Below are 50,579 nucleotides of genomic sequence, written 5' to 3' on the forward strand. Positions count from 1 at the left end.
GCAGCGCTGGCTGTCGCGGCCTGCGACAACAACATTCCACCGACAAAGGCTCCCGGCGCCGATCAAAACCCGCAGGTCGACCCTGCGCCCAACTCAACGCCAAGCGATGATCAACCCGCCGCGCCGCCGGCGCAGTGAAAGCTGTAGGAAAGATGGCCGGCGCCGCTTGGGAGGGGAGCGATGACGCCGGCCAGGCGGGTATCAGGTCCGCCGCACACCTAGACATAGCTGAGTCTTGCCTTTGCGTCATGACGCGATAGCCGAAGACGACCGCCTTGCACCGGCAATTAACTGACAGATGCGCAGTTTTCGGCTGCGAGAAGCCGATGCTCGCCAAGCGTCACGCCATCGCAGCCGGTTCCCGGCCCAGCCCGGAGCTGGTCCTTTGATCCGTTGAGGCCGGCGATCGGATCAATCGTCTTCTTTCTCCGCCCGCGGCACCGGGCAACCTGCCGCTGACGGCCATTTCATGCCTTATGCGGCCAACCGGTGCTCGAGGTCTTGCGAAGCGCTGACGTCCCGTGCAAAAGCGCGGCCATGCTGATCATCAACGACCTTTCGCTCCGCATGGCCGGACGCCTGCTTCTTGACCATGCCTCGCTGACCTTGCCGGCCGGCAGCAAGGCAGGGCTTGTCGGCCGCAACGGCACCGGCAAGACCACTTTGTTCAAGGCGATCACCGGCGACCTCGCCTCCGAGACCGGCTCGATCGGCCTGCCGAAGAACACGCGCATCGGCCAGGTGGCGCAGGAGGCTCCCGGCACCGAGGAGCCGCTGATCGAGATCGTGCTCAAGGCCGACCTCGAACGCTCCGCATTGCTCGATGAGGAAACGACGGCGACCGATCCGCACCGTATCGCCGACATCCACATGCGGCTGGCCGATATCGACGCCCATTCGGCCGAGTCTCGTGCCGCCACCATCCTCGCCGGCCTCGGCTTCGACGACGCCGCCCAGCGGCGGCCGGCCTCGTCGTTCTCCGGCGGCTGGCGCATGCGCGTCGCACTCGCGGCGGTGCTGTTTGCCGAGCCCGATCTGCTGCTGCTCGACGAACCGACCAACTATCTCGACCTCGAAGGCACGCTGTGGCTGGAAAACTACGTGTCGAAATATCCGCACACAGTGCTGCTGATCTCGCACGACCGCGACCTGCTCAACCGCGCCGTCAACTCGATCGTCCATCTCGACCAGAAGAAGCTGACCTTCTGGCGCGGCGGCTACGACCAGTTCGAGCGCCAATTCACCGAGCAGCGCGAATTGCAGGAGAAGGGCAGGGTCAAGCAGGAAGCCGCACGCAAGCACATGGAGTCCTTCGTCGAGCGCTTCCGCGCCAAGGCTTCCAAGGCGAGACAGGCGCAGTCGCGCATCAAGGCGCTGGAGAAGATGAAGCCGATCGCCGCGATTGTGAACGACAACGTGCGGCCGTTCTCCTTTCCCGAGCCGGTGAAGACGGTGGCCTCGCCGATCATTGCGCTCAACAACGTCAATGTCGGCTATGTCGAGGGTGAGCCGATCCTGAAGAAGATGACGCTGCGCATCGATGCAGACGACCGTATCGCACTGCTCGGCGCCAACGGCAACGGCAAGTCGACCTTCGCCAAATTGCTGTCCGGCCGCCTGAAGCAGGAGACCGGCACCATGACGGTGGCGCCCGGCCTGAAGGTGGCGATCTTTGCCCAGCATCAGCTCGACGATCTCCGACCGAGTGAAAACGCCTATGAGCATGTCCGCCGGCTGATGCCGGAAGCACCGGAATCGAAGGTGCGCGGCCGTGTCGCCCAGTTCGGACTGACCACCGAAAAGATGAACACCGCCGCCAAGGACCTGTCGGGCGGCGAGAAGGCGCGGCTGTTGATGGGCCTGTCGGCGTTCGAGGGGCCAAACCTGTTCATCCTCGACGAACCGACCAACCATCTCGATATCGACAGCCGTGAATCGTTGATCCATGCGCTGAACGAGTTTCCCGGCGCCGTCATCCTGATCTCGCACGACCGCCATCTGCTCGAGGCAACGGCCGACCGGCTGTGGCTGGTCAAGGACGGGACGGTCAATCCTTTTGACGGGGACCTCGATGATTACAAGACGCTGGTCACCGGCGTGGCCGGCGACCGCCGCGGCAAGCGCGAGGCCGAAAAGGCCTCGAAGGCCGACCGCCGCCGTGACGCGGCAGCGCGCCGCGCCGCCTTCGAGCCGCTGGCCAAGGAGATCCGCGCCACCGAAGCGCTGATGGACCGCATTCGCAAGCGCATCGACTTGATCGAGGACGAACTCGCCAATCCGGCGGTCTACGAAAAGGACCCGTCGACGGCGACACGGCTGGCCAAGGAGCGCTCGCAACTGGCCCAGACACTGGCCGGCCATGAGGAAAAATGGCTGTCGATGTCGGCAGAGTATGAGGAAGGCACGGCGGAGTAGCGCGTGATCTCCCCCCTGAGGGGGGAGATGCCCGGCAGGGCAGAGGGGGTCGTCTCGCGTAGATCGCCAGCGTCTTACTTCGTCGCGAAAGATGTCGGCGCTCCACGCGCCGCGACCCCCTCTGTCGCTTCGGCGACATCTCCCCCTCAAGGGGGGAGATAGGCGCTTGCGCGATCTGGCCCTACACGCCGTGCCCGGAACCCGCTAATCTCGCCCCATGAATCAGCACGCCAAGCTCAGGATCGGCCATTCGGCCTGTCCGCATGATTGCCCGTCGACCTGCGCGCTCGAGGTCGAGCTGCTCGACAGCAAGCGCATCGGCCGCGTCCATGGCGCCAAGGCCAATAGCTACACGGCTGGCGTCATCTGCGCCAAGGTCGCCCGTTATGCCGACCGCGTCCATCATCCCGACCGCTTGCTGAAGCCGCTGATCCGGGCGGGCGCCAAGGGTGAGGGCCTTTGGAAGAACGCGAGCTGGGAGGCCGCACTCGACCTGGTCGCCGAAAAATTCATCGCGGCCGAGGCAAGATATGGCTCGGAGACGGTCTGGCCCTATTACTATGCCGGCACGATGGGGCTGGTGCAGCGCGACGGCATCGAGCGGTTGCGCCATGCGAAAAAATACTCCGGCTTTTTCGGTTCGATCTGCACCAATCTGGCCTGGACCGGCTGGATGATGGGGGCCGGCGCGCTGCGCGGTCCCGACCCGCGCGAGATGGCCAAGTCCGACTGCGTGGTGGTCTGGGGCACCAATGCCGTGGTCACCCAGGTCAACGTCATGACCCACGCGATCAAGGCGCGCAAGGAGCGCGGCGCCAAGATCGTCGTCATCGACGTCTACGAGAACGCGACGATGAAGCAGGCCGATCTCGGCCTGGTGCTGAAGCCCGGCACCGACGGTGCGCTGGCCTGCGCGGTGATGCATGTGCTGTTCCGTGACGGCATGGCCGACCGCGCCTATCTGGCAAAATACACCGACGATCCGCACGGTCTGGAAGCGCATCTTCAGACGAGGACGCCGCAATGGGCGGCTGATATCACCGGGCTTTCCGTCGATGAGATCGAGGCCTTCGCCCGTCTCGTCGGCACGACCAAGAAAACCTATTTCCGCCTCGGCTACGGTTTTTCGCGGCAGCGCAACGGCTCGGTCAACATGCATGCCGCCGCCTCGATCGCCGCGGTCACCGGCTGCTGGCAATATGAGGGCGGCGGCGCCTTCCATTCCAATTCGGGCATCTTCAAGCTGAACCAGGAACTGCTGGAAGGCACGCGGATGCGCGACCCGGCGATCCGCCATCTCGACCATTCGCGCATCGGCCCGGTGCTGACCGGCGCTGAGGATGCGCTCTATGGCGGCCCGCCGGTGACGGCGCTGCTGATCCAGAACACCAATCCGGTCAATGTCGCGCCGGAGCAGCGGCTGGTGAAGCAGGGTTTTTTGCGCGACGACCTGTTTTCCTGCGTGCACGAACAGTTCATGACCGACACCGCAAAACTCGGAGATGTCGTGCTGCCGGCGACGATGTTTCTAGAGCATGACGATATCTACAAGGGCGGCGGCAATCAGCACATCACGCTCGGGCCGAAGTTGATCGACCCGCCGGAAGGGCCGCGCAGCAACCATTTCGTCATCGAGGAACTCGGCAAAAGGCTCGGTGTTGGCGACAGGCCTGGCTTCGGCATGACCGAGCAGCAGCATATCGACATCATTTTGGGCAAGCGCGGGCTGGGCAGTTTTTCGAGCCTCAAGGAACAAAAGTGGCTCGATTTGCAGCCGGCTTTCGAAGCGGCGCATTTTATCGACGGCTTCGGCCACGCGGACGGAAAATTCCGCTTTCGCGCCGACTGGACCGGGCAGGCGGCGCCCAACCGGCCGCCGAAATGCATGGGCCTGTTCGGGCCGGTGGCAAGCCTGCCGGAATTTCCCGACCACGTCGATCTGATCGAGGTGGCGGATGCTGCGCATCCGTTCCGGCTGGCCACCTCGCCGGCGCGCAATTTCCTCAACTCGACTTTTTCCGAGACGCCGGTGTCGATGGCCAATGAGGGCCGGCCGGAACTGCTTTTGCATCCGGACGATGCGGCAGCCTATGGGCTGGCCAATGGCGACCGCGTCGAGATCGGCAATGCGCGCGGCGAAGTTGTGCTGCACGCAAGATTGTTCGACGGCGTCAAGCGCGGTGTCGTGGTGGCCGAAGGCATCTGGCCCAACAGCGCCCACGAGCGCGGCGAGGGCATCAACGTCCTGACCGGCGCCGACGCGCCGGCGCCCTATGGCGGTGCGGCGTTCCACGACAACAAGGTGTGGCTGCGCCCGGCAAAGTGAAGCGTCGGAACGATATGCCCAACCAGCCGTTTTTGCGTGGCGGTGGAGACATGGTGATGGCAGAAGCGTTGGCAGCGCCGGCCCCCGTTGGAAGGACGCTTTCGCCCGGCGAACTCGTGACCACGATGGCGCATTTTCATCGCGCCGAGATTCTGCGCATGACGGGGTGGCGCGACCGCCTCGACCGGACGAGCAATTGGGCGATAACGGTCGTCGCGGCAATGTTGTCCATCTCGCTTTCGACGGCCAGCGCGCATCACGGCGTACTGCTTTTTGCCATGCTGCTTGTCCTGTTGCTGCTGTGGATAGAAGCGCGGCGATATCGCTTCTTCGACGTTTACCGGGCCCGAGTGCGCCAGTTCGAACGGCACTATTTCGCGCAGATATTCTCGCCGCAGCCGGACTTCGCGTCAGATTGGCTGTTGGTCGTCGGCGAAAGTCTGCGCACTCCAAAATTCCTCATTTCGCAACGAGCGGCGTTGGCGCGCCGTCTGCGTCGAAACTACATCCACATGCTGCTGATCCTGCTGTTGGCCTGGATCCTGAAACTGTCGACCCCCAGTCTTCTAACCGAAGGTGTCCGCATCGACTTCGTCAGTTCGGTGCGCGAGGCGGTTGCCGGCGCTGCTCTGGGGCCCATTCCCGGCCTGGTCATCGTCGTGCTGGTCGCCGCCTTCTATGCCGGCCTGCTGGTCACGGCGTTCCTGACCGCCAGCGACGACGGCGAGCTCTCCTTTGGCGACGTGCACGTCTAGGGCGGCAGCGCAAAACCGGTAGATCTGCGATTTCAGCTGTGCAGAAAATCGAACCGATCGGTTCGTTTTTGTTGACGCATTGTGCAAGACCAAGTGAACGTCGGCTCAGCGAATGGCCGGGCCACGCGGCAGAAATATTCGCCTAACGCATTGAGAAGCAAGTCAAAGATTGTGGTGAAGGAAGCCTTTTGGCGGATTTCAAGCACCCGGTTCAGGGCGTAGCCGGAACATCTTTGTGATTGGAAACCGCTGCAGGGCCAGCCCACCTCGGGGTGGTCCGAGCGACGCGAAATCCTCCCAAGGCACGCCACCAGACGGACAACAACACTGAAAGTATGAAAGTACTGGAGTACCTGAAATGACCAAGATTGCTCTCACCGCTGCCGCCATCCTCATTGCCGCAGGCAGCGCCTTTTCCGGCAGCGACCACTATGGTTCGGACGGCGCCAATCAGCCGGCCGCGCCTGTTGGCAATGCGGCTGTTGGAAATATCGACAACACGTTCACGGGCTCGATCCGCAAGCCGTTTACGGCGGAGCACAATACCGTCAATACCAACGCGACGACCCAGCCCGGCACGACTGAACCGGTCGTGCCTCAGTCCGGCCGGGGCAACTGGGGCCGCTAAATCCTCAAGCTGCGGAACGCAAAGAGCGGCGGGCTTGGCCCGCCGTTCTTGCTTATCAAGTCACAGCTCTCGTTTAGCGCAGATCCTTCGGCCAAACGCAGTGCGTCAGCCGCGCGTCACCGAGGGCCAGCCGTGCCCAGTCACCGTCGAAAACGAAGCGGGCAAGAGCCGCTGTCGGGAATTTTTCTTCAAGCTTTTTGAGTGCCGCGGCATCCGACCCGGCGCCGGCAAGTCGGCGCGCGAATTCCTCCAGGCCGGGATTATGGCCCAGCACCAAGAGGCTGATTGTTGCCGCATTTGCCTGCCGGACCTTGGCGAGAACGTCTGCCGCGCTGGCCTCGTAGAGCGCCTGGACGAATTTGGCCGGCGTTTTCGCGGGCAGTTCCGCCGAGACCAGCCGCCATGTGTCGCGGCTGCGCAGCGCCGGCGATACCAGCGCCAGATCGGGCAGCCAGCCCTGGCTGGCCAGTTCGCGACCGACCAGCGGGGCGGCCTTCAGCCCGCGCCCTGAAAGCGGCCGGTCGAAGTCGATGAGGTCTGGATCGTCCCAGCTCGACTTGGCGTGACGCAGAACAAGGAGTTGCTTCATGAGTTCAATTTAAGACCAAGGAATGTCGGGCTGAAAGTCTTTCCCATATCCGCCGCCATGTTTTGTGCCCATGGCGGTATCAAGGTGGCCCAAAGCGCACCAAAGATGAACAAACCTACGCGCCGTTCATCCCTATCCCACCTGACCGAAATGTCTGCTTCAGCAATGGCCCAATCGCCCGATCGAATGTGAATTGCATCGATGACAGAACCTGTTCGCCCGTCCTCGATTCGATACAGATAGAAGTATGCCGTGGCATTGGTTGGATCGTCCGCCTCATCATACTCGAAGGCACCGGCCAGATCACCTTTTGCCCGCATAGCGCTGTCGAAGAGATCCATTTGCCTGTCTGCATCTGTCAAAATAACGTTGAGACTTCGCGTGCGCCATGCACCACGCGCACGATCTCGACGCGCTGTTCGGCCACGCGATAAAGCACGAGATAATTGCCGATCGTCAATGCTCGCACTTCGGCACCGATGTTGGGTTTTTGGCGCCGGATTCCGGGCCGGGCTGCGGACAATGAGGACGTCAGCCATTCCGCTGTTTTTTGCTGGCGTCGCTGAACCGGCTGTGCGCCTTCAGTTTGATGTCCTCGATGTCGAAAGGCGCGAACGGGCCGCTCCCCAGCCCTTCCGTCCAGGCTTTCCGCAGCCGTTCCGCTTCCGCCTCGCGCAAGGGCTGGCGAAGACGCCATTCGCGGAGCGCCTCGCGGATCACTTCGCTTGCCGAACCGTATTGCCCGCTGGCCACCGCGCCCTTGACCATGTCCAGCAGTTCCGGCGAAAGCGCCACGCTGACCTTTTCGACTGTCGCCATCAACCTGTCTCCTTGCCAACATGGTAGCAACATTTGCTACCATGTTGGCAAGGATGGTTCTCAGGGAGTGATGCGCGCCAGATGCTCGAGGTCGGTTTCCTCGCGCAGCGGATCGGGCGCCATGATCACGGAGGTGCTGTTGTCGGCATCGTCGGCGAAGTGGGCAAGCACGGTGCGGCCGCCTTCCATCCGCGCCTTGCCTTCGGCGACCAGCCCGAGCGCCAGCGGATAAAGCCGGTGCTCGGCCTTCAGCACGCGCGCGGCGAGCATGTCCTCATTGTCGCCGACCATCACCGGCACGGCAGCCTGGGCGATGATCGGGCCGTCATCCATGTCCAGCGTCACGAAATGCACCGTGCAGCCATGGATGCGTATGCCGGCGCGCAAGGCGCGCGCATGCGTATCCAGCCCCTTGAAGGCGGGCAGCAGGGCAGGGTGGATATTGATCATCCGGCCCAGCCATTTCTCGACGAAGCGCACGCCGAGAATGCGCATATAACCGGCCAGCGCCACGATCTCGGCGCCGAACGAGACAAGTGCGGCGTCGATCGCCCCGTCATGCGCTTCCTTGCTGGTATAGTCGGCCCGCGAAATCACCTTGGTGGCGATGCCGCGCGCCGCCGCGATGCCGAGACCGGCGGCATTGGCCCGGTCGGAAATGACGCCGACGATCTCGGCCGGATAGTCCGGGTTGCTGGCCGCGGCGATCAGCGCCGTCATGTTGGAGCCGCGTCCCGAAATCAGCACCACGGTGCGTTTGCGCGCACTCATAGGCCGATCGCGCCCCGATAGATCACGCCGGCGTCGCGGCGCGGCACGATGCGGCCAATCGGCGTCACCGTCTCCCCGGCCTCCTGCAGCACGGCCGCGACCTGTGCCGCCTGGCCGGAGGCGACGGCGAGGATCATGCCGACGCCGCAGTTGAAGGTGCGCATCATCTCTTCCGGCGCCACGCCGCCGGTCTTGGCCAGCCATGAGAACACCGCCGGCACTTCGATGGCGTCGAGGTCGAGTTCGGCCGAAAAATCCTTCGGCAGGACGCGCGGGATGTTTTCCGGGAAACCGCCGCCGGTGATATGGGCCAGCGCCTTGATGCCATGCGTGTTACGGATCGCCTTGAGGATCGACTTGACGTAGATACGGGTCGGCTCGAGCAGCGCCTCGGCCAGCGTGGCTTCATCGTTGAAGGGCGCTGGATCGGTCCACGCAAGGCCGCTGGTGGCTACGATGCGGCGGACCAGCGAAAAGCCGTTTGAATGCACGCCCGACGAGGCCAGCCCCAACAGCACGTCGCCCTCGACGATGTCGTCGGTCGGCAGCAACTGGCCGCGTTCGGCCGCGCCCACGGCAAAGCCGGCGAGGTCGTAGTCGTTGCCGTGATACATGCCGGGCATTTCCGCCGTCTCGCCGCCGATCAGCGCGCATCGGGCCTGCCGGCAGCCCTCGGCGATGCCGCCGACGATCGCCGCACCCTGGTCGGGGTCGAGCTTGCCGGTGGCGAAATAGTCGAGGAAGAACAATGGCTCGGCGCCCTGCACGACGATGTCGTTGACGCACATGGCGACGAGGTCGATGCCGATCGTGTCGTGTTTGCCGGCATCGATGGCGATCTTCAGCTTGGTGCCGACGCCGTCATTGGCGGCGACCAGCACCGGGTCGGTGAAGCCGGCGGCCTTGAGGTCGAACAGGCCGCCGAAGCCGCCGATCTCGCCATCGGCGCCCGGCCGGCGCGTCGCGCGCACCAGCGGCTTGATCTTCTCGACCATGAGGTTGCCGGCATCGATGTCGACACCCGCCTCGGCATAGGTGAGCCCGTTCTTGCGCTTGCTCATCACTCTTTCCTGCTTTCCGGGGCTCTTCGCATGAACGGCTGCGCCTCGCAAGGATAACGGCTGGCTCAGGCATTTTCGGCCTCACAAAATCGTGGACAGAGGCCTCAGGCAAATCTCCAACATTGGCGATGGCGAAGGCCTTGAAGATAGCCAATCTCTCCCCACGAGCGGAGATTGGCAGCATCTGCGTCGCTCTCACTTGCCGTAGCCTCTCATCTCTATCATGTATCATCAAAACAGAAGCGACGGGACATGCGTTTGAACATCCCCAACATGATCACGATCATGCGTTTCGTGCTGGTGCCGGGCGTGGTGCTGGCCATGCTGCAGGGGCGCTGGGACTGGGCTTTCGCCGGCTTCCTGATCGCCGGCATTTCCGACGGCGTCGACGGCTTCATCGCCCGCCATTTCAACCAGTTTTCGCAGCTTGGCGCCTATCTCGATCCGATGGCCGACAAATTGCTGCTGGTCTCGGTGTTCGTGGTGCTGGGTTTCATCGGTGAATTGCCGCTGTGGCTGGTCGTCACCATGGTGTCGCGCGATGCGCTGATCGTCTGCGCCGTCGTTTTGTCCACCGTCATGGCCCACCCGGTCGAGATGAAGCCGCTGTTCGTGTCGAAGGCCAACACCGCCGTCCAGATCGGGCTGGCGGCGGTGGTGCTGGGCGAACTGGCCCTCGCCATCGATCTCGATCCGCTCAGGCCGGTGCTCATATTGCTGTCCGGGGTCTTGACCGTGGCTTCGGCCGCGGCCTATCTCGTGGCTTGGCTGAGGCATATGAGCGGCTATGGCGAAGGCTCCAAACCGGATACCTGACCAGAACATCGACGCGGCAGCCGAAGCTGCCGCTGCCGATGCGGCCGCGTCCGGCGTGTTTCGGCGCCAAATCCGCTTCTGGCTGATCAGCGCCATCATCCTCGCGGTCTTCCTCTATGTCTTCAGCGGCATCCTGCTGCCGTTCGTCGCCGGCATGGTGCTCGCCTACTTTCTCGACCCGGTCGCCGACCGGCTGCAGCGGCTCGGCCTGTCCAGGCTGATGGCGACGATTGTCATCCTGTTTGCCTTCATCGTCGTTCTGGTGCTGGCCTTCGTCATCCTCATTCCGGTGCTGGCTTCGCAGATGGCTGATTTTGCCAGCAAGCTGCCGGAATACCTGACCCGGCTGCAGAGCCTGATCACCAGCTTCGATCCGAGATGGCTGGAAGAGCAATTCGGCGTCGACGCCAATGGCCTGCGCGAAGGGTTGAACTCGCTGCTGACCTCCGGCTTCGGCCTGCTGACCACGGTGTTCACCTCGATCTGGAGTTCCGGCGTGGCGCTGGTCTCGGTGGTCAGCCTGTTCGTCGTCACGCCCGTCGTCGCCTTCTACATGCTGCTCGACTGGGATCGCATGGTGACGATTGTCGACAGCTGGGTGCCGCGCGATTATGTCCAGACCGTCAGGGCGATCGCCAACGACATCAACACCGCCACCGCCGGCTTTGTGCGCGGCCAGGGCACGCTGTGCCTGGTGCTGGGCGCCATGTACGCCACCGGGCTGACCTTGACCGGCCTGAATTTCGGCATCCTCATCGGGCTGTTCGCCGGGCTGATCTCCTTTATTCCCTATGTCGGCTCGCTGACCGGGCTGGTGCTGGCCGTCGGCGTCGCCTTCGTCCAGTTCTGGCCGGACTGGACCATGGTCGCGGCGGTGGCCGGCGTGTTCTTCGTCGGCCAGTTCATCGAGGGCAACATCCTGCAGCCGAGGCTGGTGGGAAAAAGCGTCGGCCTGCATCCGGTGTGGCTGATGTTTTCGCTGTTTGCCTTCGGCGCGCTGTTCGGCTTCGTCGGCCTGCTGATCGCCGTGCCGGCCTCGGCCGCCGTTGCCGTCCTGGTGCGCTTTGCCATCGCCCGCTATCTCGAGTCGCCGCTCTACAAGGGCCACAACACCGAACCTGTGCCGCCGCTGCCGGCGCGTCGCCGCGGGAGCGGTGGGCCGCGCAGTTGAGCCAGATGCCGGACAACAAGATCGACCCGCCGCGCCAGTTGCCGCTCGATCTCGGCCACGGAACCGGCTATTCGCGCGACGAACTCGTCGTCTCAGGCACCAACAGCCAGGCGGTGGCGCTGGTCGATCGGTGGCCGGACTGGCCGTCGCCGGTGGTCGTGCTCGCCGGCCCCGCAGGCTGTGGAAAAACCCATCTGGCGTCGATCTGGCGCGCCCGCGCCGGCGCAGTGAAGGTCGACGCCGGGCGGATCGGCGACTGCATGGCGAGCCTCGGTGCGCGGCCGGCCCTGATCGACGATGTCGATGCCGGTCCGGTCGATGAAGAGGGGCTGTTCCATCTGATCAACGCGGTGCGCGCGGCCGGCTCGACCTTGCTCTTGACCGCGCGGCGCTTTCCGTCCGCCTGGGGTGTCAGGCTCCCCGACCTCGCATCGCGGCTGAAGGCGGCGGCGATGGTCGAGATCCACGAGCCCGACGATCTCTTGCTGGCCGGTGTCATCACCAAACTGTTCGCCGACCGCCAGGTCGAGGTCGAGCCGCATGTCGTGCAATATCTGGTGCGCCGCATCGAGCGCTCGCTGGCCACCGCGATGCGCGTGGTCGAACGGCTCGACCGCACGGCACTGGAACGCAAGACGCCGATCACGAGGGCGCTCGCCGCCGAAACCGTCAGCGCCATGGATGAGGGGCAGGGCGAGTTCGAGATTTAGGCGGTGGGAGAACTTCCCTTCTCCCCTTATTGTGGGAGAAAGTGGCCGAGCGAAGCTCGGTCGGATGAGGGTGTTCCAGCTTGGCGAACACCCTCGTCCAAATCGGGCGCACTGCGACAGGATCGCCAGCGCCTCATTTCTTCCAGCACCCCTCATCCGGCTCGGCGCGGCGCGCCGATCCACCTTCTACTACAAGGAGAGAAGGAAAAAGCTCCGGTCGGTGTCCCATTTCGGGAAACATTGACTGGCATCTCTCTTGCACATGCAAGCTTGCCGGCTAACCCCGGTCCTGATGCGTATCAAATCAGGTTGTAGGCTCGCCGGGAGATGAGGCGGTTGGGGTTCTCTTCCCGGCGAGCTTGCCTTCAACGAGATGATAACTCAACTCCCTACGCCCACCACCGCCGCTCGTTCCGCGCCAAAGCGCCTGCGGTAATCGCCCGGCGCCAGGCCGGTTATCCTGGCGAACACTTTGCGGAAGGAGCCGGGATCGTCATAGCCGACATCCCAGGCGATCTGGTCGATGGATCGGGTCGTCGCTTGCAGCATCTCACGCGCCTTGCCGACGCGCAGGTGCTGGCAATACTCGGTCGGCTTGAGGCCGGTGGCGTTGCGAAAGCGGCGCAAAAAAGTCCGCTCCTCCAAGGCCGCATGCTCCGCCATGGTGGCAAGCGTTACATCGCGAGCGCCTCTCGCCTGGAGCCAGTGCTGCACCTTGAGGATGGCCTCGTCGCCATGGTTCAGCCTGGGTGCAAAGGGGCTGTAGAAGCGTTGCTCGCGTCCCGGCGGGTCGACCAGCATGAAACGGGCGGTGTCCATCATCACGGTCGGCCCAAGCACCCGGTCGACGAGCTTCAGGCCAAGGTCGGTCCAAGCCATATAGCCGCCGGCGGTGATGATGTCGCCGTCATCGATGACCAGCTTGTCGGCATCGAGTAGGATGTCGGGAAAGCGCATCGCCAGCGCGTCGCGATAGGCCCAGTGCGTGGTCGCCGCACGACCCGACAGCAGACCGGCCTCGGCAAGCACGAAGGCGCCGGCGCAGACCGAGCCGAGCGTCGCGCCGGCAGCGTGGCGGGCCCTGAGCCAGTCGGCATAGGGCGCGGCCGCCTCGCGAGCGATCGGATCGCCCAGGGTCGGAGGCAAGATGACCATGGCAGGTCCATTGTCGGGGCCGGGCTCGCTGTCGAAGCTGCGGATGACGGTTTGGCTCGCTTCCTGCCACTGCCAATGGCTGACGCGAAGCCTCAGCGCGTCCGGCGAACGGTCGGCAGCCAGCCGGTTGGCCAGCTGGAACAGGTCGGTCAGACCGAGAACTGCCGCTTGCTGAACGCCGGGATACACAACAAGCCCGATTTCGACCCGATCACGCCCCGCATGCATCTGTCAGTTTTGCCACGTTCAATGTCTGTTTTGCCAATACTCACCATGACTCCGTTGCAATAGCTTGTCCACAGAAGGAACGAACCTTCCCCCCACCAAGCCAGCCAACTGCAGCAAGGAGCACGACGATGAGCACATTCACCACCCAGGACGGCACCGAGATTTTCTACAAGGATTGGGGCACAGGCCAGCCAATCGTGTTCCATCACGGCTGGCCTCTGAGCGCCGACGACTGGGACAACCAGATGCTGTTCTTCCTCGACAAGGGCTATCGCGTCATCGCGCATGACCGGCGCGGGCACGGCCGCTCGACACAGACCGCGACCGGCAACGAGATGGACACCTATGCCGCCGACGTCGCGGCTCTGGTCGCGCATCTTGATCTCAAGAACGCCGTCCATATCGGCCATTCGACCGGCGGCGGCGAGGTGGCGCGTTACGTGGCCCGCTACGGTGGCGAAGGACGCGTCGCCAAGGCGGTGCTGATCGGCGCGGTGCCGCCGATCATGCTCAAGACCGACAGCAACCCCGGCGGCCTGCCGATCGAGGTCTTCGACGGCTTCCGTGCCGCTTTGGTCGCCAACCGCGCCCAGTTCTACAGGGATGTGCCGGCCGGCCCGTTCTATGGCTTCAATCGCGAGGGCGCCAAGGTTTCGCAAGGGGCCGTCGACAATTGGTGGCGCCAGGGCATGATGGGCGGAGCCAAGGCCCACTACGACTGCATCGAGGCTTTTTCCGAGACCGACTTCACGGAGGACCTGAAGAAGATCGACGTGCCTGTCCTGATCATGCACGGCGATGATGACCAGATCGTACCGATTGCCGACTCAGCTCTGCTTGCAGCCGGGCTGGTGAGGCACGGCACGCTCAAGGTCTACGAGGGCCTGCCGCACGGCATGTGCACCACCCACCCGGAGATCATCAATCCGGATCTCCTGGCGTTCATCCAGGGCTGACGCTTCGCAAGCTTCAGGCGGGCACCCCGGGAAGTCCGGGCTGCCCGTTGGTCGCTTGGGTGCTTCGTCAGTCGCAGATGCTGTCCGGCGCAGGTGCGCCGGCAGCACGGCCGGTGATTTCCGGTGAATGGATGGTCGGAGTGGAGAGATTCGAACTCCCGACCCTCTGGTCCCAAACCAGATGCGCTACCAGGCTGCGCTACACTCCGAGTCCTTGGCGGCGTATAGGGTTACGGGCTTGGCTGCGCAACCCCTAAAAGACGAAAACGCAACAAACGGCAGGCCCGGGTCGAGAGCGGAGTCGAAAATGCCGGCCGGCGCAACGGTTTCGCGGCAGCGCCACCTCAGGCACCCAGGTTGCTGTCCAGCGGCACGCTGCCGTTAACCCGGATAAAACGTCCCCGCCGGGAAGAAAACGCCCGGCGCGATCTCGGTCGTCCTGTCCACGGCCGTCACATCGCGCAATTATCGTCGGTGGCCCGCCGTGAAGGGGTACGGCAGGCTCGGCCTTGCCGCCGGCAGCATTGCGCAGTAATGACGGGAATACAGCGGCGGTGCCGCTTGCACGTAGTAACGAGGTGTTCATGTCCGCGCGCATTTTCAGCCCAGCCAAAACCGCGATGCAGTCCGGCAAGGCCAAGACCGGCCACTGGGTGCTGGAATTCGATCCCGAGATGCGCAAGAAAATCGATCCGCTGATGGGCTACACCACGTCGGCTGACATGCGGAGCCAGATCAGGCTCACCTTCGACACAAGGGAAGAGGCGGTGGCCTATGCGGAGAAAGAGGGGCTGGCCTATCGCGTCGAGGAGCCGAAGGAATCCAAGCGCCGCCAGATTTCCTATGCGGAGAATTTCCGCTATGACCGCAGGACGCCCTGGACGCATTGACCGGCAAATGCCGGGCAGCCGTCCCAGCGCATAAATTAGCCGGCCTTGGCGTCGGCCAGCGGTCCCGTAGCTCAGCTGGATAGAGCACCGGCCTTCTAAGCCGATGGTCACAGGTTCGAATCCTGTCGGGATCGCCAGCATTCTCAGGGTCCATTCTGGGCTAGTATCGGCGATGCGCTGATCGGCCCGCGTCCTCGCCCGGAGGCGCGGGCTTTCATTTTCAGCCTGGTGCTAAGTGCGACTAGCTCCAGGTGCCTCGTCGAGGAGATTTGGACCTTTACTCACAGGCATCTGGCCGTCGGGAGTAAGCTTGTCCACTGCGTCGGGCAGTTCACTTGTGAGCCGGTCGAGAAGTTCCTCGCGGGACAATCCGGTTTGCTCGGCGAGATCGCTCAACGTTTGCGGGTCGATCGCTTTCTCGACTTGGTCGCGCTGAACGGGGCGATTCGATCCTGTACCAACCCAAGAATCGACTTGATCGCCCGCACCCGCATTCCTGAGACGCTCCAGGATGTCGCCGAGCCCGCCGGTGGAGCCAGCGTTTTTGGCATCTGTCGAGTTCCTACCGGCGATTAACTCGCCGATCTTGTCCCTATTCTTGTAGGCAAGCAGGCCAAGCAAGGCTATGGCGACTTTTCCTATGTCAAGGCTCATTTCGCACCTCCTTCCATGAAGAACGGACAAGGCATGCGGCTTTGAAAGGTTCCACGGTATTTGCTGCTGGGCTGGTTTTCAGTTCGGTTAAGGACGATGGGGCTTCCCGGTCGAATCCAGGCAGGACTTCAGCGCGGGCGCCGCCGAAACGATCAAGGCTATCGGACGTGCGTGTTCAGCCTCGATCGTTTCGGACAGCGGCGCTCTGAATTCACAACCATCAACCACTGCCTTGTCTTTGCGTTTAGCCGCCTTCAATCCCGGCGAGCTTTAAAAATGACGGCGTTCACCCCGATTTCAATCACCTTGAATGGCAAAGCGATGGCGATCGCGTCGATAGCCGACGCTGCGAAAGCGCTGAAGCAACCATGGCCATCCATGGATAAGCCGTCCCGACTTGAAGCGATCCGAATGTTCGAGGAGTGCCTGGCCGGACATTGCAGTCATCAAGCTGCGTTCGCTGCTTTCGAGGCGGCCGCATCTGAACAGGGCCTTCTTGAGCAAAAGCCTCCAAGCGCAGGCCTCAGGAAATTCGACGGGGTTGCCGAAGACCTGATGTGAGGTGATGCTGCCCTCGCGACCTTGAACCGCTGACAGGCCTCGCTCGGGTGGACTTGGGCGTGATTGTGGACCACCCGCCAAATGAGGAATGGCGGGTGGTCCTTATCAGCGGCGGAAGGGACGTAGCTGCGCAGATCTCAGTTCGTTCTTGGTCCAATCGTCAAAGTCCGGCCGGTTCCCTGGCCAACGACCGTTTGCCAGGAACGTGATGGAGACGGCGAAGACCGCGGCGAGTAACCAGCGGGCTTGGTGGACGCCATTCTCCATCGGCTTGCGTGAGCTGACAGCTAGCAACTGCTACGAGCAGCCGCAGTTCCAGGTGGCGCGGTGTCCGGGCTATTACGCGAAAACAGGTGAGACTTAGGTCCCGTCTCGAATCAGACCGAAGCCCAACCAAGGAACGTTTGCGGCTGCCTGAGGTTTGGTGAACCTGGCGCGAAGACGATGCCGTTCAGCGCAATAGAGCTCACATAATAGAGCTCACATAAAGGAGGCACTTATGAGTATGCGTCTTTCCACTGCAGCCGCTGGGTTTCTGTTGCTGGCCGGTATCGGCGCCGCTGCCGCTCAGGACGTAGTCATCGAGCCTGAACAGGAGACCGTCATCAGGGAATATGTCAAAAAGCAGCCGCTGGCATCGGTGAAAATCCCTGGAGTGGAGCTCAATATCGGCTCAACCTTGCCCGAAACCGTCGAACTTCATGAAGTCCCCGACACAAAATACCGTTACGTGGTGGTCGACAACCGGACCGTTGTGGTTGACCCGGGCACGCGCAAGATCATCAAAGTCATCGAATGAGCTAAGCGACTGGACCCGCCGTGCCGAAAGGTGCGGCGGGAAGTCGAGCGACGAGGAATGTGATCACCATGTCGAACCGTGAGATTGGAGCGTCGCAGGCGCTGCGAATACGCGTGGCTGACCTCGCTGAGAGGATGCGCGGCGCCCGGATTACCGAAAACGAACTGAAGACCTTTCGAAAGGTCGCAGCAGTCCTGGAGGACGGCAAGGGCAGAATCGATGCCGACGATTTGATTGCCGCATCCTTCGTCGTCGATCCGCCGGACTGACAAGAAGTGCTGCAATGTCCCTGTCTCCCAGCCTATTCTCTGTTGGCCTGACTTTCCAATGCCCGCAGTGCAACTTCACCGTCATCAAGAACGGCAGGTGGTTTCAGGTCGTTTCCCATTACAAGTGCGAGGGATGCGGACGCGAGATCCGCATCACCTATCCCGACAAGATCGCGATCTTCCAGAAGCACGCGCACTTGGCCATGCCGCCGGGAGCGCGGTAGCTGTGGCAGATGTGCAGACCAACTTCTTCATTGCCAACCCCACATTGAAAGTGAGCTCGAATTGCCGGGCATGAGCGCGAGCGTAATGGTGACCTAGATAAACCAGGTCGCCACCAGCCCCATAGACGCGGAAAAGATTGCGATCGTAGTAGCCCACCCCAGGGCGTTGGTTGTCCGGCTGTTGACCTTGTCTCCCATGATCCGCGGGTTGTTCGTCATCAGCATGATGAGAAGAAGCAGTGGCGGCGTGGAAAAGCCCTGCACGATACCGGACCAGACGAGCGCCTTCATTGGGTTGAAACCCAGGAAATTCAGGCCAACAGCAATCAGCGTGAAGGCGCCGATCGCGATATAGAACTTTGGCGCCTCACGCGGCTTGGCATGAAGGCTGTGCTCCCACCCGACCGCCTGCGCCAGATCGTATGCGGCACCTGTCGTCATGACCGGAACGGCAAGGAACCCGACCCCGATCACGCCGGCAGCGAACAGTACGCCGGCGGCTGCACCAGCGAGCGGCTTGAGAGCTTCGGCTGCTTGAGCGGCGGTCTCGACGTCGTGCTCACCGGCTTCATAGAGCGTAGACCCTGTCGACAGGATGATGAAGTACATGATGAGGTTGGAAAAAATCATGCCGATCAGGATATCGCGGCGGGAGCGGCGCAGTTCACCGTCCGTGGCGCCCTTGCGCTTCCTCAGCGTCGTTCTCCCCTCGGCAATCTCTTCCTCCACCTCCTCATTCGACTGCCAGGTGTAGAGATAGGCTGAAAGGGTGGTGCCGATGATGGCCACCAGAATGGACAGGAACTCGCGGCTGAACTGGATTTTTGGAACAAGGGTTCCCCACAGCACGGCTGCCGCATCCGGCTTCGCCATGATGGCCGAGCCGACATAGGCAAGCAGGGCCAGCGCGAGCCAGCGGAAGATGTTGCGTATGAGCTTGTAAGAGCCCCAAAGCTGGAGAGCAAAGATAGCGGCCGCGACTACAACCACAATGAGGGGAATCGGAACAGGAAGGAAGATGTTGATGGATGCAGCCATGCCGCCGAGATCGGCGGCTGCTTCGATCGTGTTGCCGATCAGCACGCCCACCAGGACAGCCCAGAGCAGCCATCGGGGATAGAAGTCCTTGATCGCATGAAAGAGGCCGCGGCCCGAAACCTGTCCAAGCTTCGACGAGAGATACACGACCGTGTACATCATCGGCAGCGTTACAGGAGCGGTCCAAAGCAGGTCCGGGCCAAAGCGCGCGCCGGCACTTGCATAGGTGCCGATCGCCGAGCAATCGTCGTCGGCGGCGCCGGTGATAAGGCCGAGTCCAAGTGCTCGCCCTATGCCGTCCTTCTTGTCTTCCCGTGGTGAAGTGGAGTTACGATCGCGCTGCGTCATTGCGGCCACGCCGCGCAAAGAGCGTCACGCGCAAGCACGAGAAAAACGTCGCGAGCAATTATCCTATAAATGTACTGCAGCACGGGAGTGGGTCTCATACCGGCAAACCTCTACCGCCGTTCCAACTCCGCAATCGGCTGCTTGTTCCCCGCGTCAGCCGAGTGTTCAGGGCATGATAGAGCCCACGATTTCGATGAGCTTGGGCGTCTTCCAAACCTTTCATCTTTTGACGGAACCCTACCCGGCGTTTTACGAGATATTCTGCCCGTGTGATTGTCTGTTGGCCGATGTGCGCCAATGGTTCGACGGCGCGCGCGTCACATCAATCTTTGATGTTGCCAAAAGGCTCGCTCGATCGGATTGAGTTCGGGTGAGTATGGCGGCAGGAATCACAGCTTGCGCCGGCTGCCCTTAGGGCGTGGGGCAGGGCGGATCTGAACGGGGCTTTTCCACGAATGACTTTGATGGGCGCGGCGGCACTGCTGATCCTGATCCTGACCTATGCCGGCGTCGCCGTCGGCAGGTTCCCCGGCTTGCGCCTCGACCGGGCAGGCATCGCGCTGCTCGGCGGTGCGGCGATGATCGCCATCGGCGCACTCAGCCTGGAGGACGCATACCGCGCCATCAGTTTCGACACGATCACGCTGTTGCTCGGCATGATGATCGTCGTGGCGCATCTGAAAGTCTCGGGCGCATTCCGTGCGCTCGGCGCCATTGCCATCGAGCATGCGCATGCGCCGTTCATGCTGCTTGTGATGGTGACGCTGCTGACCGGGGTGCTGTCGGCGTTTCTGGTCAACGACGCGATCTGCCTGGTCATGGCGCCGATCGTCGTCCACGTCACCCGCGTCATCAACCGAAACCCTGTCCCCTATCTGATCGCCACCGCTACGGCGTCGAATTGCGGCAGTGTCGCCACCATCACCGGCAACCCGCAGAATATGGTCATCGGCGCGCTGTCGGGGATTTCCTATCCGGCCTTTTCGGCGGCCCTGGCGCCGGTCGCGCTGTTCGGCCTCGTCGCCGTCGTCGTCATCGTGCGCATCGTCTATCGCGCCGAGTTCGCGCGCAAGGCCGAACTCAGCCCCGAAGTCTATCGCGGCCGCATGTTGCCGGGCCAGGTACTCAAGGCGGTGGTCGTCTGCATCGGACTGGCGATCGCCTTCTTTGCCGGCGTTCCGGTCGCCAAGGCGGCGCTCATCGGCGGGGCCATTCTTCTCGTGACCCGTGCCATAAAGCCGGCGCGCATCTACCGCGAGATCGACGGGCCGTTGCTGTTCATGTTCGCCGGCCTGTTCATCGTCGTCGCCGGCGCCGAGAAGACGCTGCTCACGCCCGACATCATAGCCTCGGCAAAAGGCCTCGGGCTGGACGACGTCTGGCGGCTGTCCGGCTTCACCGCGGTGCTGTCCAACATCATGAGCAATGTTCCGGCTGTGCTGGCGCTGCGGCCGTTCATACCCGGCCTGGAAGACCCCGAGCGCGCCTGGCTGGTCGTCGCCATGAGCTCGACGCTGGCCGGCAATTTCACGCTGCTCGGTTCAGTCGCCAATCTGATCGTCGCCGAGTACGCGCGGGTCTCCGGCACACCACTGTCGTTCGCCGCCTTCTTCAAGGTCGGCCTACCGCTGACGCTGGTCACGCTGCTTGCCGGGACGGCGTGGCTGGCACTTGGGTTTTAGCAGCAGGCAAGGCTGCTTCAGGTGCAGGCCTGGTCGGACTATTTGGCGTGCGTGGGCCAGAACGCCCAGATCAGCAAAGCTGCCAAAGCCAGCCAGAGCGCCACGACAATGAACATCCCCATCCTGCTTTGCGGCTGTTTTTCGAGCGCGGCAGCCCGCGCCCTAAATTCGGCCATCAGCGACGGCGCAACAAGCCTTATGGCCAGGACTACGCCGAGCGGAACGATGATCAGATCGTCGATATAGCCGAGCACCGGAATGAAGTCGGGGATGAGGTCGATGGGGGAAAGCGCATAGGCGGCCACGATCCCGGCAACGAACTTCGCAAACCAGGGCACCCGAGGGTCGCGCGCGGCGAGCCACAGGGCGACGACATCAAGCTTGATGTCGCGCGCCCGGCGCTTTGCGGCTTCCAGCCAGGCTTTCATAGCGCTATTTTAGCACAGATTGTCGTCCGCCTGCATCCGAGCGGTTGCCGGTCGCGCAAAATCAGACCGTCCATAGCGCGTCCCAAAGGGCGCGCGGCGCTTTAACACTCCGACGATTCGGTGCTGCTCGGCGGCTTCGCGCCCGAAACATAGGCGTCGAGAAAGTCCTGCGAGGCGACATCGTCGGCGAGGCTCCTCAGCTTTTCGGCCGCGGCCGCCCCCAAAATCGCCTCGACGCGCCGGTTGGCCTCGACCCACACGACATATGCCTGCTGGTATCGCGCTTTTCCGAGGGCGTCAGCACAGCATGTTTCGTTCGCCGATCATGGGCATCCTGGCGGACCTCGACCAGACCGTCGCGCTGTGGGAAACGCCGCCCCCACCGCCCTGTTCGCCGCGACGCAGACCGGCGAGCCGGCGCCTCGCTACCAGGCGGCTTGACGCCGCCCGACCGCCCTTGCGCGCGCAGGGCGGTCCCGCTGGCATGGCTAGGGCGACGTCACCGTCAGATGGCCTTTCATGTTGGGGTGGAAGCGGCAGAAATAGTCGAACGCTTCCGCCTTCTGAAGGGCCATGCTCGCTGATGTCTTCGGCGGGATAACCACCTCCCAGCCGCCTTTGACGGTCGCCGTGTGGGCGAACACGTCCTTGTTGACCCACTCTATCGTATCGCCGACCTGCGCCGCGATGCTTGCGGGCGAAAATACAAGCTTCTCGATCGTCACCTCAATCGTTTCGGCCTTGGCTGGTGCGGCAGCAATACTCAACGCCATTGCAATCCACAGATGCCGTTTCGACACCGTCGGTGCTGTTCTCATTTCAGCATGCCGGCGACATGTTCGGCATGCTGTTCATGGCCCTGGAATAGCTTCAGGCCGGTCTCCAGCAGGCTCTTCAGTTTGGCATTCTCGGCCGAGGGGATCAGCAGAGTTTCGAGCGCGCCGTTGACCTGCTTGTGATAGGCAACCTCGTTGTCGACATAGGCCTTGTCGAACGCGGTGCCGTCGAGCTTGGCGAGCTTCGCCCGTTCCTCGGCCGCCGCCTTGGTTAGCGCCTTGCTGGTGGCGTTGTCCTCTGGCGTGACGTTGAGCTTCTTGACCAGGTCAAGCGCCTGTTTGTTCACGGCTTCATGGTCTCGCACCATGTCTTTGGCGAAATCGAGAATCTCCTTGTTCTTCGATTTCTTCAGTGCTTGCATGGCCGCCTCGACGTCAAGCACGCCGGCTGTGTAGGCGATGTGCGCGATCTGCGGGTCGCTCGGCTTGTCGGAGGCTTGCGCCGACGTCGCTGCGCTGAGCAGGAAAAGCGCGGCCAGTGCGGTGGTCGATCGAATAAACATGACGTTCTCCTTCGCCGGATGCGGTTGGCTCCGGGCATTTTCAGTTGACGATGATTGGATGCCGGAAGGGAGCAAACGTTCCCGGGAATTCGGGAAAATCAGTCTGTAAAGCCAAGCCGCTGCATCACCGCGGCGGTCAGCCGTTCACACCGGCGGCCGGCGAAGGGGAAGGCATCGAGCAGCACCGGGCCGATCTGATCGGCCAGCGCCTTGCGCACGAGGGCGCGGGCGCGGTGCAGCCGGGTCTTGACGGTTTCGGGCCGCACATCAAGCAATTCGGCGGTCTCGTTTATGCTGAGACCTTCGATCACCCGCGCCACGAATACTGTCCGGTAGACATCGGGAAGGCGATCGGTCGCCCGTTCGACAAGCTCGAGGATCTGCCGTTGCGCCATCATCCGCTCCGGATCGTCGCTGGGATTGAGGGGGGAACTTGATGATTTCGGCTTGTAGATTTTGCGGCATCGCTACCGTTCGCCGCCTTTTGCGCAAACGCCCAAGCGCCTCGTTGATGACGATGCGCGACAGCCATGTGGCGAGAGAGGATTCGCCGCGAAAATCCCCGAGCTGGGCAAAGGCCCTGACATAGGCCTCCTGCACGATGTCTTCAGCCTCGCTGTCGTTGCGGACGACGCTGCGGGCGATACGATAGAGTCGCTGGTTGTGCATTTTGATAATCGTGTGGAAGGCTCCGCCCTCGCGCGCCAGCGCACGGCCGACAAGCTGCATCTCGCCAGATGCGGCGGGCATGACGGTCGCAGATATGGCCGGTTTCCTCATCGCGAGCCAATCTCATGACCGGAAGCAAATCCTCCGATCGAAACATTGGACGGGCTAACCGCGAAAAGGTTCCCGAACATTTTTCCCGGCGGCCGGCACCGCTTACGCTGCCGCTTCCGCCAACGCCTTGTCGCCAGCTTGCGCGCGTGCCGTTGCGGCCAGCAGATCGGTCTGCGTGAGGAGGCCGAGGATGTGCTGGTTGTCGTCTACGATGACGACGGCGTGGCTGCGGCCGTCGGTAAGCACCGGCAGGAGGCCCATGGCCGGCGCGCTCGCCGAGGCAGTCGCCACGGCCTTTGTCACGCTTTTCACCGCTTGCGCCGCCCGCGCCAGTTCGCGCAGTCCGACGGCGCCGATAAGCTTGGCCTCCGCGTCGACGACCGGCAGCATCCGGATATTGTGATCGAGCAGCAGATGACGCGCCTCGTCGGCATCAGCATGCTCGTCCACGGCAATCACGTCGCGCGACATGATATCCTCGCACAGCAAGGTCCGGTGCGTGCGCACCATCGCCTGTAACTCCACCTGCCGCAGTAGCCGTTCGAGATCGTTGCGGTCGATGTCGAACGTCTCCTCCAAAGCGCCGAGCGCAGCATCGATGTCCTCGGGCCGGAAGCCGATACGCTCCTGCGCCGGTGGATCGATGGTGCCGTGGCTGTTCTTTGACGCAGCGGTGGTACCATACGGGTAGGTCCGTCGCGTCAGCTTGTGAAAACCGTATCCGAGCGCCACCAGCACGATCGAGTTCAATGCCACCGGCACGAACGGAAACAGGAAGCCGGCGTCGATGACGGCCGGGCCGCCGAACACCGCGGTCAGAGCCGCCGCGCCGCCTGGTGGATGCAGGCAGCGTGTGAACGACATTGCGGCGATGGCCAACGATACCGCAATGCCCACCACAAGGACGGGCTCATGTATGAAACGCGCCACAATCACGCCGACGAGCGCCGATATGGTGTTGCCGCCGATGATCGACCAGGGTTGCGCCAACGGGCTCGCCGGCACTGCGAACAAAAGCACGGCCGAGGCACCCATCGGCGCCACGAGCAGCGGCACATGCGGGCCGCTGCCGAGCACGAGGCCACCGATCGCGCCGGTCAGCGCAATGCCGATCGTCGCACCGAAACAGGCGATCATGCGCTCGCGCAGTGTCGCGCCGGCCAGTATGGGAGAAAAAAGACGAAAGGCCATGGGTGCTCTGGGGTTTATCCCACTCTGGGGTGATCCCCGAGGAGTGTTGAACTTTGAAACGTCTTGCAATGACGCCAGACTGCTGAATTCGAAAGCCAAACCAATCCGAGAAATAGCGGATTTGGGAAATATTGTTGCGCGACGCGGGTAGATCAGGCGAGGTCCGGCCGCCAGCCGGAGCAGCTACACAGCGTGATCCGGCTAGTCTTTTCAAGAGGTTGAGCGCGTTTTCTGAATCGGTTTTGGAGGCTCGCTACCGTAGCTCAACCCGCCGCCGCAGTGAGGCCGCGCGCCAGATCGGCCTTCAAATCCTCGACATCCTCAAGCCCGATCTGCAGGCGGATGAGCGGGCCATCATAAGGACCCTTGGCGACGACGCGGTCGCCGAGCAAGACCGGCACAGCAAGGCTCTCATAACCGCCCCAGGAATAGCCGAGGCCGAATATCCTGAGCGCGTCGAGGAAGGCATGCTGCTGTTTCTGGCCGCCGCCCTTGAGCACGATCGAAAAAATGCCGCTCGAGCCGCAGAAGTCCCGTTTCCAGAGATCGTGATCGGGGTGGCTGGCAAGCGCTGGATGCAGCACACGCGCCACGCCCGGCTGGCTTTCCAGCCAGCCGGCGATGGCCAGGGCGCTGCGCTGATGGTGGTCGAGGCGCACACCCATGGTGCGCAGGCCGCGCAGCACCTGATAGACATCGTCCGGCCCGGCGCAGCAGCCCATCGTGTAAAATGTCTCGCAAAGCTGTTTCCAGCAGGCCTTGTTGGCCGACGCCGTGCCGAGCAGCACGTCGGAATGGCCGGCCGGATATTTCGTCGCCGCATGGATCGAGATGTCGACGCCGTGGTCGAGCGGGCGGAAGTAGAGCGGCGTCGCCCAGGTGTTGTCCATCATCACGATCGCACCTGCGGCGTGTGCCGCGCTGGAAATGGCCGGTATGTCCTGCACCTCGAAAGTGTTGGAGGCCGGCGATTCGGTGAACACGACCCTGGTGTTGCGCCTGATCAGCGCCGATATGCCGGCACCGACATGCGGATCGTAGTACTCGACCTCGACGCCCAGCCGTTTCAGCATCGTGTCGGCGAAATTGCGGGTTGGGTGATAGACGGAATCGACAATCAGGACATGGTCGCCCGCCGACAGGAAGGCGAGCAGCGGCACTGTCACCGCCACCAGGCCGGAGGGCACCACAATCGTACCGGCCGAGCCTTCCAGTCCGTCGATGGCGCTGGCAAGCGCGTCGGTGGTCGGCGTGCCGCGCGTGCCGTAGGTGTATTTCTGGCCGCGTGCCGCCATAGTCGCCGCGTTGGGAAAGAGCACGGTCGAGGCATGCACGACCGGCGGGTTGATGAAGCCGAAATAGTCATGCGGATTGTTGCCCGAGTGGGCAAGCCGCGTGTTGATGCCCATTTCATTGCCGTCTTTTGCCATTGCGCTTCGCCTCTGATGAAGCGCTAGCCATAGTGCGGCGGCATTGGCCGCGCAACCGTTCGCCAACCGCCAGCCGGCGGACTGGTTGTGCCAATCGCTCCGATGGCTTTCCGGCGCGGCGCTGCCTCCCCGAAGACGGATTTTAGAAGCCAACTCCGATTCGCGTTGGCCGGACCTCGCAGTTGCTGGCTAATTTTCGGGCGCGTTTGTCTGCAATTCAGGCATTTGCGGCAAATGGTTTGAAACTCTTTGGGTTTCGGTCATTTTCCTTGACCTCACTGTGATAATCGCCTTCGATGCAGTTCGTGAATGGGAGGCAGCGCGTCGGTTGCGATGCGGGTTCCGGTAATGGGCCGGAACGGGAAGCTGCGTTCACACGGAAAAAAAAGTCAGGTTCGCCTGAAAAAAACAGAAAAGGGTCTGTGGGTTATGAAACACATTGCAATCGGCATTCTGGGCGCCGCCGCGCTTGGATTGGTGGCTTCGGCCGCGTCGGCGGCCACGCTCGACGACGTCAAGGCCAAGGGCTTCATCCAATGCGGCGTGTCGACCGGTCTGGCCGGCTTCTCGGCGCCGGACGACAAGGGCGACTGGCAAGGCATCGATGCGGACTTCTGCCGCGCTGTCGCGGCCGCCGTGTTCGGCGATGGCACCAAGGTCAAGTTCACGCCGCTCAGTGCCAAGGAACGCTTCACCGCACTGCAGTCAGGCGAGATCGACGTTCTGTCGCGCAACACCACCTGGACCATCAACCGCGATACTGCGCTTGGTCTGAACTTCGTCGGTGTCACCTATTATGACGGACAGGGCTTCATGATCAACGCCAAGAAGCTGCCGGGGGTGAATTCCGCGCTGCAGCTTTCGGGCGCGGCGGTCTGCGTGCAGAGCGGCACCACGACCGAACTCAACCTCGCCGACTACTTCAAGACGAACAAGATGGAGTACAGCCCGGTCGTATTCGAACAGCTGTCAGAGGTCGACGCGGCCTATGACGCCGGCCGTTGCGATGTCTACACCACCGACCAATCAGGTCTCTACGGCATCCGGCTGACGCTGGGCGCGCCCGCCGACCACGTCGTGCTGCCTGAGATCATCTCCAAGGAGCCGCTCGGACCGGCCGTGCGCCAGGGCGACGACCAGTGGTACCACATCGTCAAGTGGACCTATTTTGCGCTGCTGCAGGCAGAGGAACTCGGCATCACCAAGGCCAATGTCGAGGAAATGAAGGCCTCGGACAATCCCGAGATCAAGCGCGTGCTCGGCCAGGAGGCCGATACCAAGATCGGCACCGATCTCGGTGTCTCCAACGACTGGGTCGTCAACATCGTCAAGACCGTCGGCAATTACGGCGAAATGTTCGAACGCAATGTCGGGTCGGGCAGCCCGCTGAAGATCGCGCGCGGCATCAACGCGCTGTGGACCAAGGGCGGTCTGCAATACTCTCCGCCGATCCGCTGATCGAAATGTGATCCGGGAGGCAGATCGTCTGCCTCCCGGTTTCTCTTTCCAGGGGATGGTCGAATGGCATCGCAGGAAATTCTTCGCGAGGAGCCAAGCCGCGGCTCCTTCATCAATGATCCAAAGGTCCGCGGCATAGTCTTCCAGGCGGTGGTCGTCATCGTGCTGGTTGCGTTGGTCTGGTGGATCGTCCAAAACACCATCGACAATCTGACGCGCCTGCGCATTGCGTCAGGCTTCGGCTTCCTCAGGGGTCGCGCCGGCTTCGACATCAGTGACAGCGCCATCGCCTATTCGTCGGATTCGACCTATGGCCGCGCCATCGTGGTCGGCTTTATCAACACCCTCATCGTTGCCGCCGCCGGCATCGTCACCGCCACCATCATCGGCTTTATCCTCGGCGTCGGCCGGCTTTCGCACAACTGGCTGATCCGCAAGATCTGCATGGTCTATGTCGAGGTCTTTCGCAACATCCCGCCGTTGCTGGTCATCTTCTTCTGGTATTCCGGCGTGCTTTCGGTGCTGCCGCCGCCGCGCGAAAGCATCAATTTGCCGTTCAGCTCCTTTCTCAACCAACGCGGTTTTTATTTTCCACGCGCCGTGTGGGGCGAAGGCTCCTGGCTGATCCTGGTTGCTTTGCTTCTCGGCATCGCCATGGCGTGGTTCGTCGCCCGCAAGGCGCGTCAGCGGCAGATGGCGACCGGCCAGCAATTCCCTGTGTTCTGGACATCGGCGGCTTTGATCATCGGCTTGCCGTTGCTGGCCTACGCGCTCAGCGGCTTCCCGCTGAGCTTCGATTATCCAAAGCAATCGACCTTCAACCTGACTGGCGGCTTTCAGGTCAAACCGGAGTTCCTGTCGCTCTACCTGGCGCTGTCCTTCTATACGGCGGCCTTCATCGCCGAAATCGTGCGGGCCGGCATCATGGGCGTCAATAAGGGTCAGACCGAGGCAGCTGGTGCGCTCGGGCTGCGGCCGGGATCGATCCTGCGGCTTGTCGTCATTCCGCAAGCTATGCGGATCGTCATTCCGCCGCTGACCAGCCAATATCTGAACCTGACCAAGAACTCGTCCCTGGCCATCGCCATCGGCTACCCGGATCTGACGGCGACGACCGGCACGGTGCTGAACCAGACCGGTCAGGCTATCGAGTGCGTGCTGATCATGATGGTGGTCTATCTCGCACTCAGCCTGTTGACGTCGGCGGTCATGAACGTGGTCAACGCCAGAATGGCGCTGGTGGAGAGGTAGCGACATGCAGGAGCACGATCTTTCCTTCGTCCGCGTCGAAATGGCGCTGGCACAGTCGGCGCCTGCAAGCGAGCGCGGCCTGGGCGCCTGGATACGCAAGAACCTGATTGCGTCGACCGGTGACACGATCCTGACCATCATCGGCATCGTGCTGGTCGCGATGATCCTGCCGCAACTGATCAGCTGGGCCTTCATCAACGCCCAATGGACCGGCGCGGACCGTACCTTTTGCGCCACGGCGGCACAGGGCGGCGTCCAGCCGGACGGCTGGTCCGGCGCCTGTTGGGCCTTCGTCAACGCCAAGTTCGGCCAGTTCATGTTCGGCCGCTATCCGATCGATGAGCGCTGGCGGCCGATCCTGGTCGCCATCCTGTTCGTGGCGCTTCTGGTGCCGCTGCTCATCCCGAAGGTGCCGCGCAAGGGGCTGAACGCCATCTTGTTCTTCGGGGCGCTGCCGATCTTTGCCTTCATCCTGCTGGTTGGTGGCGTGTTCGGCCTGCCGCATGTCGAAACCCCGCTATGGGGAGGGCTGCTGGTGACGCTCACCTTGTCCTTCGTCGGTATTGCCGTGTCGCTGCCGCTCGGCATCGTGCTGGCGCTCGGCCGGCGCTCGAAGATGCCGATCGTCAAGATGCTGTGCGTCATCTTCATCGAGACGGTGCGCGGCATCCCGCTGATCACCGTGCTGTTCATGGCCAGCGTCATGCTGCCGCTGTTCCTGCCGGCCGGCGTCAGCTTCGACAAGTTCCTGCGCGCGCTGATCGGTGTTTCGCTGTTTGCCGCTGCCTATATGGCCGAAGTGGTGCGGGGCGGCCTGCAGGCGATCCCCAAGGGCCAGTATGAGGGTGCGGATTCGCTCGGCCTCGGTTACTGGCAGAAAATGGGCCTGATCGTGCTGCCGCAGGCGCTGAAGCTGGTCATTCCCGGCATCGTCAATACCTTCATTGGCATGTTCAAGGACACCAGCCTGGTTTCGATCATCTCGATGTTCGACCTGCTCGGCGTCGTCAAGCAGAATTTTAACGACCCCAACTGGGCAACGCCGCAAACGGCCAGGTCCGGCCTGGTGTTTGCTGCCTTTGTCTTCTGGCTGTTCTGTTTCGGCATGTCGCGCTATTCGATGTTCACGGAACGCCGGCTCGACACCGGCCACAAGCGCTAAGAACAAAAAAGGGAACCTTCCATGACAATAGAAAATGCAGTCAGCGCGGAAGAGATCAAGGTCAATGCCGCCAAGATGCAGGTTTCCACCACCGATGTCGCCATCGACATCATCGCCATGCACAAATGGTACGGCGAATTCCATGTGCTGAAGGACATCAACCTGAAGGTGATGCGCGGCGAGCGCATCGTCATTTGCGGCCCTTCGGGCTCGGGCAAATCGACGATGATCCGCTGCATCAACCGGCTGGAAGAGCACCAGAAGGGCAAGATCATCGTCGACGGCAAGGAATTGACCAACGATCTCAAGAAGATCGACGAGGTGCGCCGCGAGGTCGGCATGGTGTTCCAGCACTTCAACCTGTTCCCGCATTTGACCATCCTGGAAAACTGCACGCTGGCGCCGATCTGGGTGCGCAAGACGCCGAAGAAGCAGGCCGAGGAAATCGCCATGCACTTCCTCACGCGTGTCAAGATTCCGGAACAGGCCAACAAATATCCCGGTCAGCTTTCCGGCGGCCAGCAGCAGCGCGTCGCCATCGCCCGCTCGTTGTGCATGAATCCGCGCATCATGCTGTTCGACGAGCCGACCTCGGCGCTCGATCCCGAAATGATCAAGGAAGTGCTGGAGACGATGGTTGGCCTCGCCGAAGAGGGCATGACCATGCTCTGCGTCACCCACGAGATGGGCTTTGCACGCAAGGTCGCCAACCGGGTGATCTTCATGGACCAGGGCCAGATCGTCGAGCAGAACACGCCAGCCGAGTTCTTCGACAATCCGCGCCACGAGCGCACAAAACTGTTCCTGTCGCAAATCCTGCACTGATTGCTCTCACGCGAATCAAAAGAGCCCGGCCGAAACCCTGCCGGGCTCTTTTGCGTCTGAGCCGTCAGCAGGCGATTGCGCCCCGATTGCGAGGCCGTCCCTCATGAAAAAGCCGTCCCTCGTGAAAAAGCTTGGGCGTTTTCTCGCCATTCTGGTGGTGGCAATCGTGCTTGCCGTGGTTCTGGGCACATTCATTCCACGGCCGCTCTTGCCGGCGGCCGCCGCCGATCCCGCCGCCACCAGGCACGTCCTGGTGCTGAAAAATCCGATCCATACAGATATCGCCATCCCGGTCGATGACGACGTGCGCAAGCGCTTCCATTTCCTGGTCGGTGGCGGCATTCCGGCCGACATGGCTGGGGTCCGCTACATCGTCTTCGGCTGGGGAGGCCGCGCCTTCTATCTGGAGACGCCGACCTGGTCGGAACTGAAGGCGGCGCCGGTGATGAAGGCGCTGACATTGGACGCATCGGTGATGCATGTCGATGTCGCCGGCAACATTATCGAGCCGCACCCCGACGTCGCCGGCTTCGATATCAGCGAGCAGCGTTTTGCAGCGCTGCTCGACTTCATCGCGGCGAGTTTCCAGCAAGGGCCGAACGGTCCGATCCTGATCGAGAATGCCGCTTATTCCAGGTTCGACCGCTTCTACGAAGCCAACGGCCATTTCAATGCGCTGGTTGGCTGCAACACCTGGACAGCGGCGGCTCTGCGTATCGCCGGCCTGCGGACAGGCTGGTGGAATCCGCTGCCGGCCTCACTCGACCTGTCGATGCGGATTTATAATTGATGCTCCGGGTAATCAGCGCCTCATTCCGGCGCGCCCCCTCTGTCCTGCCGGACATCTCCCCCACAAGGAGGCACAATGAGGGAGATATTCAGTTTCGGCGCCGCGCTTCATCCTGCAACGTTGGAGATTGGCGAAAGCCGAGGTGACGGCCGATCTCCCCCCAAGTGGGGAGATGCCAAGTTTTTGGCAAAGAGGGCAGGACAGAGGGGGGCGCTGTCCCGCCAACCGGTCGAGCTTTCATTGCCGATCGCCATCCGGCGGCCGCCAGCCATAGAGCCAGTCGAGATCGGCCGCGAGCTTTTCCGGCGAGCGCCACTTCAGGAACAGGTTGCGCGCGACGGCCACCGGCCCCGCTGCATGCCAGGCGAGCCGGTTGACCGCCCCGCGGCGGGAGACCTTGGCGATGCGCGGGCGGCGCATCTTCTCCCAGGCGGCAAGCGCGCCCCACGGATCGGCGGGCGCGGCAGCCACAAAGCCGGCAAGGGTTGCGGCATCCTCGATCGCCATCGCCGCCCCCTGCGCCGCGAACGGCGTCATTGCATGCGCCGCATCACCGATCAGCGCGATGCCGGCGGGCGTCGTCCATGGCTGTGCCTGGTCGACCGTATGGATCGGCCACGCGGTCCACGGGCCGGCGTCCTCGGCAAGCCGGGCCAGTGCTGCCGCCGTGCCACGCATGGCGCCGAGGAGGATATTGGGGTCGGCGTGGCCCGACCAGCGCTCGGCGATGATCTCGCCCCTGGTGAAGGCAGCCAGGTTGAACGCCGTGCCGTTGCTGACCGGATAGGCGACGAGGTGGAAGCCGGGATGCAGGAAGGTGGTCACGCAATTGGCGGCGTCGACCGCCGCAAGGGCTTCTCCTGCGACACTGTCTGCACTGATCGTAGCGCGCCAGGCAAGCTCGCCCGAAAACCGGCTTTTGGCCGCAAACCCGCCAAAAGCCCGGATCGCCGACCAGACGCCGTCGGCGCCGATCAGCAGAAAGCCGCCGGCTTCGACTGTCTTGCCGGCAATCTCGACTGTTGCCGTGGCATGGCGCGGTCCTGTGGCGATGCCGCCGACGCGCGCGCCGGTGACGAGACTGATGTCCGGCCGTTCGGCAAGGCGCGCCATCAGTGCATCTTGCAGGTCAGCCCGATGAGCGACGAGATAAGGCGCCTGCCAGCGCCTTTCGGCCGCTTCGCCAAGCGGCACCCACGCCAGCTCACGCAGCGTGGCGGCGTCCTTGAGCACGACCGCCTCCGGCCGCACCGCCGCCGGCAACAGCCGGTCGAGCACGCCGAACTGGCGAAGGATGCGCGTCGCGTTGGGTGAGAGCTGGATGCCGGCACCGGCCGCTTCGAGGCGCGGCGCCTGTTCGAACAGCCGCACCAGATAGCCGCGCTCGGAAAACGCCAGTGCCGCGGTCAGTCCGGCGACGCCGGCTCCGGCGATAACGACCTGCCGGGACCGGGTGTCGTCCATCGGATGGCGTGCGCGTCAGGCGGCCTGGTGGATATAGAGGCATCCGGCAGGCTGTGTTTCCGTCGTCTTCAGCTTTGGCGAATAGCGAAAAAGCGTGGAGCAATAGGGGCAGACCTTTTCATTGTCGTCGCCCATGTCGAGAAACACATGCGGATGGTCGAAGGGCGGGTTAGCGCCGGTGCACATGAATTCCTTGACGCCGATGTCGATTGCCGGATAGCCCGCATCGTTCTGGAAATGGGGAATGGAATCGCCTGCCATCGTCGTCTCCTATATTTGCCGCATGACCCCGGATCATGTGCAAAATCATAATTCCACCGCGTCCTTTGCGCGTCCAAAGGACGCGCCGCGCTGTACCTGGATTGCATCTGGATCATAAGCAGTCTCTTTGCAAGATCGATGAAATCAAACTGTCGTAAAAGCCTGTCACAGGATAAGCTAAGCCGGTTAAGGCATGGCCCCGAAACCGAATTCGGTTTTGCTGGGGATCATGCGTAGCTTAAGTGGTGGGAGCGTCCTTTTGCGCGTCCACAACGACGCGCGACGCTGTGGCCAGCGGGTGCGAAACGAGCAGGAACCATGAACGAACTAAAGCCGGTGCAGAGCGAATTCACCACTGTCGAGGTGGCGAGCCCAGAGGGCGGCAATCCGGACCGCTTCGTCAACCGCGAGTTTTCCTGGCTGCAATTCAACCGCCGCGTCCTCGAAGAATCGCTGAACGCCAACCATCCGCTGCTCGAGCGGGTCCGCTTCCTGTCGATTTCGGCCGCCAATCTCGACGAGTTCTTCATGGTCCGTGTCGCCGGTCTCGCCGGCCAGGTTCGCGAAGGCATCACGCTGAAGAGCGCGGACGGCCGCACCCCCGAACAACAGCTGGAACAATTGCTGCGCGAGGTCGAGCGCCTGCAGGAGGACCAGCAGAACAGCCTATCCGCTCTGATACTGCTGCTCGACAAGGAAGGCATCGAGAGCATCAGCCGCGATGGGCTGACCAAGGACGAGAAGACCTGGCTCGAGGATCATTTCCAGGAGCAGGTGTTTCCGGTGCTCACACCGCTGTCGATCGACCCGGCGCATCCGTTCCCGTTCATTCCCAATCTCGGCTTCTCGATGGCGCTGCAGCTGCGCCAACGCAGGAATGGCGAGGAGATGAGCGCGCTGTTGCGTCTGCCGGTGGCGCTGAAGCGCTTCATCCGCTTGCCTGACCGCAAGCATCATGTCCGCTTCATTCCGCTGGAAGAAGCGGTCGGCCTCTATATCGGCAAGCTGTTCCCCGGCTACGAGGTCAAGGGCTCCGGTACGTTCCGCATCATCCGCGACAGTGACATCGAGGTCGAGGAGGAGTCCGAGGATCTCGTGCGCCTGTTCGAGACGGCGCTGAAACGGCGTCGTCGCGGCTCGGTCATCCGCATCGAATTCGACAAGCTGATGCCGGCCGAACTGCGCGAGTTCGTCGCCGGCGAGCTTGGCGTCTCGTCGAGCCGGATCAGCGTGCTCACCGGTCCGCTGGCGCTCAGCCAGATTTCCGAGATCGTCGCCATCGCCCGCGACGATCTCAAATTCAAGCCTTACAATCCGCGCTTTCCCGAACGCATCCGCGAGCACGGCGGCGACTGTTTCGCCGCCATCCGCGAGAAGGACATCATCGTTCATCACCCCTACGAATCCTTCGACGTGGTGGTGCAGTTCCTGCGCCAGGCGATGGCCGATCCGGAAGTGGTGGCGATCAAGCAGACGCTCTATCGCACCTCGAACGACAGCCCGATCGTGCGCGCTTTGGTCGACGCGGCGGAGGCCGGCAAGTCGGTGACCGCGCTGGTCGAGCTCAAGGCGCGTTTCGACGAGGAAGCCAACATCCGCTGGGCGCGCGACCTCGAGCGCGCCGGCGTTCAGGTCGTGTTCGGCTTCCTCGAACTGAAGACCCACGCGAAAATGTCGCTGGTGGTGCGGCGCGAGGACGGCAAGCTGCGCAACTATGTGCATCTCGGCACCGGCAACTACCATCCGGTCACCGCGCGCATCTACACCGACTTGTCCTTCTTCACCACCGCTCCGACAATCGCCCGCGATGTCGCTCAGCTGTTCAATTTTATCACCGGCTACGCCGAGCCGACCGAGGAGATGCGGCTGGCCATCTCGCCGTTCACGCTGCGCAAGCGCATCCTCAAGCACATTTCGGACGAGATTGGCCATGCGCTGGAGGGCAGGCCGGCCCGCATCTGGATGAAGATGAATTCGCTGGTCGACCCGATCATCATCGACGCGCTCTATGACGCCAGCCGCGCCGGCGTCGAGATCGATCTCGTCGTGCGCGGCATCTGCTGCCTGAGGCCCCAAGTGCCGGGCCTGTCGGAAAACATAAGGGTCAAGTCGATCGTCGGCCGCTTCCTCGAACACAGCCGAATCTATTGTTTCGGCAACGGCCATGGACTGCCGTCGGACGGGGCGATCGTCTACATCTCATCGGCCGATTTGATGCCGCGCAATCTCGACCGCCGCGTCGAAACCATGGTGCCGATCACCAATCCAACGGTGCATGAACAAGTCCTCGGTCAGATCATGCTGGGCAACATCATGGACAACCAGCAAAGTTTCGACGTATTGGCTGACGGAACCTCCCGGCGCGCCACGCTCGAGGAGGGCGAGGAACCGTTCAACGCGCAGGAATATTTCATGACCAATCCGAGCCTCTCCGGACGCGGCGATGCGCTGAAATCGCATGCGCCCAAGCGCATCGCGCAGTTCAAGCGCCGCAAGAAAAACGCCGCAGCGACCGGCTGATGATTTCAACGTCCCAGGGCCGGCTTCAGGACCGCCGACCGCTGTCCATCATCGACATCGGGTCGAACTCGATCCGGCTTGTCGTCTATGAGGGGCTGGCGCGCTCGCCAACCACGCTGTTCAACGAAAAGATGCTGGCCGGCCTCGGTCGCGGCATCGTCTCGACCGGAAAGCTCGATCCCGAGGCGGTGACCCGTTCGATGGAGGAGTTTCGGCGTTTCCGTGCGCTGTCCGAGCAGGCCGGCGCCGAGCATATGTATGTGCTGGCGACCGCCGCCGCCCGCGAGGCGGTCAACGGCCCCGATTTCATCCACCGCGCCGAAGATGTGCTCAAGACCGAGGTCCAGGTCCTGAGCGGGCGCCAGGAAGCCCACTATTCCGCGCTTGGCGTCATTTCCGGCTTCCACCCGGCCAACGGCATCGCCGGCGACCTCGGCGGCGGCAGCCTCGAACTGGTCGACGTCGATGGCGAGGCAATCGGCGACGGCATCACGCTGCCGCTGGGCGGTCTGCGCCTGCAGGACATGGCCAAGAACTCGCTGGCCCAGGCGGCAAAGATAGCGCGCGACGAGCTCGCGAAGGCAAAGCTGCTGAAAGGCGGGCAGGGCAGGCCGTTCTATGCGGTCGGCGGCACCTGGCGAAACCTCGCCCGGCTGTACATGGAAATGACCAGCTATCCGCTGAGTGTCATGCATCATTACGAGATCGGCATCGACAGCGCTGCGACCTTCCTCAAGCAGGTCGCCAAGGGTGAGATCGAGAAAATAAAGGGCATCGAAGGAGTCTCGAAGAACCGCCGCTCGCTGCTGCCTTATGGCGCCATCGTGCTGCAGGAGATCATGGCGGCGATGCAGCCGTCCAAGATCATCGTCTCGGCACTTGGCGTGCGCGAGGGCTTTCTCTATTCGCTGCTCGATAAAGCCGAGCAGAAGGCGGATCCGCTGATCTCGGCCTCGGAAGAACTCGCCCGGCTGCGTTCGCGCTCGGTCACCCACGCGCATGAGCTTGTCGAGTGGACGGGCAAGACCTTCGCCGCCTTCGGCATCGAAGAGACGGTCGACGAGGCGCGCTACCGCCAGGCCGCCTGCCTGCTTGCCGACATCGGCTGGCGCGCGCATCCCGAATATCGCGGCAAGCAATCGCTCAACATCATTGCCCACGCCTCCTTCATCGGTGTCGACCATCCCGGCCGCGCCTTCCTGGCGCTGGCCAACGCCTACCGTCATGAGGGCATCTTCAACGAATCGATTGCGCCGGAAATCAAGGCGCTGGCGACGCCGCGCTATATCGAGCGCGCCCGTGTGCTGGCCGCGGTGATGCGCGTCGTTTACCTGCTGACGGCGGCAATGCCTGGGGTCATGCCGCGGCTGAAATGGGAGAGGCGCGGCAATGGCGTGCTGGCGCTGGTGCTGCCGGCGTCGCTGGCCGATCTTTACGGCGAGCGGCCGGCCGGACGACTGGCGCAACTGGCGAGGGTCACCAATCGCCGGCTGGTGCTGGCGGTCGAGGGCGGCCCCACTATGCCAGCCAAGTAATCTGGGTCAGTCAAGTATTCGGCTCAATCCGGCAGCTTGTGTCGGTCAAGTCGTTTCAGCGCCGATCCGAAGCATCCGCCCGTCGATCGAGTAGGCGCCGGCGCCTGCCATTGCCAGCGCCAGAAAACCGCCCGATAGCGCGATGTCCTTCATCAGCATCTGCGAATGCATGAAGGTCAGCGTCGGATCGTCGCCGCCCTGGCCATAGTGGCCGATGAAGCCTGCCGCGATGCAGAAAGCGGCAAGCAGGAGCGCCACGATCGGCGTCTTGAGGCCGACGAGGATGAGCAGTCCGGCGATCATTTCGAACAGGCCCGTCGCCCAGGCTGCGAGTGTCGGCAGCGGCAGGCCAAGGCCGGAAAAATACCCCGATGTGCCGGCAATGTCGGTAAGCGCGTGAAAGCCGGACGGAACGAATAGGGCGGCGAGCAGCAGCCGCGAAAGCAGAAGCAGCGCATTGCGGGGCATTGGTCACCTCCGACGTCGGCGGCGGCTGGCTTCACCCCGACACCTCATCCTAGCAGAAAGTCCGGCCGGCTGATCGACGGGCATAAACCGACAACGAAAAAGGGACGCGGAAAATTCCGCGCCCCTTGCTGCAAGTGGTTCCTGGACTGCTTCAGCCGCGCTTGGCGTCGACCGAATAGGCGCCGGCGCCCGAGGAAGCCAGCACGAGAAAGCCGCCGGCAATCGCCAGGTTCTTCATGAAGCTGATCATCTGCATCTGATCGGCCCAGCTGGTGTGGGCGACCAATCCCGTGGCGACGGTGAAGATTGCCAGCACCCAGGCGGTGATCCGGGTCTGAAAGCCAATGAGGATGGCGAGGCCGCCGAGCAGCTCGAGCAGACCGACGACAATCGCCGTCACGGTCGGCATCGGCAGACCCATGCTGCCGAAGTAACCGGCGGTGCCGGCGATCGCAGTGAGCTTGCCGAAACCGGAAAGCACGAAGATGACCGAAAGCAGGATACGGCCGAGCAGGATGGTGCCTGAGGCGTTGGAAGTGGCGTTGGAAACGGTGCCGGAACCGGCAACGGACGTGTTGGTGGACATGATGGGCTCTCTCCGGGAGGGGTTGTGGTGCCCACCCACATAGAGCAGGGCGACTGTTCACCAAAGATGCAGATCTGGTTACAGATTGTTCACCGCAGTAAAGTTTTTGCGATCAGCGCAAGATCATCCCGGATGCGTCATCTCCTCCGGCCGAACCAGGCGGTCGTAGTCGGCTTCGCTGACCAGCCCGGTGGCAAGCGCTTCCTCACGCAAGGTTGTGCCGTTCTTGTGAGCGGTCTTGGCGATCTTGGCGGCGTTGTCGTAGCCGATGGTCGGCGCCAGTGCTGTCACCAGCATCAGCGAACGGTCGAGGGCGGCCTTGATATTGTCTTCCCGCGCCTCGATGCCGACGACGCAATTGTCGGTGAACGAGATGGAGGCGTCGGCGAGCAGTTGCACCGACTGCAGGAAATTGTAGGCCATCAGCGGGTTGTAGACGTTGAGCTCGAAATGGCCCTGGCTGCCGGCGAAGGTCACGGCCGCATTGTTGCCGAACACCTGGATGCAGACCTGGGTCATCGCCTCGCACTGGGTGGGATTGACCTTGCCCGGCATGATCGACGAACCCGGCTCGTTTTCCGGCAGCGACAGTTCACCAAGGCCGGAGCGCGGGCCGGAGCCGAGCAGACGAATGTCGTTGGCAATCTTGAACAGGGCGCCGGCGCAGGCGTTGATGGCGCCATGCGAGAACACCATGGAATCGTGCGCCGCCAGCGCCTCGAACTTGTTTGGCGCGGTGACGAAGGCGATGCCGGTGATCGCGGCGATGCGATCCGCCACTCTCTCGGCAAAGCCGACCGGCGCGTTGAGGCCGGTGCCAACGGCGGTGCCGCCTTGCGCCAGTTCCTGCAGGCCAGGCAGCGTCATCTCGATGCGTTTGATCGAGGAGGCGACCTGCGCGGCATAGCCTGAGAATTCCTGGCCAAGGGTGAGGGGCGTCGCGTCCTGCGTGTGGGTGCGGCCGATCTTGACGATGTGGGCGAATGCTTTGGTCTTGGCCTCCAGCGCGGCGTGCAAATGCCTGAGCGCCGGAAACAAATCGTGCACGATGCGCTCGGCGCAGGCGATGTGCATGGCCGTCGGATAGGTATCGTTCGACGACTGGCTCATATTGACGTGGTCGTTGGGATGCACCGGTTTCTTCGACCCCATGACACCGCCCAGCAGTTCGATCGCCCGGTTGGAGATCACCTCGTTGGCGTTCATGTTGGATTGCGTGCCCGAGCCGGTCTGCCAGACGACCAGCGGGAAATGATCGTTCAGCTTGCCGTCGATGACTTCCTGAGAGGCTTCGATGATCGCGTTGCCGATGGCCGGGTCGAGCCGCTTCAGCTCCATATTTGTTTCGGCCGCCGCCTGCTTGACGATGCCGAGCGCGCGAACGATCGACGCCGGCTGCTTTTCCCAGCCGATTTTGAAATTGCCCAGCGAACGCTGCGCCTGCGCGCCCCAGTAACGATCGGCGGCGACCTCGATGGGACCGAACGTGTCGGTTTCGGTTCTGGTCTCTGGCGCGCTCACATATTTCTCCGGTCTGTCGAACCCGGCACCGGCGTATCGCGTTGCACAAATGGCTTCAAGCGGAGATTGCGGGCGACAAGGATGCAAATCGGTTGAAGGAGCGCCTCTCACCGCCCAAGCAGCGACTGTGAGGTTGGAGATAGGCGCAGCGTTTCCGTCGGTCTGGCCAGGCTCGACTGCAATGCCTGCCAGGCCGGCGCCGCGGCAAGCGCGGCTTCAACGCTTTCGTGGGCGTCCGCGCTGTCGAAGGCGGCGACGCTGATGAAGACGTTTTCGCCTGATCGCACCGGCAGGCGGGGAAAGCTGTTTTCGGCATGTTCGGAGACAAACGCAGCAAGTGGCCGCGCGCCATGTGCCGCCAACACGGGAATCGCATCGGCTTCGAAGCGGCTGGCGAAGCCGGCTTCGGCGCCGGGCCGCAGATGATGAATCTTGATAGCAACAATATCCGACAAGCGATTGTCTCTGCTTGGCTTTTCGTGACCCGGCAAGGCCGCCCGTTGTGCGCCCGACAGTTCGAAGCCGGCGCCCGGCCATGCCGGTTTCAGCAACAGCACGTCGTCGGAGGAAATCATCGTGGCGTTGGCGGCGTCGCGCCAGGCGGCCCATACGGGTCCCTCATAGAAAGCGGTCAGTGCATTTTTCCGCGCGACCATGCCGTCGAAGCCGCGCAGCCAGATGAACATGTCGGGCCGGTCGAGATCGCGAAACTGACCGATGATGGTCATGTCAGCCGCTTCCTGACCCTCGATCAGATGACCGTCGAAGATGCCGATCAGCGTGTCGCGCCGCCCAGGTTTCAGCGTGTATTGCCTGAGTTCGACGACCGGCGAAGCGTTGAGGCCGGATTTCGACGCGGCATTCAGGGGCAGGCTCATCGCGCAATCTCCAAAACAGGGCATTCGTCCTGTTTTAAAAACAGACCGGTTGTCCTGTTTTGTCAATCTGCTATCGTTGGAAAATGTCAGCAGAGATGACCGCTCGCCCAAGGGGGCGGCCCGGCAAACGCACCAACGACCCGGAAGGCCTGCGCAAACGCGTGCTCGATGTCGCCGAAGCCTCCTTTCAGGCGCGCGGCTATCACGCTTCCAGCCTGGGCGACCTGATGGCCGCGGCAGGCGTCACCGGCGGCGCGCTGCATCATCACTTCCCGAACAAGAAGGCGCTGGCCCTGGCGGTGATCGAGGAGCGGGTCGCCGCGGCCGTCGAAGCAACATGGATCGCGCCGGTGCAGGCGGCAGGCTCGGCGCGCGAGGGCGTGCGCAGCGTGTTCGAGGCCGTGGCCGCGGAACTGGAGCAACAGGGTTTCGTGCGCGGCTGCCCGCTCAACAACCTGGCGCATGAGCTGTCGCTTGCCGATCCGGATTTCCGCACCGCTCTTGCCGGCATCTTTTCGGCGTGGCGCCAGGCGATCGCCGCCAAGGTCGGGGCCGACCAGCAAGCGGGCAGGGAGCAGGACACCGATCCGCAGCGTTTCGCGGCACTCGCGGTCGCCACCTATTCCGGCGCCATGTCGATGGCCAAGACGACGCAGGATTCTGCTGTGCTGCGCGATTGCCTGAACGCGCTGGAGCAGGGAGTTTCCTCAGCAAGAGCGAAGCGACGTCGCAGGGTGCTGCGGCAGTACAAAGCCTTTTGATGCCGGACCGCCAGTCGGCTCTCTGCCCTGCCGGGACTTAATTCGGCAGCGGTTTGATGACCTCGTAGCCGACCACGCTTTCGGCGTTGGTGCCCTCGTCATAGCGCCTGGCCAGAACGGCCTGCAGATCGGGCGCATAGAGCGCGGTGAATTCATCCTGGGTCTTGCCGGCCTCGTTCTTGATCGTCTGCCTGACCGCCAGCACGTTGTATTTGCAGTCGCCCAGGCTGAACGTCTCCTTGCCTTTTACGTTGATCTCGAGCGTCTCGGTGTCCTTCGGCTGTTTGTTTGCAGCGAGGCGGACGAAAACGGTCGTGCTTTTCGCCCCGGCCTTGAGCGGAAACAGCTTTCTGAGATCGGAAAACGGGATCATCGCAAGCTGACCGGTCTCGCTGTCGCGAAACACCTCGATCAGACCGCCGAACAGAAACTGCGTCTGCGGCGATTGGGATTGGTATTCGTTGGCGACCGACACCATTCCACCCGCCGCCGGTCGAAACTCGCTGTGGATGCCGGGCCTTTCGAGAATGAATCCGGCCTTGGCGGCTTTGGCGTCGATGCACTCGGCACCATGAGCGGCGCTCGCCAGGATGGTAAGTGCCGTTGCGATGGATATAGTCTTCATAGCGTTTGCCCGCGCAAGTTGAGTCCTGACCTGAAGCAATGCCAGACCTGCGGCAGCGTGTCGACATACCGTTCGCGGCAACTGGACGAAGAGGCGCCGGCTGTGCTGAATTTCACGCCATGAATCGCATCTCGGCAGGATCACTCTCCCGGCGCCGCTTCCTGACGCAGGGAGCAGGGTTGGCCGCGGCCGGCGTCCTTGCGCGACCGGCACTCGGACAGACCAGACAGCGCATTGCGCCTGTCGACGCCACCTTCCTGTTCGTCGCCGATGTCCATGCCTGCCGCATGGCCAGCGGGCTGAGCCCCAATTGCCACCAGGAAGGCAAGACCGACGCCGCCTTGCTGCGCAGCGTCGCCGCGTTGAACGCCATTGGCGAGAAGCACTGGCCGGCCGAAATCAACGGCATCGCCACCGGCCTGCGCTCAGCCGGCAGCCGCATCGACACGCCGCTCGGCCTCGTCGTCGGCGGCGACATGACCGACGACGGCGGCGGCCAAGTCATCCAGCCCAGCGAAGGCACGCAGTTGCTCCAGTTCAGCCAGCGTTTCCAGCAGGGCGTCGGCCCCGATCGCGTGCATGTGCCGGTCTATGTCGGCCTTGGCAACCACGATCTCGACCAGAACGGCCCGCCAAACCACGTCGACTGGTACCGCCGCGAAATGCGGGACTATGTCGAGGTCAACCATCGTGCCGGCGTGTTCTTCAAGCCGCCGGTGCCGGTGACCAGTTACGATGTCGACACCGACTGCTACTCGTGGGACTGGGGCGGCCTGCATCTCGTCCAGACGCACCGTTTCGCCGGCGACACCGGCCATGGCGCGGTCTCCGGCCTGCCATGGCTGAAGCAGGATCTGGCGACCTATGCAGCGGACGGCCGCCCCGTCATCCTGTTTCAGCACTATGGTTGGGATGTTTTCTCGATCGAACGGTGGGATGCCGCCAAAGGAACCTTCGACGATGAAGGCGCTGGTGCGCCGCACTGGTGGAGCGAGGCGGACCGGCAGGCGCTGCTGGCGGCGCTGAAGGGCTACAACGTCATCGGCATCTTCCATGGCCACCAGCACGAGACAGCGATGATCTACCGCGGCGATGGGCTCGACCTGTTCAAGCCGAAGGCCGCTTATATGGGCGGCTTCGCGCTGGCGCGGGTGAGCGGCGACAGCATGGACGTCGCGCTTGGCGAAGCCGTTGGCGACCATGGCGAGATCGCCTTCACCAACGCTTTCGCAAAGAGCCTGAATTTCTAACGGCAACTGAAGCAGACAGCGGACCGCTAAACCGCTTTCCTCATCGCTATCGAAACAGCAGCGCAGGGGTCAGATCACCTTCCTGAACTTGTCCTTGATGTCGCCATAGGCCTTCTGCATTTTGCCGGCGATCTTGTCGGCCACGCCCTCAGCCTGGACGCGCCTGTTGCCGGTGGCCTTGCCGGCGGCTTTCTTCACTGAGCCCTTGAGCTGCTTGGCTAGGCCCGCAATCTGACTCTTGTTCACCATGGCCGCATCTCCCGGAATCAATCTGCTATTTGGGAAACGGGTGGCTGGGTTTTCGGTTCCGGAGCCCTGCCTCGTCGGTCAATCAACAGGCCACGGCCTTTGGCCCTGACCGCCATGGCGATTGCTACTCGGCATAAAAGAACGCCCCTCGCGCGTTTTATTGCACGGGAGGCGTCCTTTGTGTCAGCCTTTCCTGAGATTGCTCTCATGAACTGCTGGCGATATTTAAAATGCACGGATGCCAAGATGGTTCCCGGCATGGCGCGATTTTTTACATTTTTAACAGCTGGCGCTGGGCCCGGTTTTCGGCGTCAGATCCGCCATCGAATTTGCCTGCGCAGCCAGCGTGCCGCCATCGGCCCGCCGACGACGAAAGCAGACTGCGAAGCAAAAAATTGACACGGCGCCAAAAGAAGTCTAAAAGAAATTCGTCGATATTTGTTTGACCGACTTTTGTTATCCGCGTGTCCAGGCGCGCCTTTGACGAACTTCCCCCATCAAAATCGAGACAAACGCTGTTGTGCATTCGCATGACGGCGAACGAATATTTGCCACGGAAAGGGTTCGTTATGAGCACAGGCACAGTTAAATGGTTCAATGCCACCAAGGGTTTCGGTTTTATTCAGCCTGACGACGGCTCGGCCGACGTTTTTGTCCACATCTCGGCCGTAGAGCGCGCCGGAATGCGCGACATCGTCGAGGGCCAGAAGCTCGGCTACGAGATGGTCCGCGACAACAAGTCGGGCAAGATGTCCGCCGATCAGTTGAAGGCGGCCTAAAACGGAATTCAGCCTCGCCGGTGACCACGGATGTACTGGCACCGGTGAACGGCTAATTCCAGCGCATGGCCCCGGAAACACCGGTTTCCGGAAAGGATCATGCGCAGAATGAGCAAGTGCACGCGCGTTCAACCGGACGCGCGGCGCTCCGGCGGAGGTCAGGCAATGCCTGGCCTTTTGCTTTTCGGGCGCCGCAAAAGTTCGAAAAGAGCACCGCGCGTTCGCTTGAACGTGCTAAGGATGCTCCAGCAATTTGAATCCGACTGCCGTATTGCTTTGTGCGTGGTCCTGGTCGAAAGACCAGTCTCGCCATTTTCGGCATTACGCTCCGAACCGGGAGAAAGACCTTGACCGCCACTTCGAAGAAATCCCGCGACCAGGCCGAATCCATCTTCAGCAAGACCCAGACCCAGTCCATGTCGCTCAACCGCATTATTTCCGAGCAGGATGCTGTCAGCCAGGCCCGGGAAGCCAAGACCGCTCGGCTGCGCGAACTGCGCCTGGAGAAAGAAGCCGACGAACTGGCTGCAGCCGCCGCGCTCGCGGCCGCGCCGAAGCGCGTGGGCAAACGCTGATGGCCACTAAGCGCGTCCCGCAAGAGGCGATCGCCGCCGACTCGACCATCGCCGATGTCGTGGGAGCCCTCGACAAGCCGGTCGAGTATGTCCGGCGCGTGCTCGAAAAGCTCGAGCGCTGCAAGCGCGCCCATGGCGATGCCCAGGTCAGGCTCGGCGTGCGTGGCCGCTCCGAATGCCCGAACTATCTGATCGAGTATGTCCGCGAAAATGCCAAGACCCGTGAGCGCGTCACCCATCAGGATGCCGCCTATAGCGGCAGCACGCATCGCGAACTGGCACCCCGGCACATCGAGGAGGCCAAGAACTGGTCGCCCGAGGAAATGAACATCACGGCGGTCTCGGCGCTGATCGGCCGGCTTCGCAACCCGAATGCACCATCATCGCGTTTCTCCGACGAGGATTGATATGGCCATAAAATTTTCCGCCAAGGATCAGCCGGCAGCAGCCGCTGCCACCGCAAAGCTGGCCAAGCCGGCCGCCGCGCCGAAAGCCGATGTTGCCGCCGAGGCAGCGACCGACCTGTTCAAGTCGCCGGCGGACGTGGCGTCGCGCAAGACCAGGAAGAAAAAATAGCGCCCTTGCCGCGAAGCGCCGACCTGAATCCCGTTGCCTCAGGGCTGCTCGCCCTGGCGAGCGCCGGGGACTTTTCGTCACTGGAGGAGCGCGCCGGGCCTCTCTTCGACTGCCAGAGCTGTGGCGCCTGCTGTTCCTATTCGGCCGAATGGCCGCGCTTCTCGACCGAAGATGACGCGCAGCTCGACCGGATCCCGCAGAAATATGTGGCTGCCGACGAAGCCGGCATGCGCTGCGACGGCGTGCGCTGCTCGGCACTTTCCGGCGAGGTCGGCAAGTCGACAATTTGCGGCATCTACGACGTCAGACCGGACGTCTGCCGCGCCTGCATGCCCGGTGGCGGCGATTGCCTGATGGCGCGCAAGGCACATGGTCTGCCGGCGCTGTGATAACGGGCCTCGATAGGTCTCAGTTTGAATTTCCACCTCGGGTGGGAAGCCGCCATTCCTGGTCGCTCGGCTGTGGAATGCCAGCGCTCTGCGGCCAGGCCATCGGATGCGTCGAGTAGAGACGGGCGGCTCAGTCTCACTGAGTCAGCGTGTTTTTGTAGATCAGGCCGTCCTTCATGATGATTTTGAAGTTGTTGGCAGGATCGGCCACCAGGTCGAGGTTCTCCAGCGGATTGCCTTCGACGAGCAGGAGGTCGGCGAGCGCGCCCTCTTCGATCACGCCGAGCTTTCCCGGATAGGGATTGCGAAGGCCCGACAGCGCGAGCAGCTCGGCATTGGTCCCGGTCGCCATGACGAGCGCTTCGGCAGGCGTGTACCAACGCGCAAGCGACGCCAGTATTGCTCCCTGCTGCTTCGCCAGCGCGCGGGAGAACAGGACATCGGTGCCCCATGCCGTCTTGATCTTGTATTTCTTCGCGAGTTCGTAGGTCCTGCCGATGCCCGGCCACACCTCATCGGCCTTGGCTCGCTCGACCGAACCCTCTCGGAGGCCTGTCCTCATCAATTCGGGAAGCGGCTGCAAGCTCAGCCAAACGTCCTTTTCGGCGATCAGCTTGGCGGTTGCCTCGTCCATGAGGAAGCCGTGTTCGATGCACTTGACGCCAGCCGCGACAGCCTTCCGGATCGCATCCGAGGTGAAGGCGTGCGCGGCGACGTAGGTGCCCCAATTCTCGGCAATTTCAACGGCGGCCCGCAGTTCGGGCTCGGTGAAGGTGGTGACGTCGAGCGGGCTGTGGGGCGACGACACTCCACCGCCGGCTGTCAGCTTCAGCAGCGCGGCCCCCTGCATGAATTGCTCGCGGGCACGCAAACGCACCTCGTCGGGGCTGTCCACGACTATGCTGCCGCCGTTCCTCTCCATGGGGGTGAACAAGCCGCCGATCGTCCGGGGCAAGTCGCTGAGCTGGCGGAAATCCCCATGCCCGCTGGTCACGGTGATCATGGCTCCGGACGGATAGATGCGCGGTCCCGCGATAATGCCTTGATCTATCGCGCGCTTGAGGCCGAACGCCGGTCCGCCCACATCGCGAACGGTGGTGAAGCCGCGCATCAGTGTATCCGTCGCCTCGTCGCCGGCCGCAAGATTGGCGAAGCCGATGTCGCCCATCGCCTCTGCCGGGGTGGATGCAATCAGCATTGCGTGCCAATGCGCATCGATCAGCCCCGGCATCAGCGTTCGCCCGTTGCCGGCGATGCGCTGCGCGCCCTCGGCCGCGATGGGACTTGTCGAAATCCGCGCAATCAGCTTGCCCTGCACCAGCACACTCGACGGAGCCGAGAGTGCGGCGCCCTTCCCGTCGAAGATGCGAACGTTTTCGAAAAGCACGTCATCGGCGCGCGCGCTGGCGCAAAGTCCAAGCAGGAGAGCCGCCGCAAGCATTTGTCTGCCAGAGCGAAGCATCGTGAAAACCGGGCGCGCAACAAAGAACAACACAGCGGCGCAGGACAGGGCATGCGCCACAACCTTGCCTTTCGTCAGCTCCTGCGATCCAACGGATTGGTGACACATGACGATTATCCCGCTTCAGGAGAGGTGGCCACGGCGCAAGGACAAGTTTGTAGCTTACACGGCATCGGGTCAAGAAGTGTTCCGGACTGGCACCGGACCGGCCTCGTTCGCAGCGAAGGTGGTGTCCAAAGTCAGGCCAATGCGATGATGGCAGGGCCAGCAGTGCAAGGGTTGCCTCAGGAAACGAGCTTACGAAACGTCGCCCACGGGAGTTGGTTTTAAAATCCCGCCGAGGGATACCGCCTTGGGTCGTGACCCGAAATTCGAAATGAGGCACTAACGGTCTTCGGGCTGGCTTGTGCCCGCGCGTTTCGCTGGCTACCTTGCCGGCGGCAGGTCACCGGAGGACGCATCGTGAGCATCGAATTCTTGTTGACGTCGCTGATCGTCGTGGCTTCGCCCGGCACCGGCGTTCTCTATACGCTGAGCGCCGGACTTTCGCGTGGCGCGCGCGCCAGCATCATCGCGGCTGTTGGTTGCACGCTCGGCATCATTCCGCACATGGCGGCCGCCATCACCGGTCTGGCGGCGCTGCTGCACACCAGCGCGCTCGCCTTCGAGACGCTGAAATATCTGGGCGTCGCCTATCTGCTCTACATGGCGTGGAACACGCTAAAGGAGAGCGGCAGCTTGAACGTCGGGCAGGATGTCGCGCCGCGCACGACCGGCAAGGTGATCACCTCAGGCATCCTCATCAACATCCTCAACCCGAAGCTGTCGATTTTCTTCTTCGCCTTCCTGCCGCAGTTCGTCAGCACCGCCGAACCGCATGCGCTGTCGAAGATGCTGGAGCTCAGCTCCGTCTTCATGCTTTTGACCTTCATCGTCTTTGTCGGCTACGGCATCTTCGCCGCCTCGATCCGCAGCCATGTCGTGTCGCGGCCGATGGTGCTCACCTGGATGCGCCGCACCTTCGCCGGCGCCTTCGTCGCGCTCGGCGCAAAACTGGCGCTGACCGAGCGGTAGAGCCGCCGGTGCTATCCCTTTACATATCCCATCGCTTCGACGATCAGCCCGTCCGCAACGCGCATCAGATTGACGCCACGGATGGAGTTGCCTTCGGCGGGCCAGTAGCGCCAACGGATTGTCGCCCGCTCACCGGCGACGAACGTTTCTTCAACGTCGAAGCGGGTGCCGGGTTCGCTGGCGATCGCCGACCACAGCCGCACGCATGCCTCACGGCCGGCATGGCGGGCCCCATCCGGCGCCGGCACGGTGTTTTCGATGACGCAGTCCTCGGCCACCAGCTCGGCGAGCGCCGACGGATCATGAAGCTGGAACACGTCGTTGAAGCGCCGGATGATATCGGCCGTCTGTCTGGATTGGTCGTCGGGATGGACGACAATGATGCTATCCCGTTTCATCTCGGTACCTCCTGATTTCATTTTTCCGCAGCGGCGGCCGTGACGAGGTCGGCCTTGAGCCTGATATCCGCCACGCCCGCCAAAGCCCGGGAGACGAGGCATGTTGCTTTCGCCGATTGGGCAAGGCGCTGGAATTCCTCGGGCGCCAGGCCCGGGATTTCGGCTTCCGTTTCGAGGTCGATGCGGGTGAGCGTCGGTCCGGCCGTGCTCGTGCCGAGATGCACCTTGGCGACGGTGTGAATCCCTACGGGGACATGGCCGCCGTTGCCCAGTATGGCGCTCAACGCCATTGAAAAGCAGCCGGCATGTGCCGCCGCAATCAATTCCTCGGGATTGGTGCCGGGACCGTTTTCGAAGCGCGACGGGAAGGAATAGGCGCCTTCGAAGACGCCGCTGCCGAGCCGCAGACGGCCCGAGCCTTCTTTCAACGAACCCTGCCATTGGGCCTCTGCTTCACGGATGGTCATTTTGTCGTTCTCCTCTTCGATGAAACGCCGAATATATAGACTGATCTAAATACTATATAGACCGATTGTCATATTCGGCGCAAGCCTATAAAGCTCACTCCTGACAGAGGTTGACATGGCGAACGACACCCGCATCCGCATGATCGAGGCGACGGCGCTGCTGCTGAGGCAGCGCGGCTATCACGGCACCTCGCTCAACGACATCTTGAGCGCCTCCGGTGCGCCGAGAGGATCGCTCTACTTTCATTTTCCGGGCGGCAAGGACCAATTGGTCATCGAGGTGACGCGCGACAGCGTGGACAAGGTGTCTCGATGGCTTGCCGAAGAGCTGACCGCCGAAATGGATCCGGCGGTGGCTGTCCACCACATCTACCAGTCGGTCGCACGCATGCTGGAGGACAACCAGTTCACGCTTGGCTGTCCGATCGCACCCGTGGTGCTGGACTCGCCGGCCGACGTGCCGGAGTTGGCCGAACTGTGCCGGTCGGCTTTTGAGCAATGGGTAGGCCTGCTGCAGGCGGCCTTCGTCAGGGCAGGGGTGCCTGAGCGCCGCGCCCGCGCCCTGGCGCTGCTTGTCGAATCGTCGCTGGAAGGGCTGATGGTGATCGCGCGCGCCAGCCGCGACCGCGCCCCGGTGCTGGCGGTGGCAGATGAAGTTGCTGCGCTGATTGAAGGTGCCTTGCCTGCCAAAGGGGAGCTGACACGGCGCATTGACGCCGCCTTCTGAGCCGGGCAGCCCGCTAAATAAAGCAAACAAAAAGGGCGCCTTTCGGCGCCCTTTCCGTGAATGCGAGGCAATGTTGGATTAGAAATCCATGCCGCCACTCAAGCCCGCTTGCGGGCTTGAGCAACTTAGATTCATGGGCGTGCTTATGGACTTCTTAGAAACCCATGCCGCCACTCAAGCCCGCTTGCGGGCTTGAGCAACTTAGATTCATGGGCGTGCTTATGGACTTCTTAGAATCCATGCCGCCACTCAAGCCCGCTTGCGGGCTTGAGCAACTTAGATTCATGGGCGTGCCTATGGACTTCTTAGAAGTCCATGCCGCCACTCAAGCCCGCTTGCGGGCTTGAGCAACTTAGATTCATGGGCGTGCTTATGGACTTCTTAGAAGTCCATGCCGCCCATGCCGCCCATGCCGCCCCCGCCCATGCCGCCTGGCATGCCGCCGCCAGCCGACTCCTTCTTCGGAGCCTCCGCGATCATGGCTTCGGTGGTGAC

General features: G+C 62.6%; 58 protein-coding genes, 2 tRNA genes and 1 pseudogene (1 of these 61 running past the window's edge). 33 read left to right on the top strand and 28 right to left on the bottom strand.

The genetic code is table 11. From position 1 onward, the window contains the following. The 5 genes from AC0L28_RS11510 to AC0L28_RS11530 form a co-directional block, all read left to right on the top strand. Nucleotides 1-138, top strand: the 3' portion of a protein-coding gene (locus tag AC0L28_RS11510; RefSeq protein ID WP_473477448.1) for a hypothetical protein. Its footprint begins 48 nt before the window's first position; the window shows 138 of its 186 coding nt (coding positions 49-186); its start codon lies off the left edge, out of view; the stop codon is at nucleotides 136-138. 399 nt (nucleotides 139-537) lie between these two features. Then, entirely contained in the window at nucleotides 538-2,415 is a 1,878-nt protein-coding gene (locus AC0L28_RS11515; RefSeq protein ID WP_023800653.1) for an ABC-F family ATP-binding cassette domain-containing protein, read from the top strand. Nucleotides 2,416-2,632: 217 nt separating this feature from the next. After that, the gene (locus tag AC0L28_RS11520; protein WP_473477450.1) at nucleotides 2,633-4,741 is read left to right on the top strand and encodes a molybdopterin-containing oxidoreductase family protein; all 2,109 of its coding nucleotides are present in this window, start codon (nucleotides 2,633-2,635) and stop codon (nucleotides 4,739-4,741) included. Between the two features lie 56 nt (nucleotides 4,742-4,797). Next, nucleotides 4,798-5,496, top strand: a complete 699-nt coding sequence (locus tag AC0L28_RS11525) for a DUF2270 domain-containing protein (RefSeq protein WP_023800651.1) — start codon at nucleotides 4,798-4,800, stop codon at nucleotides 5,494-5,496. 358 nt (nucleotides 5,497-5,854) lie between these two features. Continuing rightward, nucleotides 5,855-6,124 (top strand): DUF680 domain-containing protein, encoded by a 270-nt coding sequence (locus AC0L28_RS11530; RefSeq protein ID WP_473477452.1) that lies wholly within the window; start codon nucleotides 5,855-5,857, stop codon nucleotides 6,122-6,124. Nucleotides 6,125-6,197: 73 nt separating this feature from the next. On the opposite strand, the gene AC0L28_RS11535 is transcribed toward AC0L28_RS11530, so the two are convergent. The 6 genes from AC0L28_RS11535 to purM are packed head-to-tail and all read right to left on the bottom strand — an operon-like array spanning nucleotide 6,198 to nucleotide 9,364. Next, a complete protein-coding gene (locus tag AC0L28_RS11535) occupies nucleotides 6,198-6,713 on the bottom strand; it encodes a SixA phosphatase family protein (protein WP_128169219.1) in 516 nt (171 codons plus the stop codon). Beyond that, the gene (locus AC0L28_RS11540; protein WP_287229917.1) at nucleotides 6,710-7,054 is read right to left on the bottom strand and encodes a hypothetical protein; all 345 of its coding nucleotides are present in this window, start codon (nucleotides 7,052-7,054) and stop codon (nucleotides 6,710-6,712) included. The genes AC0L28_RS11535 and AC0L28_RS11540 overlap by 4 nt, the downstream gene beginning before the upstream one ends. A gap of 17 nt (nucleotides 7,055-7,071) precedes the next feature. After that, the gene (locus AC0L28_RS11545) at nucleotides 7,072-7,236 is read right to left on the bottom strand and encodes a type II toxin-antitoxin system RelE/ParE family toxin (RefSeq protein ID WP_473477454.1); all 165 of its coding nucleotides are present in this window, start codon (nucleotides 7,234-7,236) and stop codon (nucleotides 7,072-7,074) included. An 8-nt stretch (nucleotides 7,237-7,244) separates the two neighbouring features. Continuing rightward, entirely contained in the window at nucleotides 7,245-7,532 is a 288-nt protein-coding gene (locus AC0L28_RS11550) for a type II toxin-antitoxin system ParD family antitoxin (protein WP_023800646.1), read from the bottom strand. Between the two features lie 60 nt (nucleotides 7,533-7,592). Next, on the bottom strand, nucleotides 7,593-8,303 hold the full coding sequence (purN, locus tag AC0L28_RS11555) for a phosphoribosylglycinamide formyltransferase (RefSeq protein ID WP_023800645.1): 711 nt from the start codon (nucleotides 8,301-8,303) through the stop codon (nucleotides 7,593-7,595). Further along, complete coding sequence (gene purM / locus AC0L28_RS11560) at nucleotides 8,300-9,364, bottom strand: phosphoribosylformylglycinamidine cyclo-ligase (RefSeq protein WP_023800644.1); 1,065 nt, start codon at nucleotides 9,362-9,364, stop codon at nucleotides 8,300-8,302. The genes purN and purM overlap by 4 nt, the downstream gene beginning before the upstream one ends. Before the next feature lie 258 nt (nucleotides 9,365-9,622). Between purM and AC0L28_RS11565 the strand changes: the two genes are divergently transcribed. Genes AC0L28_RS11565 through hdaA form a run of 3 tightly spaced genes read left to right on the top strand, consistent with a single transcriptional unit; the run spans nucleotide 9,623 to nucleotide 12,061 of the window. Then, complete coding sequence (locus tag AC0L28_RS11565) at nucleotides 9,623-10,180, top strand: CDP-alcohol phosphatidyltransferase family protein (RefSeq protein WP_473477512.1); 558 nt, start codon at nucleotides 9,623-9,625, stop codon at nucleotides 10,178-10,180. Next, on the top strand, nucleotides 10,152-11,351 hold the full coding sequence (locus AC0L28_RS11570) for an AI-2E family transporter (protein ID WP_128169217.1): 1,200 nt from the start codon (nucleotides 10,152-10,154) through the stop codon (nucleotides 11,349-11,351). Before AC0L28_RS11565 ends, AC0L28_RS11570 begins: the two co-directional genes overlap by 29 nt. Before the next feature lie 5 nt (nucleotides 11,352-11,356). After that, a complete protein-coding gene (hdaA, locus tag AC0L28_RS11575; RefSeq protein WP_023800641.1) occupies nucleotides 11,357-12,061 on the top strand; it encodes a DnaA regulatory inactivator HdaA in 705 nt (234 codons plus the stop codon). Nucleotides 12,062-12,442: 381 nt separating this feature from the next. Here hdaA and AC0L28_RS11580 read toward each other — a convergent pair whose 3' ends face one another. After that, the gene (locus tag AC0L28_RS11580) at nucleotides 12,443-13,444 is read right to left on the bottom strand and encodes a GlxA family transcriptional regulator (RefSeq protein ID WP_027152617.1); all 1,002 of its coding nucleotides are present in this window, start codon (nucleotides 13,442-13,444) and stop codon (nucleotides 12,443-12,445) included. 128 nt (nucleotides 13,445-13,572) lie between these two features. Here AC0L28_RS11580 and AC0L28_RS11585 point away from each other — a divergent pair, with 128 nt between their 5' ends. Beyond that, on the top strand, nucleotides 13,573-14,400 hold the full coding sequence (locus tag AC0L28_RS11585; RefSeq protein ID WP_473477458.1) for an alpha/beta fold hydrolase: 828 nt from the start codon (nucleotides 13,573-13,575) through the stop codon (nucleotides 14,398-14,400). A gap of 132 nt (nucleotides 14,401-14,532) precedes the next feature. Here the strand turns inward: AC0L28_RS11585 and AC0L28_RS11590 are convergent. Continuing rightward, nucleotides 14,533-14,609 (bottom strand) — tRNA-Pro (locus tag AC0L28_RS11590). 375 nt (nucleotides 14,610-14,984) lie between these two features. Between AC0L28_RS11590 and AC0L28_RS11595 the strand changes: the two genes are divergently transcribed. Both AC0L28_RS11595 and AC0L28_RS11600 read left to right on the top strand, forming a co-directional pair. After that, nucleotides 14,985-15,290 carry an ETC complex I subunit gene (locus AC0L28_RS11595; protein WP_023800638.1) on the top strand — a complete coding sequence of 102 codons (306 nt, stop codon included), beginning with the start codon at nucleotides 14,985-14,987 and terminating at the stop codon, nucleotides 15,288-15,290. A gap of 60 nt (nucleotides 15,291-15,350) precedes the next feature. Continuing rightward, nucleotides 15,351-15,427 (top strand) — tRNA-Arg (locus tag AC0L28_RS11600). A gap of 94 nt (nucleotides 15,428-15,521) precedes the next feature. On the opposite strand, the gene AC0L28_RS11605 is transcribed toward AC0L28_RS11600, so the two are convergent. Further along, nucleotides 15,522-15,944, bottom strand: a complete 423-nt coding sequence (locus AC0L28_RS11605) for a YidB family protein (protein WP_023800637.1) — start codon at nucleotides 15,942-15,944, stop codon at nucleotides 15,522-15,524. Nucleotides 15,945-16,115: 171 nt separating this feature from the next. Between AC0L28_RS11605 and AC0L28_RS11610 the strand changes: the two genes are divergently transcribed. From AC0L28_RS11610 to AC0L28_RS11625, 4 genes are all read left to right on the top strand, one after another. Then, entirely contained in the window at nucleotides 16,116-16,505 is a 390-nt protein-coding gene (locus AC0L28_RS11610; RefSeq protein WP_473477460.1) for a DUF982 domain-containing protein, read from the top strand. 499 nt (nucleotides 16,506-17,004) lie between these two features. Further along, nucleotides 17,005-17,304 carry a DUF1236 domain-containing protein gene (locus AC0L28_RS11615; protein WP_023800634.1) on the top strand — a complete coding sequence of 100 codons (300 nt, stop codon included), beginning with the start codon at nucleotides 17,005-17,007 and terminating at the stop codon, nucleotides 17,302-17,304. 68 nt (nucleotides 17,305-17,372) lie between these two features. After that, a complete protein-coding gene (locus AC0L28_RS11620; protein ID WP_023800633.1) occupies nucleotides 17,373-17,573 on the top strand; it encodes a hypothetical protein in 201 nt (66 codons plus the stop codon). Nucleotides 17,574-17,587: 14 nt separating this feature from the next. After that, on the top strand, nucleotides 17,588-17,797 hold the full coding sequence (locus AC0L28_RS11625) for a hypothetical protein (protein ID WP_023800632.1): 210 nt from the start codon (nucleotides 17,588-17,590) through the stop codon (nucleotides 17,795-17,797). A gap of 93 nt (nucleotides 17,798-17,890) precedes the next feature. Here AC0L28_RS11625 and AC0L28_RS11630 read toward each other — a convergent pair whose 3' ends face one another. Beyond that, nucleotides 17,891-19,183 (bottom strand): Nramp family divalent metal transporter, encoded by a 1,293-nt coding sequence (locus tag AC0L28_RS11630; RefSeq protein ID WP_023800631.1) that lies wholly within the window; start codon nucleotides 19,181-19,183, stop codon nucleotides 17,891-17,893. A gap of 455 nt (nucleotides 19,184-19,638) precedes the next feature. On the opposite strand from AC0L28_RS11630, the gene AC0L28_RS11635 reads away from it, so the two are divergent. Continuing rightward, a complete protein-coding gene (locus tag AC0L28_RS11635; protein WP_023800630.1) occupies nucleotides 19,639-20,865 on the top strand; it encodes an anion transporter in 1,227 nt (408 codons plus the stop codon). A 38-nt stretch (nucleotides 20,866-20,903) separates the two neighbouring features. Here the strand turns inward: AC0L28_RS11635 and AC0L28_RS11640 are convergent, their stop codons facing one another. From AC0L28_RS11640 to AC0L28_RS11670, 7 genes and pseudogenes are all read right to left on the bottom strand, one after another. After that, entirely contained in the window at nucleotides 20,904-21,293 is a 390-nt protein-coding gene (locus tag AC0L28_RS11640) for a YkvA family protein (protein ID WP_023800629.1), read from the bottom strand. Between the two features lie 101 nt (nucleotides 21,294-21,394). Continuing rightward, nucleotides 21,395-21,553 (bottom strand): hypothetical protein, encoded by a 159-nt coding sequence (locus AC0L28_RS11645; RefSeq protein ID WP_473477464.1) that lies wholly within the window; start codon nucleotides 21,551-21,553, stop codon nucleotides 21,395-21,397. Nucleotides 21,554-21,781: 228 nt separating this feature from the next. Then, on the bottom strand, nucleotides 21,782-22,111 hold the full coding sequence (locus AC0L28_RS11650; RefSeq protein ID WP_473477467.1) for a cupredoxin domain-containing protein: 330 nt from the start codon (nucleotides 22,109-22,111) through the stop codon (nucleotides 21,782-21,784). Then, nucleotides 22,108-22,632, bottom strand: a complete 525-nt coding sequence (locus AC0L28_RS11655) for a DUF4142 domain-containing protein (protein ID WP_473477469.1) — start codon at nucleotides 22,630-22,632, stop codon at nucleotides 22,108-22,110. Before AC0L28_RS11655 ends, AC0L28_RS11650 begins: the two co-directional genes overlap by 4 nt. A gap of 98 nt (nucleotides 22,633-22,730) precedes the next feature. Beyond that, a pseudogene (locus AC0L28_RS11660) lies at nucleotides 22,731-23,382 on the bottom strand (RNA polymerase sigma factor). Between the two features lie 132 nt (nucleotides 23,383-23,514). Continuing rightward, nucleotides 23,515-24,603 (bottom strand): HPP family protein, encoded by a 1,089-nt coding sequence (locus AC0L28_RS11665; protein ID WP_473477470.1) that lies wholly within the window; start codon nucleotides 24,601-24,603, stop codon nucleotides 23,515-23,517. A gap of 263 nt (nucleotides 24,604-24,866) precedes the next feature. After that, nucleotides 24,867-26,033 carry a cystathionine beta-lyase gene (locus AC0L28_RS11670; protein ID WP_473477472.1) on the bottom strand — a complete coding sequence of 389 codons (1,167 nt, stop codon included), beginning with the start codon at nucleotides 26,031-26,033 and terminating at the stop codon, nucleotides 24,867-24,869. A 429-nt stretch (nucleotides 26,034-26,462) separates the two neighbouring features. Between AC0L28_RS11670 and AC0L28_RS11675 the strand changes: the two genes are divergently transcribed. The 5 genes from AC0L28_RS11675 (at nucleotide 26,463) to AC0L28_RS11695 (ending at nucleotide 31,519) form a co-directional block, all read left to right on the top strand. After that, on the top strand, nucleotides 26,463-27,491 hold the full coding sequence (locus AC0L28_RS11675) for an amino acid ABC transporter substrate-binding protein (protein ID WP_023800623.1): 1,029 nt from the start codon (nucleotides 26,463-26,465) through the stop codon (nucleotides 27,489-27,491). 63 nt (nucleotides 27,492-27,554) lie between these two features. After that, complete coding sequence (locus AC0L28_RS11680) at nucleotides 27,555-28,742, top strand: amino acid ABC transporter permease (protein WP_023800622.1); 1,188 nt, start codon at nucleotides 27,555-27,557, stop codon at nucleotides 28,740-28,742. 4 nt (nucleotides 28,743-28,746) lie between these two features. Continuing rightward, entirely contained in the window at nucleotides 28,747-29,904 is a 1,158-nt protein-coding gene (locus AC0L28_RS11685) for an amino acid ABC transporter permease (protein WP_027155356.1), read from the top strand. Nucleotides 29,905-29,925: 21 nt separating this feature from the next. Further along, nucleotides 29,926-30,729, top strand: coding sequence for an amino acid ABC transporter ATP-binding protein (locus AC0L28_RS11690; protein WP_023800620.1), 804 nt, complete (start codon nucleotides 29,926-29,928; stop codon nucleotides 30,727-30,729). A 103-nt stretch (nucleotides 30,730-30,832) separates the two neighbouring features. Further along, nucleotides 30,833-31,519 carry a TIGR02117 family protein gene (locus tag AC0L28_RS11695; RefSeq protein WP_198032847.1) on the top strand — a complete coding sequence of 229 codons (687 nt, stop codon included), beginning with the start codon at nucleotides 30,833-30,835 and terminating at the stop codon, nucleotides 31,517-31,519. Nucleotides 31,520-31,756: 237 nt separating this feature from the next. On the opposite strand, the gene AC0L28_RS11700 is transcribed toward AC0L28_RS11695, so the two are convergent. Next, nucleotides 31,757-32,983, bottom strand: a complete 1,227-nt coding sequence (locus tag AC0L28_RS11700; RefSeq protein ID WP_473477477.1) for an FAD-dependent monooxygenase — start codon at nucleotides 32,981-32,983, stop codon at nucleotides 31,757-31,759. 15 nt (nucleotides 32,984-32,998) lie between these two features. After that, entirely contained in the window at nucleotides 32,999-33,244 is a 246-nt protein-coding gene (locus AC0L28_RS11705) for a zinc-finger domain-containing protein (RefSeq protein ID WP_473477480.1), read from the bottom strand. 318 nt (nucleotides 33,245-33,562) lie between these two features. Here AC0L28_RS11705 and AC0L28_RS11710 point away from each other — a divergent pair, with 318 nt between their 5' ends. Both AC0L28_RS11710 and ppx read left to right on the top strand, forming a co-directional pair. After that, on the top strand, nucleotides 33,563-35,764 hold the full coding sequence (locus tag AC0L28_RS11710; RefSeq protein ID WP_128172779.1) for an RNA degradosome polyphosphate kinase: 2,202 nt from the start codon (nucleotides 33,563-33,565) through the stop codon (nucleotides 35,762-35,764). Beyond that, entirely contained in the window at nucleotides 35,764-37,299 is a 1,536-nt protein-coding gene (gene ppx / locus AC0L28_RS11715; protein WP_419696646.1) for an exopolyphosphatase, read from the top strand. The genes AC0L28_RS11710 and ppx overlap by 1 nt, the downstream gene beginning before the upstream one ends. A 45-nt stretch (nucleotides 37,300-37,344) precedes the next feature. On the opposite strand, the gene AC0L28_RS11720 is transcribed toward ppx, so the two are convergent. The 4 genes from AC0L28_RS11720 to AC0L28_RS11735 all read right to left on the bottom strand — a co-directional run bounded on the left by AC0L28_RS11720 (nucleotide 37,345) and on the right by AC0L28_RS11735 (nucleotide 40,752). Next, nucleotides 37,345-37,767, bottom strand: a complete 423-nt coding sequence (locus AC0L28_RS11720; protein ID WP_128169204.1) for a DoxX family protein — start codon at nucleotides 37,765-37,767, stop codon at nucleotides 37,345-37,347. Nucleotides 37,768-37,918: 151 nt separating this feature from the next. Further along, the gene (locus AC0L28_RS11725) at nucleotides 37,919-38,353 is read right to left on the bottom strand and encodes a DoxX family protein (RefSeq protein WP_473477483.1); all 435 of its coding nucleotides are present in this window, start codon (nucleotides 38,351-38,353) and stop codon (nucleotides 37,919-37,921) included. A gap of 123 nt (nucleotides 38,354-38,476) precedes the next feature. Then, complete coding sequence (gene fumC / locus AC0L28_RS11730; protein WP_473477485.1) at nucleotides 38,477-39,874, bottom strand: class II fumarate hydratase; 1,398 nt, start codon at nucleotides 39,872-39,874, stop codon at nucleotides 38,477-38,479. A gap of 107 nt (nucleotides 39,875-39,981) precedes the next feature. Continuing rightward, a complete protein-coding gene (locus tag AC0L28_RS11735; RefSeq protein WP_473477487.1) occupies nucleotides 39,982-40,752 on the bottom strand; it encodes an NIPSNAP family protein in 771 nt (256 codons plus the stop codon). Nucleotides 40,753-40,847: 95 nt separating this feature from the next. Between AC0L28_RS11735 and AC0L28_RS11740 the strand changes: the two genes are divergently transcribed. Beyond that, entirely contained in the window at nucleotides 40,848-41,513 is a 666-nt protein-coding gene (locus AC0L28_RS11740; protein WP_473477490.1) for a TetR/AcrR family transcriptional regulator, read from the top strand. Between the two features lie 37 nt (nucleotides 41,514-41,550). Here AC0L28_RS11740 and AC0L28_RS11745 read toward each other — a convergent pair whose 3' ends face one another. Beyond that, entirely contained in the window at nucleotides 41,551-42,138 is a 588-nt protein-coding gene (locus AC0L28_RS11745; protein WP_128248407.1) for a hypothetical protein, read from the bottom strand. Between the two features lie 119 nt (nucleotides 42,139-42,257). Here AC0L28_RS11745 and AC0L28_RS11750 point away from each other — a divergent pair, with 119 nt between their 5' ends. Beyond that, nucleotides 42,258-43,388 carry a metallophosphoesterase gene (locus AC0L28_RS11750; protein ID WP_473477492.1) on the top strand — a complete coding sequence of 377 codons (1,131 nt, stop codon included), beginning with the start codon at nucleotides 42,258-42,260 and terminating at the stop codon, nucleotides 43,386-43,388. A gap of 69 nt (nucleotides 43,389-43,457) precedes the next feature. On the opposite strand, the gene AC0L28_RS11755 is transcribed toward AC0L28_RS11750, so the two are convergent. After that, nucleotides 43,458-43,637: a CsbD family protein gene (locus tag AC0L28_RS11755; RefSeq protein WP_091590669.1), complete on the bottom strand. Its 180-nt coding sequence runs from the start codon at nucleotides 43,635-43,637 to the stop codon at nucleotides 43,458-43,460. A 99-nt stretch (nucleotides 43,638-43,736) separates the two neighbouring features. On the opposite strand from AC0L28_RS11755, the gene AC0L28_RS11760 reads away from it, so the two are divergent. From AC0L28_RS11760 to AC0L28_RS11785, 6 genes are all read left to right on the top strand, one after another. Beyond that, a complete protein-coding gene (locus AC0L28_RS11760; RefSeq protein WP_287260743.1) occupies nucleotides 43,737-44,036 on the top strand; it encodes a hypothetical protein in 300 nt (99 codons plus the stop codon). A gap of 170 nt (nucleotides 44,037-44,206) precedes the next feature. Further along, nucleotides 44,207-44,416, top strand: a complete 210-nt coding sequence (locus tag AC0L28_RS11765; protein ID WP_010915421.1) for a cold-shock protein — start codon at nucleotides 44,207-44,209, stop codon at nucleotides 44,414-44,416. A gap of 347 nt (nucleotides 44,417-44,763) precedes the next feature. Beyond that, a complete protein-coding gene (locus AC0L28_RS11770; protein WP_023800606.1) occupies nucleotides 44,764-44,991 on the top strand; it encodes a hypothetical protein in 228 nt (75 codons plus the stop codon). Further along, nucleotides 44,991-45,398 (top strand): hypothetical protein, encoded by a 408-nt coding sequence (locus tag AC0L28_RS11775; protein WP_128169197.1) that lies wholly within the window; start codon nucleotides 44,991-44,993, stop codon nucleotides 45,396-45,398. The genes AC0L28_RS11770 and AC0L28_RS11775 overlap by 1 nt, the downstream gene beginning before the upstream one ends. 1 nt (nucleotide 45,399) lies before the next feature. Next, nucleotides 45,400-45,567, top strand: coding sequence for a hypothetical protein (locus AC0L28_RS11780; RefSeq protein ID WP_287120983.1), 168 nt, complete (start codon nucleotides 45,400-45,402; stop codon nucleotides 45,565-45,567). A gap of 5 nt (nucleotides 45,568-45,572) precedes the next feature. Continuing rightward, nucleotides 45,573-45,956 carry a YkgJ family cysteine cluster protein gene (locus AC0L28_RS11785; protein ID WP_128169196.1) on the top strand — a complete coding sequence of 128 codons (384 nt, stop codon included), beginning with the start codon at nucleotides 45,573-45,575 and terminating at the stop codon, nucleotides 45,954-45,956. Nucleotides 45,957-46,092: 136 nt separating this feature from the next. Here the strand turns inward: AC0L28_RS11785 and AC0L28_RS11790 are convergent, their stop codons facing one another. Then, nucleotides 46,093-47,397: a metal-dependent hydrolase family protein gene (locus AC0L28_RS11790; RefSeq protein WP_287180326.1), complete on the bottom strand. Its 1,305-nt coding sequence runs from the start codon at nucleotides 47,395-47,397 to the stop codon at nucleotides 46,093-46,095. Between the two features lie 483 nt (nucleotides 47,398-47,880). Here AC0L28_RS11790 and AC0L28_RS11795 point away from each other — a divergent pair, with 483 nt between their 5' ends. Then, complete coding sequence (locus AC0L28_RS11795; RefSeq protein ID WP_128169194.1) at nucleotides 47,881-48,492, top strand: LysE family translocator; 612 nt, start codon at nucleotides 47,881-47,883, stop codon at nucleotides 48,490-48,492. A gap of 11 nt (nucleotides 48,493-48,503) precedes the next feature. Here AC0L28_RS11795 and AC0L28_RS11800 read toward each other — a convergent pair whose 3' ends face one another. Further along, nucleotides 48,504-48,890: a nuclear transport factor 2 family protein gene (locus AC0L28_RS11800; protein ID WP_128169193.1), complete on the bottom strand. Its 387-nt coding sequence runs from the start codon at nucleotides 48,888-48,890 to the stop codon at nucleotides 48,504-48,506. A 17-nt stretch (nucleotides 48,891-48,907) separates the two neighbouring features. Next, a complete protein-coding gene (locus tag AC0L28_RS11805) occupies nucleotides 48,908-49,357 on the bottom strand; it encodes an OsmC family protein (protein WP_023800599.1) in 450 nt (149 codons plus the stop codon). A 115-nt stretch (nucleotides 49,358-49,472) separates the two neighbouring features. On the opposite strand from AC0L28_RS11805, the gene AC0L28_RS11810 reads away from it, so the two are divergent. Further along, on the top strand, nucleotides 49,473-50,084 hold the full coding sequence (locus tag AC0L28_RS11810) for a TetR/AcrR family transcriptional regulator (protein WP_128169192.1): 612 nt from the start codon (nucleotides 49,473-49,475) through the stop codon (nucleotides 50,082-50,084). Nucleotides 50,085-50,579: the final 495 nt, after the last annotated feature.

This window comes from Mesorhizobium sp. WSM4847, assembly GCF_055811335.1.

Excerpts from the sequence above, each read along its gene's own strand:
- AC0L28_RS11515 (WP_023800653.1), top strand. The coding sequence starts at position 538 with ATGCTGATCATCAACGACCTTTCGCTCCGCATGGCCGGACGCCTGCTT.
- AC0L28_RS11520 (WP_473477450.1), top strand. The coding sequence starts at position 2,633 with ATGAATCAGCACGCCAAGCTCAGGATCGGCCATTCGGCCTGTCCGCAT.
- AC0L28_RS11525 (WP_023800651.1), top strand. The coding sequence starts at position 4,798 with ATGGCAGAAGCGTTGGCAGCGCCGGCCCCCGTTGGAAGGACGCTTTCG.
- AC0L28_RS11530 (WP_473477452.1), top strand. The coding sequence starts at position 5,855 with ATGACCAAGATTGCTCTCACCGCTGCCGCCATCCTCATTGCCGCAGGC.
- AC0L28_RS11535 (WP_128169219.1), bottom strand. The coding sequence starts at position 6,713 with ATGAAGCAACTCCTTGTTCTGCGTCACGCCAAGTCGAGCTGGGACGAT.
- AC0L28_RS11540 (WP_287229917.1), bottom strand. The coding sequence starts at position 7,054 with ATGGATCTCTTCGACAGCGCTATGCGGGCAAAAGGTGATCTGGCCGGT.
- AC0L28_RS11550 (WP_023800646.1), bottom strand. The coding sequence starts at position 7,532 with ATGGCGACAGTCGAAAAGGTCAGCGTGGCGCTTTCGCCGGAACTGCTG.
- purN (WP_023800645.1), bottom strand. The coding sequence starts at position 8,303 with ATGAGTGCGCGCAAACGCACCGTGGTGCTGATTTCGGGACGCGGCTCC.
- purM (WP_023800644.1), bottom strand. The coding sequence starts at position 9,364 with ATGAGCAAGCGCAAGAACGGGCTCACCTATGCCGAGGCGGGTGTCGAC.
- AC0L28_RS11570 (WP_128169217.1), top strand. The coding sequence starts at position 10,152 with ATGGCGAAGGCTCCAAACCGGATACCTGACCAGAACATCGACGCGGCA.
- hdaA (WP_023800641.1), top strand. The coding sequence starts at position 11,357 with ATGCCGGACAACAAGATCGACCCGCCGCGCCAGTTGCCGCTCGATCTC.
- AC0L28_RS11580 (WP_027152617.1), bottom strand. The coding sequence starts at position 13,444 with ATGCATGCGGGGCGTGATCGGGTCGAAATCGGGCTTGTTGTGTATCCC.
- AC0L28_RS11585 (WP_473477458.1), top strand. The coding sequence starts at position 13,573 with ATGAGCACATTCACCACCCAGGACGGCACCGAGATTTTCTACAAGGAT.
- AC0L28_RS11595 (WP_023800638.1), top strand. The coding sequence starts at position 14,985 with ATGTCCGCGCGCATTTTCAGCCCAGCCAAAACCGCGATGCAGTCCGGC.
- AC0L28_RS11605 (WP_023800637.1), bottom strand. The coding sequence starts at position 15,944 with ATGAGCCTTGACATAGGAAAAGTCGCCATAGCCTTGCTTGGCCTGCTT.
- AC0L28_RS11615 (WP_023800634.1), top strand. The coding sequence starts at position 17,005 with ATGAGTATGCGTCTTTCCACTGCAGCCGCTGGGTTTCTGTTGCTGGCC.
- AC0L28_RS11620 (WP_023800633.1), top strand. The coding sequence starts at position 17,373 with ATGTCGAACCGTGAGATTGGAGCGTCGCAGGCGCTGCGAATACGCGTG.
- AC0L28_RS11625 (WP_023800632.1), top strand. The coding sequence starts at position 17,588 with ATGTCCCTGTCTCCCAGCCTATTCTCTGTTGGCCTGACTTTCCAATGC.
- AC0L28_RS11630 (WP_023800631.1), bottom strand. The coding sequence starts at position 19,183 with ATGACGCAGCGCGATCGTAACTCCACTTCACCACGGGAAGACAAGAAG.
- AC0L28_RS11635 (WP_023800630.1), top strand. The coding sequence starts at position 19,639 with ATGACTTTGATGGGCGCGGCGGCACTGCTGATCCTGATCCTGACCTAT.
- AC0L28_RS11640 (WP_023800629.1), bottom strand. The coding sequence starts at position 21,293 with ATGAAAGCCTGGCTGGAAGCCGCAAAGCGCCGGGCGCGCGACATCAAG.
- AC0L28_RS11650 (WP_473477467.1), bottom strand. The coding sequence starts at position 22,111 with ATGAGAACAGCACCGACGGTGTCGAAACGGCATCTGTGGATTGCAATG.
- AC0L28_RS11655 (WP_473477469.1), bottom strand. The coding sequence starts at position 22,632 with ATGTTTATTCGATCGACCACCGCACTGGCCGCGCTTTTCCTGCTCAGC.
- AC0L28_RS11665 (WP_473477470.1), bottom strand. The coding sequence starts at position 24,603 with ATGGCCTTTCGTCTTTTTTCTCCCATACTGGCCGGCGCGACACTGCGC.
- AC0L28_RS11670 (WP_473477472.1), bottom strand. The coding sequence starts at position 26,033 with ATGGCAAAAGACGGCAATGAAATGGGCATCAACACGCGGCTTGCCCAC.
- AC0L28_RS11675 (WP_023800623.1), top strand. The coding sequence starts at position 26,463 with ATGAAACACATTGCAATCGGCATTCTGGGCGCCGCCGCGCTTGGATTG.
- AC0L28_RS11680 (WP_023800622.1), top strand. The coding sequence starts at position 27,555 with ATGGCATCGCAGGAAATTCTTCGCGAGGAGCCAAGCCGCGGCTCCTTC.
- AC0L28_RS11685 (WP_027155356.1), top strand. The coding sequence starts at position 28,747 with ATGCAGGAGCACGATCTTTCCTTCGTCCGCGTCGAAATGGCGCTGGCA.
- AC0L28_RS11690 (WP_023800620.1), top strand. The coding sequence starts at position 29,926 with ATGACAATAGAAAATGCAGTCAGCGCGGAAGAGATCAAGGTCAATGCC.
- AC0L28_RS11695 (WP_198032847.1), top strand. The coding sequence starts at position 30,833 with ATGAAAAAGCCGTCCCTCGTGAAAAAGCTTGGGCGTTTTCTCGCCATT.
- AC0L28_RS11700 (WP_473477477.1), bottom strand. The coding sequence starts at position 32,983 with ATGGACGACACCCGGTCCCGGCAGGTCGTTATCGCCGGAGCCGGCGTC.
- AC0L28_RS11705 (WP_473477480.1), bottom strand. The coding sequence starts at position 33,244 with ATGGCAGGCGATTCCATTCCCCATTTCCAGAACGATGCGGGCTATCCG.
- AC0L28_RS11710 (WP_128172779.1), top strand. The coding sequence starts at position 33,563 with ATGAACGAACTAAAGCCGGTGCAGAGCGAATTCACCACTGTCGAGGTG.
- ppx (WP_419696646.1), top strand. The coding sequence starts at position 35,764 with ATGATTTCAACGTCCCAGGGCCGGCTTCAGGACCGCCGACCGCTGTCC.
- AC0L28_RS11720 (WP_128169204.1), bottom strand. The coding sequence starts at position 37,767 with ATGCCCCGCAATGCGCTGCTTCTGCTTTCGCGGCTGCTGCTCGCCGCC.
- AC0L28_RS11725 (WP_473477483.1), bottom strand. The coding sequence starts at position 38,353 with ATGTCCACCAACACGTCCGTTGCCGGTTCCGGCACCGTTTCCAACGCC.
- AC0L28_RS11735 (WP_473477487.1), bottom strand. The coding sequence starts at position 40,752 with ATGAGCCTGCCCCTGAATGCCGCGTCGAAATCCGGCCTCAACGCTTCG.
- AC0L28_RS11740 (WP_473477490.1), top strand. The coding sequence starts at position 40,848 with ATGACCGCTCGCCCAAGGGGGCGGCCCGGCAAACGCACCAACGACCCG.
- AC0L28_RS11745 (WP_128248407.1), bottom strand. The coding sequence starts at position 42,138 with ATGAAGACTATATCCATCGCAACGGCACTTACCATCCTGGCGAGCGCC.
- AC0L28_RS11750 (WP_473477492.1), top strand. The coding sequence starts at position 42,258 with ATGAATCGCATCTCGGCAGGATCACTCTCCCGGCGCCGCTTCCTGACG.
- AC0L28_RS11755 (WP_091590669.1), bottom strand. The coding sequence starts at position 43,637 with ATGGTGAACAAGAGTCAGATTGCGGGCCTAGCCAAGCAGCTCAAGGGC.
- AC0L28_RS11765 (WP_010915421.1), top strand. The coding sequence starts at position 44,207 with ATGAGCACAGGCACAGTTAAATGGTTCAATGCCACCAAGGGTTTCGGT.
- AC0L28_RS11775 (WP_128169197.1), top strand. The coding sequence starts at position 44,991 with ATGGCCACTAAGCGCGTCCCGCAAGAGGCGATCGCCGCCGACTCGACC.
- AC0L28_RS11780 (WP_287120983.1), top strand. The coding sequence starts at position 45,400 with ATGGCCATAAAATTTTCCGCCAAGGATCAGCCGGCAGCAGCCGCTGCC.
- AC0L28_RS11790 (WP_287180326.1), bottom strand. The coding sequence starts at position 47,397 with ATGCTTGCGGCGGCTCTCCTGCTTGGACTTTGCGCCAGCGCGCGCGCC.
- AC0L28_RS11800 (WP_128169193.1), bottom strand. The coding sequence starts at position 48,890 with ATGAAACGGGATAGCATCATTGTCGTCCATCCCGACGACCAATCCAGA.
- AC0L28_RS11805 (WP_023800599.1), bottom strand. The coding sequence starts at position 49,357 with ATGACCATCCGTGAAGCAGAGGCCCAATGGCAGGGTTCGTTGAAAGAA.
- AC0L28_RS11810 (WP_128169192.1), top strand. The coding sequence starts at position 49,473 with ATGGCGAACGACACCCGCATCCGCATGATCGAGGCGACGGCGCTGCTG.